The organism is Streptomyces sp. NPDC048584, assembly GCF_043199595.1.
GTDB classification, from domain to species: domain Bacteria; phylum Actinomycetota; class Actinomycetes; order Streptomycetales; family Streptomycetaceae; genus Streptomyces; species Streptomyces edwardsiae.
Genome location: NZ_JBICWF010000002.1, coordinates 187,788 through 243,926, shown reverse-complemented (window position 1 = coordinate 243,926; position 56,139 = coordinate 187,788). Strand labels below are relative to the sequence as shown.

At 71.7% G+C, this 56,139-nt stretch carries 53 protein-coding genes and 2 pseudogenes (1 of these 55 cut by a window edge); 27 read left to right on the top strand and 28 right to left on the bottom strand.

Annotated features, from left to right (window positions below):
• Positions 1-501, bottom strand: the 5' portion of a protein-coding gene (locus ACGFR9_RS05365) for a hypothetical protein (protein ID WP_393203137.1). The gene continues 57 nt to the left of window position 1, outside the view; the window shows 501 of its 558 coding nt (coding positions 1-501); it begins with the start codon at positions 499-501; its stop codon lies off the left edge, out of view.
• A gap of 229 nt (positions 502-730) precedes the next feature.
• Complete coding sequence (locus ACGFR9_RS05360) at positions 731-2,329, bottom strand: glycoside hydrolase family 20 protein (protein ID WP_393203135.1); 1,599 nt, start codon at positions 2,327-2,329, stop codon at positions 731-733.
• Between the two features lie 230 nt (positions 2,330-2,559).
• Here ACGFR9_RS05360 and ACGFR9_RS05355 point away from each other — a divergent pair, with 230 nt between their 5' ends.
• From ACGFR9_RS05355 to ACGFR9_RS05315, 9 genes are all read left to right on the top strand, one after another.
• Complete coding sequence (locus tag ACGFR9_RS05355) at positions 2,560-3,192, top strand: 2-oxo-4-hydroxy-4-carboxy-5-ureidoimidazoline decarboxylase (protein ID WP_393203991.1); 633 nt, start codon at positions 2,560-2,562, stop codon at positions 3,190-3,192.
• 158 nt (positions 3,193-3,350) lie between these two features.
• Complete coding sequence (sdhC, locus tag ACGFR9_RS05350; RefSeq protein WP_078621622.1) at positions 3,351-3,731, top strand: succinate dehydrogenase, cytochrome b556 subunit; 381 nt, start codon at positions 3,351-3,353, stop codon at positions 3,729-3,731.
• Positions 3,732-3,736: 5 nt separating this feature from the next.
• On the top strand, positions 3,737-4,219 hold the full coding sequence (locus tag ACGFR9_RS05345; RefSeq protein ID WP_393203132.1) for a succinate dehydrogenase hydrophobic membrane anchor subunit: 483 nt from the start codon (positions 3,737-3,739) through the stop codon (positions 4,217-4,219).
• Between the two features lie 19 nt (positions 4,220-4,238).
• The gene (gene sdhA, locus ACGFR9_RS05340) at positions 4,239-5,993 is read left to right on the top strand and encodes a succinate dehydrogenase flavoprotein subunit (protein WP_393203130.1); all 1,755 of its coding nucleotides are present in this window, start codon (positions 4,239-4,241) and stop codon (positions 5,991-5,993) included.
• On the top strand, positions 5,993-6,772 hold the full coding sequence (locus ACGFR9_RS05335; RefSeq protein ID WP_393203128.1) for a succinate dehydrogenase iron-sulfur subunit: 780 nt from the start codon (positions 5,993-5,995) through the stop codon (positions 6,770-6,772). The genes sdhA and ACGFR9_RS05335 overlap by 1 nt, the downstream gene beginning before the upstream one ends.
• Before the next feature lie 156 nt (positions 6,773-6,928).
• Positions 6,929-7,555, top strand: coding sequence for a Uma2 family endonuclease (locus ACGFR9_RS05330; RefSeq protein WP_393203126.1), 627 nt, complete (start codon positions 6,929-6,931; stop codon positions 7,553-7,555).
• Between the two features lie 191 nt (positions 7,556-7,746).
• A complete protein-coding gene (locus tag ACGFR9_RS05325; protein WP_393203124.1) occupies positions 7,747-8,154 on the top strand; it encodes a hypothetical protein in 408 nt (135 codons plus the stop codon).
• The gene (locus ACGFR9_RS05320) at positions 8,151-8,654 is read left to right on the top strand and encodes a thiol-disulfide oxidoreductase DCC family protein (protein ID WP_393203122.1); all 504 of its coding nucleotides are present in this window, start codon (positions 8,151-8,153) and stop codon (positions 8,652-8,654) included. The genes ACGFR9_RS05325 and ACGFR9_RS05320 overlap by 4 nt, the downstream gene beginning before the upstream one ends.
• Positions 8,655-8,685: 31 nt before the next feature.
• Positions 8,686-9,459, top strand: a complete 774-nt coding sequence (locus ACGFR9_RS05315) for a TetR family transcriptional regulator (RefSeq protein WP_311644855.1) — start codon at positions 8,686-8,688, stop codon at positions 9,457-9,459.
• On the opposite strand, the gene ACGFR9_RS05310 is transcribed toward ACGFR9_RS05315, so the two are convergent.
• Positions 9,452-11,857: an MMPL family transporter gene (locus ACGFR9_RS05310; protein ID WP_393203989.1), complete on the bottom strand. Its 2,406-nt coding sequence runs from the start codon at positions 11,855-11,857 to the stop codon at positions 9,452-9,454. The genes ACGFR9_RS05315 and ACGFR9_RS05310 overlap by 8 nt on opposite strands.
• A gap of 162 nt (positions 11,858-12,019) precedes the next feature.
• Between ACGFR9_RS05310 and ACGFR9_RS05305 the strand changes: the two genes are divergently transcribed.
• Together ACGFR9_RS05305 and ACGFR9_RS05300 are read left to right on the top strand one after the other, a co-directional pair.
• Positions 12,020-12,706: a response regulator transcription factor gene (locus tag ACGFR9_RS05305; RefSeq protein WP_393203118.1), complete on the top strand. Its 687-nt coding sequence runs from the start codon at positions 12,020-12,022 to the stop codon at positions 12,704-12,706.
• On the top strand, positions 12,703-14,157 hold the full coding sequence (locus tag ACGFR9_RS05300; protein WP_393203116.1) for an ATP-binding protein: 1,455 nt from the start codon (positions 12,703-12,705) through the stop codon (positions 14,155-14,157). Before ACGFR9_RS05305 ends, ACGFR9_RS05300 begins: the two co-directional genes overlap by 4 nt.
• Positions 14,158-14,551: 394 nt before the next feature.
• On the opposite strand, the gene ACGFR9_RS05295 is transcribed toward ACGFR9_RS05300, so the two are convergent.
• Together ACGFR9_RS05295 and ACGFR9_RS05290 are read right to left on the bottom strand one after the other, a co-directional pair.
• Positions 14,552-15,835 (bottom strand): metallophosphoesterase, encoded by a 1,284-nt coding sequence (locus ACGFR9_RS05295; protein WP_393203114.1) that lies wholly within the window; start codon positions 15,833-15,835, stop codon positions 14,552-14,554.
• Positions 15,836-15,859: 24 nt separating this feature from the next.
• On the bottom strand, positions 15,860-16,108 hold the full coding sequence (locus ACGFR9_RS05290) for an SCO4848 family membrane protein (RefSeq protein ID WP_030228731.1): 249 nt from the start codon (positions 16,106-16,108) through the stop codon (positions 15,860-15,862).
• A gap of 91 nt (positions 16,109-16,199) precedes the next feature.
• Between ACGFR9_RS05290 and ACGFR9_RS05285 the strand changes: the two genes are divergently transcribed.
• Entirely contained in the window at positions 16,200-17,477 is a 1,278-nt protein-coding gene (locus ACGFR9_RS05285) for a D-alanyl-D-alanine carboxypeptidase family protein (protein WP_393203112.1), read from the top strand.
• Here the strand turns inward: ACGFR9_RS05285 and ACGFR9_RS05280 are convergent.
• Genes ACGFR9_RS05280 through ACGFR9_RS05265 form a run of 4 tightly spaced genes read right to left on the bottom strand, consistent with a single transcriptional unit; the run spans position 17,425 to position 20,214 of the window.
• A complete protein-coding gene (locus ACGFR9_RS05280; RefSeq protein ID WP_393203110.1) occupies positions 17,425-18,342 on the bottom strand; it encodes a YihY/virulence factor BrkB family protein in 918 nt (305 codons plus the stop codon). The two genes, ACGFR9_RS05285 and ACGFR9_RS05280, sit on opposite strands and share 53 nt — an antisense overlap.
• Positions 18,330-18,758 (bottom strand): GtrA family protein, encoded by a 429-nt coding sequence (locus ACGFR9_RS05275; RefSeq protein ID WP_393203987.1) that lies wholly within the window; start codon positions 18,756-18,758, stop codon positions 18,330-18,332. The genes ACGFR9_RS05280 and ACGFR9_RS05275 overlap by 13 nt, the downstream gene beginning before the upstream one ends.
• Positions 18,752-19,690 carry a decaprenyl-phosphate phosphoribosyltransferase gene (locus ACGFR9_RS05270; RefSeq protein ID WP_393203108.1) on the bottom strand — a complete coding sequence of 313 codons (939 nt, stop codon included), beginning with the start codon at positions 19,688-19,690 and terminating at the stop codon, positions 18,752-18,754. Before ACGFR9_RS05270 ends, ACGFR9_RS05275 begins: the two co-directional genes overlap by 7 nt.
• On the bottom strand, positions 19,687-20,214 hold the full coding sequence (locus ACGFR9_RS05265; RefSeq protein ID WP_393203106.1) for a phosphatase PAP2 family protein: 528 nt from the start codon (positions 20,212-20,214) through the stop codon (positions 19,687-19,689). Before ACGFR9_RS05265 ends, ACGFR9_RS05270 begins: the two co-directional genes overlap by 4 nt.
• A gap of 133 nt (positions 20,215-20,347) precedes the next feature.
• Here ACGFR9_RS05265 and ACGFR9_RS05260 point away from each other — a divergent pair, with 133 nt between their 5' ends.
• Positions 20,348-21,703, top strand: coding sequence for an FAD-binding protein (locus tag ACGFR9_RS05260; RefSeq protein WP_393203104.1), 1,356 nt, complete (start codon positions 20,348-20,350; stop codon positions 21,701-21,703).
• 33 nt (positions 21,704-21,736) lie between these two features.
• Complete coding sequence (locus tag ACGFR9_RS05255) at positions 21,737-22,492, top strand: decaprenylphospho-beta-D-erythro-pentofuranosid-2-ulose 2-reductase (protein ID WP_393203102.1); 756 nt, start codon at positions 21,737-21,739, stop codon at positions 22,490-22,492.
• A gap of 15 nt (positions 22,493-22,507) precedes the next feature.
• Here ACGFR9_RS05255 and ACGFR9_RS05250 read toward each other — a convergent pair whose 3' ends face one another.
• Both ACGFR9_RS05250 and trpS read right to left on the bottom strand, forming a co-directional pair.
• Positions 22,508-23,086: a 2'-5' RNA ligase family protein gene (locus ACGFR9_RS05250; RefSeq protein WP_030228710.1), complete on the bottom strand. Its 579-nt coding sequence runs from the start codon at positions 23,084-23,086 to the stop codon at positions 22,508-22,510.
• A gap of 229 nt (positions 23,087-23,315) precedes the next feature.
• The gene (gene trpS / locus ACGFR9_RS05245) at positions 23,316-24,329 is read right to left on the bottom strand and encodes a tryptophan--tRNA ligase (RefSeq protein WP_393203100.1); all 1,014 of its coding nucleotides are present in this window, start codon (positions 24,327-24,329) and stop codon (positions 23,316-23,318) included.
• 131 nt (positions 24,330-24,460) lie between these two features.
• On the opposite strand from trpS, the gene ACGFR9_RS05240 reads away from it, so the two are divergent.
• From ACGFR9_RS05240 to ACGFR9_RS05230, 3 genes are all read left to right on the top strand, one after another.
• Positions 24,461-25,009 carry an RNA polymerase sigma factor gene (locus ACGFR9_RS05240; RefSeq protein ID WP_393203098.1) on the top strand — a complete coding sequence of 183 codons (549 nt, stop codon included), beginning with the start codon at positions 24,461-24,463 and terminating at the stop codon, positions 25,007-25,009.
• A 5-nt stretch (positions 25,010-25,014) separates the two neighbouring features.
• Positions 25,015-25,899 (top strand): hypothetical protein, encoded by an 885-nt coding sequence (locus ACGFR9_RS05235; protein WP_393203096.1) that lies wholly within the window; start codon positions 25,015-25,017, stop codon positions 25,897-25,899.
• A gap of 136 nt (positions 25,900-26,035) precedes the next feature.
• On the top strand, positions 26,036-26,749 hold the full coding sequence (locus ACGFR9_RS05230) for a hypothetical protein (protein WP_393203094.1): 714 nt from the start codon (positions 26,036-26,038) through the stop codon (positions 26,747-26,749).
• Between the two features lie 75 nt (positions 26,750-26,824).
• Here ACGFR9_RS05230 and ACGFR9_RS05225 read toward each other — a convergent pair whose 3' ends face one another.
• The 4 genes from ACGFR9_RS05225 to ACGFR9_RS05210 all read right to left on the bottom strand — a co-directional run bounded on the left by ACGFR9_RS05225 (position 26,825) and on the right by ACGFR9_RS05210 (position 31,660).
• Complete coding sequence (locus ACGFR9_RS05225; protein ID WP_393203092.1) at positions 26,825-28,279, bottom strand: glycine hydroxymethyltransferase; 1,455 nt, start codon at positions 28,277-28,279, stop codon at positions 26,825-26,827.
• A gap of 308 nt (positions 28,280-28,587) precedes the next feature.
• Positions 28,588-29,772: a glutathionylspermidine synthase family protein gene (locus ACGFR9_RS05220; protein ID WP_393203090.1), complete on the bottom strand. Its 1,185-nt coding sequence runs from the start codon at positions 29,770-29,772 to the stop codon at positions 28,588-28,590.
• A 7-nt stretch (positions 29,773-29,779) separates the two neighbouring features.
• The gene (locus tag ACGFR9_RS05215) at positions 29,780-30,121 is read right to left on the bottom strand and encodes a hypothetical protein (protein WP_393203088.1); all 342 of its coding nucleotides are present in this window, start codon (positions 30,119-30,121) and stop codon (positions 29,780-29,782) included.
• Between the two features lie 153 nt (positions 30,122-30,274).
• The gene (locus tag ACGFR9_RS05210) at positions 30,275-31,660 is read right to left on the bottom strand and encodes a PLP-dependent aminotransferase family protein (protein ID WP_393203086.1); all 1,386 of its coding nucleotides are present in this window, start codon (positions 31,658-31,660) and stop codon (positions 30,275-30,277) included.
• A gap of 47 nt (positions 31,661-31,707) precedes the next feature.
• On the opposite strand from ACGFR9_RS05210, the gene ACGFR9_RS05205 reads away from it, so the two are divergent.
• Positions 31,708-32,214, top strand: a complete 507-nt coding sequence (locus tag ACGFR9_RS05205; protein WP_393203084.1) for a carboxymuconolactone decarboxylase family protein — start codon at positions 31,708-31,710, stop codon at positions 32,212-32,214.
• Positions 32,211-32,663: a carboxymuconolactone decarboxylase family protein gene (locus ACGFR9_RS05200; RefSeq protein ID WP_393203082.1), complete on the top strand. Its 453-nt coding sequence runs from the start codon at positions 32,211-32,213 to the stop codon at positions 32,661-32,663. Before ACGFR9_RS05205 ends, ACGFR9_RS05200 begins: the two co-directional genes overlap by 4 nt.
• 9 nt (positions 32,664-32,672) lie before the next feature.
• Here ACGFR9_RS05200 and ACGFR9_RS05195 read toward each other — a convergent pair whose 3' ends face one another.
• From ACGFR9_RS05195 to ACGFR9_RS05155, 9 genes are all read right to left on the bottom strand, one after another.
• Positions 32,673-33,623 (bottom strand): ABC transporter substrate-binding protein, encoded by a 951-nt coding sequence (locus tag ACGFR9_RS05195; RefSeq protein WP_393203080.1) that lies wholly within the window; start codon positions 33,621-33,623, stop codon positions 32,673-32,675.
• A 1-nt stretch (position 33,624) separates the two neighbouring features.
• Positions 33,625-35,574 (bottom strand): ABC transporter permease, encoded by a 1,950-nt coding sequence (locus ACGFR9_RS05190; protein WP_393203078.1) that lies wholly within the window; start codon positions 35,572-35,574, stop codon positions 33,625-33,627.
• Positions 35,574-36,728 carry a glycine betaine/L-proline ABC transporter ATP-binding protein gene (locus ACGFR9_RS05185; protein ID WP_393203076.1) on the bottom strand — a complete coding sequence of 385 codons (1,155 nt, stop codon included), beginning with the start codon at positions 36,726-36,728 and terminating at the stop codon, positions 35,574-35,576. Before ACGFR9_RS05185 ends, ACGFR9_RS05190 begins: the two co-directional genes overlap by 1 nt.
• Positions 36,725-38,275, bottom strand: coding sequence for a GMC family oxidoreductase (locus ACGFR9_RS05180; protein WP_393203074.1), 1,551 nt, complete (start codon positions 38,273-38,275; stop codon positions 36,725-36,727). The genes ACGFR9_RS05185 and ACGFR9_RS05180 overlap by 4 nt, the downstream gene beginning before the upstream one ends.
• 88 nt (positions 38,276-38,363) lie before the next feature.
• Complete coding sequence (locus ACGFR9_RS05175) at positions 38,364-39,884, bottom strand: aldehyde dehydrogenase family protein (protein ID WP_393203072.1); 1,521 nt, start codon at positions 39,882-39,884, stop codon at positions 38,364-38,366.
• Positions 39,885-40,144: 260 nt separating this feature from the next.
• Entirely contained in the window at positions 40,145-41,134 is a 990-nt protein-coding gene (locus ACGFR9_RS05170) for a malate dehydrogenase (RefSeq protein WP_393203070.1), read from the bottom strand.
• Positions 41,135-41,566: 432 nt separating this feature from the next.
• Positions 41,567-42,631 (bottom strand): DUF2690 domain-containing protein, encoded by a 1,065-nt coding sequence (locus tag ACGFR9_RS05165; protein ID WP_393203068.1) that lies wholly within the window; start codon positions 42,629-42,631, stop codon positions 41,567-41,569.
• 451 nt (positions 42,632-43,082) lie between these two features.
• Positions 43,083-43,580, bottom strand: a complete 498-nt coding sequence (locus tag ACGFR9_RS05160) for a DUF3017 domain-containing protein (protein ID WP_393203066.1) — start codon at positions 43,578-43,580, stop codon at positions 43,083-43,085.
• Positions 43,570-44,424 (bottom strand): bifunctional methylenetetrahydrofolate dehydrogenase/methenyltetrahydrofolate cyclohydrolase, encoded by an 855-nt coding sequence (locus tag ACGFR9_RS05155; protein ID WP_393203064.1) that lies wholly within the window; start codon positions 44,422-44,424, stop codon positions 43,570-43,572. The genes ACGFR9_RS05160 and ACGFR9_RS05155 overlap by 11 nt, the downstream gene beginning before the upstream one ends.
• A gap of 282 nt (positions 44,425-44,706) precedes the next feature.
• Here ACGFR9_RS05155 and ACGFR9_RS05150 point away from each other — a divergent pair, with 282 nt between their 5' ends.
• Entirely contained in the window at positions 44,707-45,300 is a 594-nt protein-coding gene (locus tag ACGFR9_RS05150) for a hypothetical protein (protein ID WP_393203062.1), read from the top strand.
• A 34-nt stretch (positions 45,301-45,334) separates the two neighbouring features.
• Here the strand turns inward: ACGFR9_RS05150 and ACGFR9_RS05145 are convergent, their stop codons facing one another.
• Positions 45,335-46,387 (bottom strand): ArsR family transcriptional regulator, encoded by a 1,053-nt coding sequence (locus tag ACGFR9_RS05145; protein WP_393203060.1) that lies wholly within the window; start codon positions 46,385-46,387, stop codon positions 45,335-45,337.
• Positions 46,388-46,648: 261 nt separating this feature from the next.
• Between ACGFR9_RS05145 and ACGFR9_RS05140 the strand changes: the two genes are divergently transcribed.
• The 6 genes and pseudogenes from ACGFR9_RS05140 to ACGFR9_RS05115 form a co-directional block, all read left to right on the top strand.
• Complete coding sequence (locus ACGFR9_RS05140; protein WP_393203058.1) at positions 46,649-48,115, top strand: helix-turn-helix domain-containing protein; 1,467 nt, start codon at positions 46,649-46,651, stop codon at positions 48,113-48,115.
• A 177-nt stretch (positions 48,116-48,292) separates the two neighbouring features.
• Positions 48,293-49,033 carry an FHA domain-containing protein gene (locus ACGFR9_RS05135; RefSeq protein WP_311644809.1) on the top strand — a complete coding sequence of 247 codons (741 nt, stop codon included), beginning with the start codon at positions 48,293-48,295 and terminating at the stop codon, positions 49,031-49,033.
• Positions 49,030-50,337 carry a protein kinase gene (locus ACGFR9_RS05130; protein WP_393203056.1) on the top strand — a complete coding sequence of 436 codons (1,308 nt, stop codon included), beginning with the start codon at positions 49,030-49,032 and terminating at the stop codon, positions 50,335-50,337. Before ACGFR9_RS05135 ends, ACGFR9_RS05130 begins: the two co-directional genes overlap by 4 nt.
• A 130-nt stretch (positions 50,338-50,467) precedes the next feature.
• A complete protein-coding gene (locus ACGFR9_RS05125) occupies positions 50,468-51,031 on the top strand; it encodes a peptidoglycan-binding protein (protein WP_393203054.1) in 564 nt (187 codons plus the stop codon).
• A gap of 84 nt (positions 51,032-51,115) precedes the next feature.
• Positions 51,116-51,718, top strand: a pseudogene (locus ACGFR9_RS05120) (ALF repeat-containing protein); the annotation flags it as partial.
• Between the two features lie 96 nt (positions 51,719-51,814).
• Positions 51,815-52,183 (top strand): annotated as a pseudogene (locus ACGFR9_RS05115) (ALF repeat-containing protein); the annotation flags it as partial.
• A gap of 47 nt (positions 52,184-52,230) precedes the next feature.
• On the opposite strand, the gene purH reads toward ACGFR9_RS05115, so the two are convergent.
• Both purH and purN read right to left on the bottom strand, forming a co-directional pair.
• A complete protein-coding gene (gene purH / locus ACGFR9_RS05110; RefSeq protein ID WP_393203052.1) occupies positions 52,231-53,793 on the bottom strand; it encodes a bifunctional phosphoribosylaminoimidazolecarboxamide formyltransferase/IMP cyclohydrolase in 1,563 nt (520 codons plus the stop codon).
• Positions 53,790-54,428, bottom strand: coding sequence for a phosphoribosylglycinamide formyltransferase (gene purN, locus ACGFR9_RS05105; RefSeq protein ID WP_393203050.1), 639 nt, complete (start codon positions 54,426-54,428; stop codon positions 53,790-53,792). Before purN ends, purH begins: the two co-directional genes overlap by 4 nt.
• Before the next feature lie 375 nt (positions 54,429-54,803).
• Here purN and ACGFR9_RS05100 point away from each other — a divergent pair, with 375 nt between their 5' ends.
• Complete coding sequence (locus ACGFR9_RS05100; RefSeq protein ID WP_393203048.1) at positions 54,804-55,568, top strand: hypothetical protein; 765 nt, start codon at positions 54,804-54,806, stop codon at positions 55,566-55,568.
• A gap of 9 nt (positions 55,569-55,577) precedes the next feature.
• Here the strand turns inward: ACGFR9_RS05100 and ACGFR9_RS05095 are convergent, their stop codons facing one another.
• Positions 55,578-55,778 carry a hypothetical protein gene (locus ACGFR9_RS05095; protein WP_393203046.1) on the bottom strand — a complete coding sequence of 67 codons (201 nt, stop codon included), beginning with the start codon at positions 55,776-55,778 and terminating at the stop codon, positions 55,578-55,580.
• Positions 55,779-56,139: the final 361 nt, after the last annotated feature.

Here is a 56,139-nt window from a genome sequence, read left to right as displayed (position 1 = left end):
CGTGGAAACCTCCAGCGCCCCGCGCAGACCCCCCGCCCCATGGGCGACCAGCAGCTCCAGCACCGCCACTTGGCGCCGCAACTCAGCGGCGAGCAACGGCGAAAGCCCCTCGGTGACGACCTCACCGCGGACATCGACAAGACCGGAGCCGTCACCACCCCCGTCCAACAGCCGATGCACCCGCAGCGCGGCGACGGAACAGTCGTCGGCCCACCCCCGCAACGCGGCAGCGGACCACTCGCCCGGCGCGGCGGCAAGCATCCCGTGAGCAAGCCCCACAGCCTCGTCCTCACCTTCCCCCACCGCGTCCAGCTTCCCCCGCGTCTGCTCCAGCCGCTCCGCCCACTCACCGGCCGCCGCGCCCTCCGCAAGGCTCGCCCACAGCGGCCGCAGCACCTCGTCGTCACCGCCCAGCAAGGGCACGCACCGATCCAAACAAGCCAGCCCGCTCGCGGCCAGCCCGCGCTCGTCGGCCCGTGCGATCAGTTCCACCAGGCTCATCCACGCCTCCCCAAGGGATGGTTCGCGGGCCCCCGTCGAGGCCCTCACGTGCCCCGTTTCTCACGGAGCCCGCATCTCCCCTTACTGCGTGCGATTCACCCGGAGTGTCACAGCGGCACCGGCCGAGCCGGCCAGGCAGCCGGGAGCGGAGGTTTTCGGCCATCGGGTCGGGGGCGACGGCCGGCACCTCGGCCCAGAGCACGCCCCGCTCTCACCCCAACCGGGGCGGTCAGTCCAGTTCGTCCGCCAGGACCTTGAACTCCGCCCACGACAGCGCCGGTTCACGCGGATCCCAGAGCTTCTGGACGGTCGCCGCCAGCGGCAGCCGTATCCCGGCCGCGATCTGTTCCTGGGTCTGCGCCCGGGGGATGTCGCCCCAGATGGCGAAGGATCCGCCGAGTATCTGGCCGTCGTAGCGCTCCGGGACGGGGGTGGTGCCGCGCAGCACCAGCGGCGTCCACTGCTCGTATATCCGCTCACCGGTCGGGTAGACGAAGGTCAGCGGCTCGCCGAGCACGTAGTAGAGGAACTCGTCGTTGTAGTTGATGACCTTGCGGCCCTCGCGCAGATACTCCGCCGGCTGCCGCGCGCCGATCTCCTTGCCGGTCCAGTAGGCGACCTGGATGTCCTTCGCGGCCTGCACGGAGCCGCCGCGGAAGAAGCCGTCGTTCCAGGCGCGGGGCGTACGGTCGAGGGCGCGGACGGTGGCGGCCCGGTCGTTCAGCCAGCCGGTGGTGAGGTCCTCCACGGTCGCGCCGGCGCCGTACCTCCTCCGCGCGGCGGCGGCCAGCCCCGGGAACGACGCCTCGGGGTCGGACACCACCAGTGCCTGGTACTCGTCCGCGCCGAGGTGCCACTGCCCGCCGGGGAACAGCCCGGCGTACTCCTTCAGCAGGTCGTCGACGATCTCGGCGGACTCGGGGTTCGCGATGTCGACCGCGCCGCGCACCGCCGCGCCGTTCACGTCGCGCAGCTGCAGACCGGGGTGTGCGGCGATGACCGCGCCCAGGTGTCCGGGCGAGTCGATCTCGGGGACGACGGTGATGTGCCGGCTCTCCGCGAGTGCGACGATCTTCCTCACCTGCGCCTTGGTGAGGTGGTCGTCGGACACGATCTCCGGGTGCGAGCCGGACTCGACGCGGAAGCCCTGGTCGTCGGAGAAGTGCAGACCGAGCTCGTTGAACTTCAGATCACCGAGCTCACGGATGCGGTCCTCGATCCAGTCGGCGGTGTAGTGCTTGCGCGCGATGTCCACCATCAGCCCGCGCCGCTGCTTGGCCGGCTCGTCGCGCACCACGCCCTCGGGGGCGGTGCCGTCCGCCTTCACCTCCTGCTTGAGCGTGCGGGTGCCGTAGAACACGCCCGCGTCGGTGGGGGCGGCCACGGTCACCCGGCCGTCCCGCACGGTCATCGTGTAGGACTCCGGGTTCACGCCCGCGTCCCGGTTCAGCTCCAGCCGCAGATCCCCGGCCCGCTCGTCGTCCCGCTCCCCCGCGTACGTCATCCCCAGTTCGCCGGCGGTCAGCCGCCCCTCGTCGGCCAGCGCGGGATCGTCCACCACCACCCGGTGGTCCTTCGCGGGCCGCCACCCCGGCCCGCGCTCGGCGCTGTGCTCGCGTACGGCGGGTATGGTGCGCGGCGCCTTGGACAGCGGGTAGGCGCGGGTGGGGCTCGGACTCGGGCTCCGGCCCGCCGTACCGGCGGCCTCGTCGGAACCGCCGGACGCGCCGTCGTCGCCCGAGGTGACCCAGAGCCCGAGGCCCACGCCGGCCGCGGCCACCAGGGTGCCCGCGGTGACCGCCCCGATCAGCACCCGTCGCCGCCTCACCGCCTCCCTCACGGAGCGCCGCCGGTGCTGCCTGTGCTGCCTGTGGTGACTCACCCGGCCAACGTACGACCCGAACGAGTGAAGGGCGTCATCGAGCCGTTCTCAAACTCTGCCGACCGGGTGAATTCGGGGTACCGATCGGACACGTCTCGGACTCACTCGATAACGTGACGTCAGAACTGTCACAGCATCTTCCACCGACACACACGCGACGCCCACGAGGACCCACGCTGCCTGCGCACCGTCTCCCAGACCTCCCCGGCCGAGTCGCCATACCCGGACAGTCCCGCGGCACGCCCGGGACGCCGTCCGCGCTGGAGCGCTTCAACACCGGTCCGGCCGAGGACGCCGAGCGCCTCCTCCTGGCCTGTCTGCGCAGCCCGCGCTGGGCCCTGCGCCTGTCCGGCCACCGCCCCTACCCGGATCTGCCGTCCCTGTTCGCGGCCTCCGACGAGGCGGCGTACGACCTCTCCCCCAAGGAGCTCACCGAGGCCCTGACGGCCGAGCCCCGCCCCACCCTCCCCGAGGACACCTACTCCGCCGCCCACACGGCCCTCACCGCGGCCCACACGGCGTACGAGACCACCTTCGGGCATGTCTTCGTGATCTCCCTGGACGGCGTCCCCGAGGAAGAGATCCTGGACCGCTTCCTGGAAAGCATCCGCTCACGTTTGGCCAACGATCCCGACGAGGAACGAGCGGTGTCGGCGGACCACCTCCGCCGCCTCGCGAAGGAGCGGCTGCTCAACTTCTTGGGGGCACAGGACACACCCCTCAGGGGCGCGGGGCACCGCGCGACCGGCTCTCACGACGCCGCACCCGTCACACAACCGGACAATTCATCCCGGATGCCACCCCGATAGCCCGTAAGCGTGCCAGTTTGATCACACCGGCAGGCCCCCTGCAAGCACCGCGGGCATCCGTCGCTAACATGCTGGGGGCCGGTGGACCGTACCCGGCCGGGCCCGACCGACAAGGAAAGCCGGCGCGGCCCCGACCCCCGCTCCCGGAGGAAACTTCCGTGCCGGCTGGAACGCTGTACCGCGGCCGGGAAGGAATGTGGTCCTGGGTGGCTCACCGAGTCACCGGCGTCCTCATCTTCTTCTTCCTGTTCGTTCACGTGCTGGACACCTCGCTCGTACGAGTGTCCCCCGAGGCCTACGACGATGTCGTGGCCACGTACAAGACGCCGATCGTCGCGCTGCTGGAGTACGGCCTCGTCGCCGCCATCCTGTTCCACGCGCTCAACGGCCTGCGTGTCATCGCCGTCGACTTCTGGGCCAAGGGCGCCCGCTACCAGAAGCAGATGCTCTGGACGGTCGTCGCCATCTGGGTCGTGCTCATGCTCGGGGCGATCTACCCCGTGCTCGGCCACGCCGCTCGTGAAGTGTTCGGGAGCTGACGACCATGTCCACGACTGAAACCACCGCCTCGGGCATCGGCCCCGTCGAGGGCGCCTCGCTCTACTCCGTCGACAACCCGGCACCGGTCATCGAGCCGCCGCGCCGGCGGACGAAGAAGACCCCGAAGTCCACCCGGGGCAACTTCGAACTGGCCGCGTGGCTGTTCATGCGCCTGTCCGGTGTCGTGCTGGTCGTACTGGTCATCGGCCACCTGCTGATCCAGCTCGTCCTCGACGGCGGCGTCTCCAAGATCGGCTTCGCCTTCGTGGCGGGCCGCTGGGCCTCGCCGTTCTGGCAGGTCTGGGACCTGCTGATGCTGTGGCTGGCGATGCTGCACGGCACGAACGGCCTGCGCACGGTCATCAACGACTACGCGGAGCGCCCGAACACCCGGCTGTGGCTCAAGGGCCTGCTCTACACCGCCACGGTGTTCACCATCCTGCTGGGCACGCTGGTGATCTTCACCTTCGACCCGAACATCCGCTAGGCACGGGGCTGCGAGAATCATGAAGGTACACAAGTACGACACCGTCATCGTCGGCGCCGGTGGCGCCGGCATGCGCGCGGCCATCGAGTCGACGAAGCGCAGCCGCACCGCCGTCCTGACCAAGCTCTACCCCACGCGTTCCCACACGGGCGCGGCGCAGGGCGGCATGGCCGCCGCGCTGGCCAACGTGGAGGAGGACAACTGGGAGTGGCACACCTTCGACACGGTCAAGGGCGGTGACTACCTGGTCGACCAGGACGCCGCCGAGATCCTGGCGAAGGAGGCCATCGACTCGGTCCTCGACCTGGAGAAGATGGGCCTGCCGTTCAACCGGACGCCGAACGGCACCATCGACCAGCGCCGCTTCGGCGGTCACAGCCGTAATCACGGCGAGGCGCCGGTCCGCCGGTCCTGCTACGCGGCCGACCGCACCGGTCACATGATCCTCCAGACGCTGTACCAGAACTGCGTCAAGGAGGGTGTGGAGTTCTTCAACGAGTTCTACGTCCTGGACCAGCTGATCACCGAGGTCGACGGCGTCAAGAAGTCCGCCGGTGTGGTGGCGTACGAGCTGGCGACCGGTGAGATCCACGTCTTCCAGGCGAAGTCCGTGATCTACGCGTCCGGCGGCACCGGCAAGTTCTTCAAGGTGACGTCGAACGCGCACACGCTGACGGGTGACGGCCAGGCGGCCGTGTACCGGCGCGGGCTGCCGCTGGAGGACATGGAGTTCTTCCAGTTCCACCCGACCGGCATCTGGCGCATGGGCATCCTGCTGACGGAGGGCGCCCGCGGTGAGGGCGGCATCCTGCGCAACAAGGACGGCGAGCGCTTCATGGAGAAGTACGCGCCGGTCATGAAGGACCTCGCGTCCCGTGACGTCGTCTCCCGCTCCATCTACACGGAGATCCGGGAGGGCCGCGGCTGCGGTCCCGAGGGCGACCACGTCTACCTGGACCTCACGCACCTCCCGCCGGAGCAGCTGGACGCCAAGCTGCCCGACATCACGGAGTTCGCGCGGACGTACCTCGGTATCGAGCCGTACACGGACCCGATCCCGATCCAGCCCACCGCGCACTACGCGATGGGCGGCATCCCGACGAACGTCGAGGGTGAGGTGCTCATCGACAACACCACCGTCGTACCGGGCCTGTTCGCGGCCGGCGAGGTCGCCTGTGTCTCCGTGCACGGCGCCAACCGGCTGGGCACCAACTCGCTGCTGGACATCAACGTGTTCGGCAAGCGGGCCGGTATCGCGGCGGCGGAGTACTCCCAGAAGGCCGACTTCGTCGAGCTGCCGGAGAACCCGGAATCCCTGGTCGTCGAGCAGATCGAGCGGCTGCGGACCTCCACCGGCACCGAGCGGGTGGCCACCATCCGCCGGGAGCTGCAGGAGACCATGGACGCCAACGTCATGGTGTTCCGCACCGAGCAGACGATCAAGACGGCGGTCGAGAAGATCGCCGAGCTGCGCGAGCGCTACAAGAACGTCGCCATCCAGGACAAGGGCAAGCGGTTCAACACCGACCTCCTCGAGGCCGTCGAGCTGGGCAACCTGCTCGACCTGGCCGAGGTCATGGCCGTCTCGGCGCTGGCCCGCAAGGAGTCCCGCGGCGGTCACTACCGCGAGGACTACCCGAACCGCGACGACGTCAACTTCATGCGTCACACGATGGCGTACCGCGAGGTCGGCGCCGACGGCACCGAGACCGTCCGCCTGGACTACAAGCCGGTCGTCCAGACCCGCTACCAGCCGATGGAGCGTAAGTACTGATGGCTACCCCTGTTCTGGACAAGGCGGACGCGGCCGGTTCCCCCGAGCCCGGTTTCGCCGACTCCCCGTACATCACCGTCACCATGCGGATCCGCCGGTTCAACCCGGAGGTCTCCGCCGAGGCGGTCTGGGAAGACTTCCAGCTGGAGATCGACCCGAAGGAGCGCGTTCTCGACGCGCTGCACAAGATCAAGTGGGATCTGGACGGCACGCTCACCTTCCGCCGTTCCTGCGCCCACGGCATCTGCGGCTCCGACGCCATGCGGATCAACGGCAAGAACCGTCTGGCCTGCAAGACGCTGATCAAGGACATCAACCCCGAGAAGCCGATCACGGTCGAGGCCATCAAGGGCCTGACGGTCCTGAAGGACCTGGTCGTGGACATGGAGCCGTTCTTCCAGGCGTACCGGGACGTGATGCCCTTCCTGATCACGAAGGAGACCAACGAGCCGACGCGCGAGCGCCTGCAGACCGCCGAGGACCGCGCGCGCTTCGACGACACGACCAAGTGCATCCTGTGCGCCGCGTGCACGTCCTCGTGCCCGGTGTTCTGGAACGACGGCCAGTACTTCGGCCCGGCCGCGATCGTCAACGCGCACCGCTTCATCTTCGACTCGCGTGACGAGGCCGGCGAACAGCGCCTGGAGATCCTCAACGACAAGGACGGCGTCTGGCGCTGCCGCACCACCTTCAACTGCACCGACGCCTGCCCCCGTGGCATCGAGGTGACGAAGGCGATCGCGGAAGTGAAGCGCGCCCTGATCACCCGCCGCTACTGAGGTACGTCGTTCGTACGTCCGTGAGGGCCCCGTTTCCGCTGGAGACGGGGCCCTCTGGCATATGCCACACGTTCGGGTGAACGTGCCCGAGACGGACGTGAGGGCGTCATCCGCCCTACGCTGATGGTCTCGACACCAGCCCCTAGGAGGCACGCGATGTCCGCAGCATCCGTCGAGCGGCCCCACTACGAGCGGTCCCGCGACGAGCGTCCGCTGATCGCGGAGGCGAACCTCCTCATGGACCGCAATCCGGGCTACCGCGTCGAGATCATCGGAGACCAGCTCCTCGTGACCCCGCCACCGGACGGCCCGCACGCCGTAGTCCTGACCGACCTCATGTTGCCGTTCGCGACCGCCGGCTTGCACGGCGCGGACTCAAAGGTGGTGCAGGGCATTGGCCTCTGGCTACCGACCGACACCGAGGACTACGCAATTCCCGACCTCGCACTGGTGGACGCGGATTTCCACGACCACCTCGTCGAGAACAACTCCTACGACCCGGTCTGCTTCCGCCTCGTCCTGGAGGTCACCTCCAGCAACTGGAAGACCGACCTCAAGACGAAGGTCGCCGCCTACGCCGAGGCGAAGGTCCCCGTCTACGTAGTCGTCGACCGTAAGCACCAGCGCCTGCACGTCCTGACCGACCCGGTCGAGAGCGAGTACGCCACGCACCGCTTCCACTCCCCGGGCCAGCAGGTCACCCTCCCCGACTCCATCGGCGCCAAGGTCACGCTGGACGTGGCCGAGGTTCTCCGGGCCGGGCAGGCTCGCACGTCCGACTGAGCGTGCCCGGGGGCGCGTCGCCCCTGACGGAGTGGTGCCGGGGCCGCCCGGCACCACGGGCGCGGCCACGCCCGGGCTCGTGGCGCACTCTGTGACGCAGGCCACCACGACCACGAGTTGAACACGTTCAAAAGATAGGCCTAGAGTCTCCCTGTCAGCGTTTTGAACGTGTTCAAGAAAGGCTGGGGGGCATGGACCGTACCGTCATCGCCTATGTCATCTACCTCGTCGTCAGCATCGGGCTGACCGTGTGGGTGGCTCGTACGCTCAGCAGGAACGGGCGGATCTTCCTGTCCGACGTGCTGCACGGGAACGAGAAGCTCGCCGACGCCGTGAACCATCTCCTGGTGGTCGGCTTCTACCTGGTCAACCTCGGCTTCGTCGCGCTGTACCTGAGCGACGACGACACGATCGCCGACACGCGCGGCATCTTCGAGGCCCTGTCGACCAAGCTCGGCGTGGTGCTGCTGGTGCTCGGTGTGATGCACCTGGGCAATGTGTGGGTGCTCAACAAGATCCGGCGGCGCGGAATGATGGAGCGCGAGCAGGTTCCGCCGGTGCCGCCGCAGGGCTGGGCGGCGCCCACGGCCGGGGTGTGAGCGGCGTGGCGGCCACTGTCCGGGGCCGGGGCGCCGTGCGCGTCCCGGTCCGCCGGCTCACCGTGCTGTACGACGCCGACTGCTCGCTGTGCGCCTTCGTACGGGACTGGCTGGTGCGCCAGCCGCAGCTGGTGCCCCTGGAGCCGGTCCCGGCCGCGTCGGAGGAGGCGCGGGCCCGCTTCCCCGGCCTCGACCACCGCTCCACGCTGGAGGAGATCACCGTCGTGGGGGACGCCGGGCAGGTGTACCGGGGCGCCCACGCCTGGATCGTCACCCTGTGGGCGCTGCGCGAGTACCGGCGCCTCGCCCACCGGCTGAGCACGCCGTCCGGCCTGCGGCTCGCCAAGGGCGCGGTGCTGGCCGCCGCCAAGTGGCGCGGGGTCCGGTCCGGGTGGGGCGGGAGTGTGTACCGCCGGGGTGACGGCTGGACGTACGACCCGCGCGACGGCTGGAACTACACCCCGCCGGACTGCGAGGCGGGCACCTGCACCGCACCGTAGGCCCGCCTCCCGCTGGCGTTAGGCTCCTTCCGTGCCCGTGAAGAACGACGGCCCCGACGACGGCGCCACCCTCAGCAAGTCCGAGCAGACCCGCGCCCTGATCCTGGAGACCGCCATGCGGCTGTTCCAGGAGCGCGGCTACGACAAGACGACCATGCGGGCCATCGCCAAGGAGGCCGGGGTCTCCGTCGGCAACGCGTACTACTACTTCGAGGGCAAGGAACACCTGATCCAGGGCTTCTACGACCGGATCGCCGCCGAGCACCAGGTGGCGGCCCGGGAGGTCCTGCGCCGGGAGACCGACCTGGAGGCGCGGCTGGCGGGCGTACTGAAGGCGTGGCTGGACATCGCGACGCCGTACCACGAGTTCGCGGTGCAGTTCTTCAAGAACGCCGCCGACCCGGACAGCCCGCTCAGCCCCTTCTCCCCCGAGTCGGAGCACGCGCGCGTGGAGGCGATCAGCGTCCACCGCTCGGTACTCGCGGGCACGAAGACGAAGGTGCCCGACGAACTGCGGGACATCCTGCCCGAGTTGATGTGGCTGTCGCAGATGGGCCTGGTCCTGTACTGGATCTTCGACCGCACCGAGGGCCGTGAGCGCAGCTACCGGCTCGCCGAACGCGGCGCCCGGATCACCGCGCGCGGCATCTCCCTGGCCCGTTTCCGGGTGCTGCGGCCGCTGGTGCGCGAAGTGCACGAACTGTTCACGGAGTTCCTGCCCGGCATGACCAAGGCGCTCCCGGACCCGGCGAAGAAGGAGAAGGGGGCGCCCGCCGACGACGAGCGCCCCGACCCCGTCAGTTGACGGCGTCCACCTCACCGGGCGTGAGCTCCACGTCGTGCACCAGCGGACCGCCCGCGACGGTCACCTGGGCCGCGCGCGAGCCGAACGCACTCGCCGTGACCGCGAGCAGATAGGTACCCGGAGCCGGTACGGCGACGATGTACGCGCCGTCCGCGAGGGAGACCACTCGGTCCAACTGGCGTCCGCCCGGCGTCAGCAGGGTGACCGCGGCACCCTCGACGGCCTCACCGTCGGGGGCGCGGACGAAGCCGTGGACGACGGAGGAGGGTCCGCCCGGAACCGGCTCGGGCTCCGGGGCGTCCTCGCCGGGCTCGACCGCGAGATGCGGCAGCCGCTTCTCCAGTCCGGCGGGCAGCCACCAGTTGGACTTCCCGAGCAGATGCATCACGGCCGGCACCAGCGCCGTACGGAGGATGAACGCGTCCAGGGCGACCGCGGCGGCCAGCCCGACACCCGCCATGGCCGCGCCGTAGTCCCCGCTGAGCACGAAGGCGAGGAAGACGCAGACCATGATCAGGGCGGCGGAGTTGATGACGCGGCTGGTCTCCGCGAGGCCGACGCGCACCGCGCGGGCGTTGTCGCGGGTGTGCACCCACTCCTCGTGCATCCGGCTCACCAGGAACACCTGGTAGTCCATGGAGAGCCCGAACAGCAGCGACAGCATGATGATCGGCAGGAACGCCGCGATGGGGCCCTCCTTGCCGAGGCCCAGCAGTTCGAGGCCGTGTCCCCACTGGAAGATCGCGACGAGGACGCCGAAGGAGGCCGCCGCCGCGAGGAGGTTCATCACGGCGGCCGTCAGCGGCACCACCAGGGAGCGGAACGCGAGCAGCAGAAGCAGGAAACCGAGCCCGATGATGGTGCCGATGAACAGCGGCAGCCGGTCACCGGTCACCGTCGCGAAGTCCTTGGACACGGCGGTCACCCCGCCGACATGGCCCTGGACACCCGCCTTGGGGAGGACGTCGTCGCGCAGGGTGTCGATGAGCCGGTCGGTCTCCTCGTCCTGCGGTGAGGTGGTGGGCACGACCTGGATGACGCTGACCCCGTTCGCGGGCGGTACGGCGGCGACCGCGGCGACACCGTCGGTCTTCTCCAGGACGGTCACCAGACCGTCGGACGCCTCCCCGTCCACCACCACCTGGAGCGGCCCGTTGAAGCCGGGCCCGAAGCCCTCGGCGAGCAGGTCGTAGGCCTTCCTGGTGGTCGTGGAGGCCTCGTCGTTGCCCTGGTCCACGGTGCCCAGGCGCAGCGACAGCAGCGGGATCGCGAGCGCCGCCATCAGGGCGACGGCGACGACGGCCACCGTCCGCGGGCGGCGCTGGACGCCGGCGGACCAGCGGGCGGCGAGACCGCTCACGGCCTCGGTCTGCGGGCCGGCCGCGGCGAGCCTGCGGCGCTGGCGGCGGCTGAGCACCCGGGGGCCGAGCAGTCCGAGAAGCGCGGGCAGCAGGGTGACGGCGGCGAGCACGCTCAGGACGACGGTCAGCGAGGTGCCGATGACGACCCCGTCCAGGAACCGCAGGTTCGTCACCAGCATTCCGGCGAGCGCGATGCACACCGTGCCGCCCGCGAACAGCACCGCGCGCCCAGAGGTGTTGAGGGCGGTGACCGCGGCCTCCTCCGGGTCGGCGCCGCGCAGGATGCCGCGCCGGTGCCGGGTGACGATGAACAGGGCGTAGTCGATGCCGACGCCCAGCCCGATCAACGTGGACAGCAGCGAGGCGAGTTCGGGGACGTCGGTGACATGGCTGATCAGCTGGGTGCCGAACAGGCCGGTGCCGACGCCGAAGACGGCGACCACGATCGGCAGCAGCATCGCGAAGAGCGACCCGAAGGCCACGAACAGCACGATCGCGGCGGCGAGGACGCCGACCAGTTCGGCCGTACCGGTGGGCGGTTCCTCGACCCGGGTGATGGCCTGGCCGCCCAGCTCCACCTCGAGCCCGTCACGCTCCGCGTCCTGCGCGGTGTCGACGACGTCCTGCACCAGCTCCTTGGGTACGGCGTCGGCCTGCTCGGCGAACGTGACCTGCGCGTACGCGATCCGTCCGTCCTCGCTGATCTGCGCGGCGCCCTGCTCGCCGTACGGTCCGGAGACCGCGCCGACCCCCGCCATACGCCCGATCTCCTCCAGCGCCGGCTCGATCCGGGACCGTACGGACTCGTCCCGTACGGACCCCTCGCCGACCTTCCACACCACGGTGTCGGTGTCGCCGGAGCGTTCCGGGAACGCCTTCTCCATCAGGTCGTACGCCCGCTTGGAGTCGGTGTCCGGCAGCGAGAAGACGTTCGCGTAGTTCGTGCCCGCGCCGCTCGCCGCAACCCCCAGTCCGAGCAGCGCCCCCACCCACACCAACAGGACCACCAGCCGATGCCGATAGCACCAGCGTGCCAATACCGCCACTGTCCCGCTCCTTGTCGCTCGGTCGGTCCCCCAGGTCCTGCACAGCAGGATCGGCGGCGGCACCCGTGCGGGAACACGACCGGCGCGGGACTCTCAAGGAACTCCAAAGGGAAGACCCGGGCGACGGCGGGGAGTCGCGCCGATACTGGAGGCATGACAGCTCCCGGCACCGTGCTGGTCGTGGAGGACGAGGAGAGCATCGCGGACGTCCTCGCCATCGCCCTGCGCTTCCACCGCTTCGAGGTCATGACGGCGGGCACGGTCCGCGAGGCGCTCGCCCTGACCGAGCACACCCGTCCCGACTGCGCCCTGCTCGACATCATGCTGCCGGACGGCGACGGTCGCGCCCTCGGCCGCGAACTGCGCGCTCGACAGCCCGAGTTGGCGCTGGTCTTCCTCACCGCCCGGGACGCGCCCGCCGAGATCGTGGGCGCGCTCGGCTTCGGCGACGACTACATCACCAAGCCGTTCAACATCGACGAGGTCGTCGCCCGGATCACCGCCGTACTGCGCCGCACCCGCCCCGCCGACGTCCTTCCGCAGCGGGCGCCGCTGCGCCACGGCGATCTGGAGCTGGACGAGACGACGTACTCGGTGCGCCGCGGGGGCCGTTCGGTGGAGCTCACCCCCACCGAGTACGCGCTGCTGCGGTTCCTGGTGCGCAACGGCGGCCGGATCGTGCCGAAGGAGCAACTGCTGCGCCATGTCTGGCAGTACGAGCACGCCCCCGCCGAATCGACCGTCGTCGAGACGTACATCAGCTATCTGCGGCGCAAACTCGAGACCCTGGGCGCGCCGGTGATCACCACCCGGCGCGGCGTCGGATACGGCCTCACATGAGGCTCCCGATCCGGAACAGGGGCCCCCGGCGCGGAATCCACTCGCTGCGCGGCGCACTCACCCTGGCGAACGTGGTGCTGCTGGCCCTCGGCATAGTGGCGGCGACCGCGGTGAGCGTGATGGGCATGCGCTACTACCTGCTGGACCAGATCGACACGGAACTGACCCACACACGTGACTCGCTGGGCGGCTCGGAGCTGACGCTGCGGCAGATCGACTCGCTGAGCGTGCTGAGCTTCTTCCGGGACCGGGTGGATCCGGACTGGAAACGGGAGGTCGACCCGGACTCGATCTTCGCGGCGGTGGACAGCGGCGGCAAGCCGGTCGGCATTCTCGGCTTCGAACCCACGCAGGCCCAGCGCGACTTGGCGGCGACGGTGGGGGACGCCCGCACCCTGCTCCGGGACCCGGAGCCGCACGACGTCACCGTGCGCGGCGCCGCCTACCGGGTGACCGCGACACGGCTCGCGGACGGCACGTACATCCTGATCGCGACCTCGACGGAGGCGGTGCACGAGGGGGTCGCCAAGGCGGTCAAGTTCGACCTGGCCATCGGCACGCTGCTGTTGCTGCTGCTGGCCTGTCTGACCATGTTCAGCGTACGGCGGCGGATGCGGCCGCTGGAGGACATGGTGGAGACATCGTCGGCGATCGCGGAGGGCGATCTGACCCGGCGGGTGCCGTCCAGCAAGGATCCGATCCTGGAGGTGGAGCAGCTGCGGCTGGCGCTCAACTCGATGCTGCAGCAGGTGGAGTCGGCGTATCGCACGCGCGAGCGCAGTGCGGCGCAGCTGCGGAGGTTCGTCGCGGACGCCTCGCACGAGCTGCGCACTCCGCTGGCGGCGATACGCGGCTATCTCCAGCTGTACGACCGGGGGATGCTGCGGGAGCCCACGGAGCGGAAGCGGGCCTGGGACCGGATGATCGCGGAGTCCGAGCGGATGGGGCGGCTGGTCGACGAACTGCTGGTCCTGGCCCGGCTCGACCAGCGTCCCGAACTGCGGCTGCGGAGCGTGGACGTGTGCCGGCTGGTGCGGGACGCGGCGGAGGATCTGCGGGTCCAGCAGCCGGAGCGGGCGGTGTCCGTGGAGGCGGAGGGTTCGGTGCTGGTGCGCGCGGACGAGGCGGGGCTGCGGCAGGTACTGGGGAACCTGCTGGGCAACGTGCGCACGCACACACCGGCGGAAGTGCCGGTACGGCTGGGGGTGGGCCGGGGGGACGACGGAGTGGTACGCCTGTGCGTGACGGACGAGGGCCCCGGCCTCGCACCGGAGGACGCGGCCCGTGTGTTCGACCGCTTCTTCCGGGCGGGCGGAGGCGCGGGCAGCGGACTGGGCCTGGCGATCGTGCAGGGCGTCGCGCGGGCACACGGAGGCGAGGTGGAGGTGGACACGGCACCCGACAAGGGCTTGACGGTAACGGTAACGCTACCGCCCCGCCGCACGCCGTAACCACGAGCAGCCGCCGGCAACGCCACCGCCCCGCCGCAACCGCGGGCAAACGTGCCGCACGGCCGCACGGGTAGGCGCAACCGACACCCCACAAACACCGGACTACTCAACCCACCCACCCGCAACCACGGGCAATCACGCCGCACGGCCGCACGGGTAGGCGCAACCGACACCCCACAAACACCGGACTACTCAACCCACCCACCCGCAACCACGGGCAAACGTGCCGCACGGCCGCACGGGTAGGCGCAACCGACACCCCACAAACACCGGACTACTCAACCCACCCACCCGCAACCGCGGGCAATCGTGCCGCAGGGCGGCACGGGTGGGCGCGGCGGCACCCCGCCAACGCCGGGCTGCGCAACCCGCCCCGCCCCGCCGAAGACAAACCTCAGGCCTGCCGGGAAGCCAACTCGATCACCGTGATGTCCGACGGCGCCCCCACCCGGGTAGGCGGCCCCCAGGCCCCGGCCCCCCGGCTCACATACAGCTGCGTATTCCCATACCGCTCCAACCCCGCCAGTGTCGGATTCGCAAGCCCCGCCACCAGATTCCCGGGAAACAACTGCCCCCCATGGGTATGCCCGGACAACTGCAGATCCACCCCGTGATCCACCGCGTCATGAATCTGCACCGGCTGATGAGCCATCAGCACACAAGCCCGCCCCGGATCCCGGTCCCCCAGCGCCTTCGCGTAATCCGGCCCCTGCCCCTCACTCTCCCCGGCGACATCGTTCACCCCCGCCAGATCGAAGTGCGGCAACGCCGTACGCGCGTTCTCCAACGGATTCAGCCCCAGCCGCCGCACCTCCTCGACCCACTGCTCGGCCCCGGAGAAGTACTCGTGGTTACCGGTGACGAAGAACGCCCCGTGCCGCGCCCGCAGCCCCGCCAGTGGAGCCGCCGCCGGACCGAGATCCTTGACGCTCCCGTCCACCAGGTCCCCGACGACGGCGATCAGATCCGGCTGGGTGGAGTTGATCGTGTCGACGACCTTCTGCGCGAAGCCGCGCCCGAGCACCGGCCCGAGATGGATGTCGCTGACCACGGCGATCCGGTACCCGTGCGCCGCGCGGGGAAGCTTGGCGAGCGGCACGGTGACCCGTTTCACGCTCGGTCCCCGCAGCACGCCGTACGTCCCGTAGCCGACCGTCCCCACGGCCGCCGCGGCGGCGGCCCCGCCGACCACGCGGGAGACGAACAGCCGCCGAGAGGGAGCGGCGGACACCTGCGAACCGGACCCGTCGCCCTCGTCATTGGAGGCCGTCACCCCGCTCGGCGCGGCCCTCTCCCCCGCCCCCGCCGCTATCGGCTCGGCCGGCACCGGCACCGGCACCTCCGCGGCCGCCCCCGCCCGCCGCTCCAGAACCCGCCGCAGCACCGGCCGCACCAGCTCACCGACCAGCACCGCCAGCAGCAGATACAACGCGAGCGCCAGCCACAGGAACCCCGGCCAGGCCAGCACCTGTTGCAGCCAGAACGGCGCCCCGCCGCGCTCGGCGACAAGGGCCCCCACGGTCAGCGCCCAGCCGCCGATCATCACGACGGCGCCCGCGCGGCGCACCGCGCCCGGCCCTCTCGTGGTGTCCCGGAACAGACGCCGCCACACGTACCAGTTGCCCGTCACCAGGACGGCCACGACCAGTAGCGCGATGAGTACGAAAACGATGGCCACGAGGCGGAGTTCCCCTGTTCCCGGTCAGGACGTGCGTGACGTCCGGCTCAGTGCGCGCAGTCCGCGCAACCCGATGCCCCCGATGACCGTCCCCCATACGAAGGAGACGACGGCAAGCGTCAGATGAACGAAGAAGTACGCCGTCGGGTGCCCGTTCTCGAACGCGAGTCCGCTGCTGTCCTTGACCAGGTTCTTGACGAAAGTGACCCAGATGACCCAGCTCCACACCCCGAAGGCGAGCAGGAACCAGGAGACGGGGCGGCTGAGCTTCATTCCCCCAGTATCACCGTCCGGTGTCCGGATCCTTGCCCGGGGTGGGGACCTGCCCGGGACTTCACCGGACATGGCATGTACGTTTCCGACCGTGCCCGCACCCAAGAACACCGCCAGGCGACCGCTGCTGATCGCTTCCGCCGTCCTCTTGTCCACCGCGCTGACGTCGCCCGTCGCGCTCGCGGCCCCCAAGCCGTCGACGAGTCCCTCGGCCACCCCTCCGGCGAAGATGTCCGTCGTGGGCGGTGCCCGGCTCGCGCAGCCGGGGACGCAGGTCAATCTGGCGAGCGGGGTGCCGGTGCTGCCGAAGGGGCTGTCGGCCCGCTCCTGGATCGTCTCCGACGCCGAGTCGGGCGAGGTGCTCGCCTCGCACAACGCGCACTGGCGGCTGGCCCCGGCGAGCACCCTGAAGATGCTGTTCGCCGACACGCTGCTGCCGAAGTGGCCGAAGACGACGGAGCACAAGGTCGTGCCGTCGGACCTGGCCGGGATCGGCTCGGGTTCCAGCATGGTCGGCATCAAGGAGGACGAGACCTACACCGTCCACGACCTGTGGCGGGGTGTCTTCCTGCGCTCCGGCAACGACGCGGTGCATGTCCTGTCGGCGATGAACGGCGGCATCGAGGACACCGTCGACGACATGAACGCGCACGCCCAGGAGCTCCAGGCGCTCGACACGTTCGTGGTCAGCCCCGACGGCTACGACGCCCCGAAGCAGGTGTCGTCCGCGTACGACCTGACGCTGATCGCCCGTTCCGGGCTGCAGAAGAAGGACTTCCGGGAGTACTGCTCGACGGTCAGGGCGAAGTTCCCGGGTGAGACGAAGAAGAACAAGAAGGGCAAGAAGGTCCGCGAGTCCTTCGAGATCCAGAACACCAACCGGCTGCTGGCCGGCGACTTCGACGTGCCGGTCTACCAGGGCATAGCCGGTGTGAAGAACGGCAACACCACCAACGCCGGCGCCACCTTCACCGGTGTCGCCGAACGGGACGGCAAGGTCCTGCTCGTCACGGTGATGAACCCGCAGAAGAACGAGAGCAACGAGGTCTACAAGGAGACCGCGAAGCTCTTCGACTGGGGCTTCAAGGCGGCCGGCAAGGTCGAGCCGGTGGGTGAACTGGTGGCACCGAGGAGCGCGGAGAAGACCGACGCGCAGCCGGGCCCGTCCGCGTCGCCCGGTCAGGCGGGCGGTGCCGCGGCCGGCGGGTCGAAGCCGGTCGCGAGTGCCGCCTCGGGCGACGGCACCGACGGCGCGGGCGTCGCGCTGGGCATCGCGGGCGGCGTGGTCGTGCTGCTCGCGGGCGGCGCGTTCCTGGTCAACCGGCGCTGGCCGCTGCCGGACCTGGTGCGCCGCCGTTCGCGTCCATGAGGTCGGGGGCCTCGTCCTCCTTGCCCGGCGTCGCCGTCCAGGCGGCGCAGAACAGCACCAGTTTCGCGGTGAAGTTGATCCACAGCAGCAGGGCCACGGGGACGCCGAAGGCGCCGTACATGCTCTTCGTGGCCACGCCCTGCATATAGCCGCTGAGCAGCAGCTTCAGCAGTTCGAAGCCGACCGCGCCGGTGAGCGCCGCGACGATCAGGCGGCGCCGGGCGGGTTCCACGCCGGGCAGCAGGGTGAGGACGTACAGCAGAAGCAGGAAGTCGGCGCCGACGGCGACGGTGAACGCCGCGATGTGCAGGACGAGACCGCCCCAGCCGCCCTTCTCCAGCCCGATGGCGTCGCTGATCCGGCCGACCAGCGCGGAGGCGACGGTGGAGACGATCAGGGTGATCACGACCGCTCCGCCGAGCCCGACGAGGATGCCCAGGTCCTTGCCCTTGCGCAGGACGGGGTTCTCCTCCTCGTCGGGCAGCTCCCACACCGCGCGCAGGCATTCGCGCATGGAGCCGGCCCAGCTGACACCGGTGAACAGCAGCACGGCACCGGCGATGAGGCCGACGGTGCCGGCGTTGTCCACCAGTTCGCCGACGTTCAGCTGGTCGGAGATGCCGGGCACCTGATCAGTGATCTTGTCCTGCAGGGCCTCCTGCCGTTCCTCGCCGAGGGTGGCGGCGCCGATCGCGGCGGCCACGGTGAGCAGCGGGAACAGCGCGACGAAGCTCCGGAACGTCATCGCGGCCGCCAGCCGCGCCCAGTGCACCCGGTCCAGCCGCTCGTACGACCGCCACGCGTGGGTGAGCATCAGCCGCGCCGTCCACGGTCCGACGACCGGAAGCCTTCTCAGCCAGTCCATGATCCGACTCTGCCCCCGTTGCGGAAGACCAATGTCCTGGTACCCCAGAACCGGACGACCGTGGCGAGGGCCATGCCGACGACCGCGCCGGAGACGGTGTCCGCGCGCTGCGAGGTGAGGCCGAGCCCGTAGTGGCTGACGGCCAGGCACAGCAGCTGAACGGCGGCGCCGGCGAGGTTGACCGCGAAGAACAGGGCGTAGGGGCGGGGGCCGCGCACGCGTGTGCCGCGGTAGGTGCCGTGCGCGTTGCCGGCGTAGGCGACGGTGCAGCCGACGAGGAAGGAGAGGGCCTTCGCGGTGAGCGGGCCGAGTCCGACGGGGCCGCGCAGATACGTGAAGACGGCGAGGTCGGCGGCGTAGGCGAGGAGTCCGGCCGTGGCGAAGCCGAGGAGCTCACGCGAACGGGGGCTCACCAGTCGGCCACCGCCAGGGCGTACATGGCCGCCCAGACCAGACCGATGACGGCGAGGGCGCGGTCACCCAGCACCACGTCCTCGGGTTCGCCCGCGGTCCCCCGGTCGGCGAAGACGGCGTAGCGCAGGACGGCGAGGACGAACGCGACCACGGACAGCTGCCGCCAGGGCAGCACGCTGGTGTGCGGCACACCGCCCTCCTCCAGGGCCCACAGGCAGTAGCCGAGGACGGCGACGCCGGCGGCGAGCTGCCATACGAAGCGCAGGTAGCCGGTGGTGTACTCGGTGAGCAGCGCGCGTGTGGCGCCCGCTTTCCCGGTCATCTGCACGGCCTCGGAGTAGCGCTTGGCGGCGACCATGAACAGCGCGCCGAACCCGGCGGTGATGAGGAACCAGCGGGACAGCGGGATGCCGAGGGCGAGTCCGCCGATCACCGCGCGCATCACGAAGCCGGTGGTGACGACGGCGAGGTCGACGACGAGGACGTGCTTGAGGCGGACGCAGTACGCCAGTTGCATGACCAGATAGGCGGTCAGCAGCGCGGCGACCTCCGGCGGGCACAGCCGGGCGGCGGCCACGGGGGCGAGAACGCCGAGAATGATCCCGGCGGCGTAGGCGGCCGGTACGGGGACCCGGCCCGCGGCGACCGGGCGGCGGCACTTGACCGGGTGGGCGCGGTCGGCCTCGGCGTCGCGCGCGTCGTTGACCAGGTAGACGGCGGCGGCGCAGGCGGTGAACAGGACGAAGACCAGGGCGAGCCGGGTCGGCGTGCCGGGGGTGAACAGTTCACCGGCGGCGGCCGGGGCGGCGATCACCAGGACGTTCTTGACCCACTGTTTGGGCCGTGCGGTCAGCAGGAGGCCCGTGAGCAGGCCCCCGCCCCGGCCGGGCGGGGCGGCCTGTCGCCGGTCGATGCGCTCGCGCAGCAGGGTCACGCCCGGCCTCCCGCCATCCAGCGGGCGCCGAGGCGGGCCGTCAGCGCGCCCAGGGCGGCGCCGGCCGCCACGTCCGACGGGTAGTGCACGCCGGCGACCAGCCGGGACACGCACACGGCGGCGGCGAGCGGGGGCACCGCGCGGGAGCCCAGCGCGCCGAAGGCGACGGCGGCGGCCGCCGCCGAGGTGGCGTGCGAGCTGGGGAAGGAATGCCGGCCGACCGTGCCGACCAACGGCTCGACATGCGTGGGGCGGGGGCGGCGCACGACCCGTTTCACCAGCGAGCCGGCGGCGTGGGCGCCCGCGGTGAGCACCGTGCCGCGCAGCCAGGCACCGCGTCGCGGCCGGTCCACGACGGCACCGGCGATCCCCGTCACGAGCCACACCGCCCCGTGCTCCCCGGCCCAGGACAGGATCCGCGTGGCACCGGCCACGCGGGGGTCGGCGCCGCACGCCCTGAGGGCCGAGACGATCCGGTGGTCCATGCCGTACGGCCCCTGGGGGCGGTCGTGGAGGTGGTCCATGTGGACCCACTGTTCACCCCCGGCGGGCGGAACTCCCGCCCCTATGGTGCGACATCCCATTAATCACCCGTTTCGGGGACGGGATTGACGTTTCAAAACCAACCAGTCACATAGGGGCGATACGGTCACCGTCATGCCTGCCGACACCGTTTCCGTCACGGGGTGGGGCCGCACCGCTCCCTCCGCCGCCCGGCTGATCCGCCCGCGGACGTACGAGGAGGCCGCCCTCGCGGTCCGGGAGTGCGGCGCGCGCGGGGGCATCGCGCGAGGGCTGGGACGGGCCTACGGGGACGCGGCGCAGAACGCGGGCGGTGCCGTGCTCGACATGACGGGCCTGGACCGGGTGCACGCGATCGACGCCGACGGCGGCACCGTGCTGTGCGACGCGGGCGTCTCCCTGCACCGGCTGATGGAGGTGCTGCTGCCGCTCGGCTGGTTCGTGCCGGTCACGCCCGGCACCCGCTATGTGACCGTCGGCGGGGCGATCGGCGCCGACATCCACGGCAAGAACCACCACGTCTCCGGTTCCTTCTCCCGCCATGTGCTGTCCCTGGAACTGCTCACCGCCGACGGGCAGGTCCGTACGGTGGTGCCGGGCACGCCGCTGTTCGAGGCGACGGCGGGCGGCATGGGCCTGACCGGGGTGATCCTCACCGCGACGGTCCGGCTGCTGCCGGTCGAGACCTCGCTGATGTGCGTCGACACCGAACGCGCGGGCGACCTCGACGACCTGATGGCCCGCCTCGCCGACACCGACCACCGCTACCGCTACTCGGTCGCCTGGATCGACCTGCTGGCCAGGGGCCGGGCCACCGGCCGCGCGGTGCTCACGCGCGGCGACCACGCCCCCCTGGACGCCCTGCCCCGGCGCGTCCGCACACGCGGGGAGCCCCTTTCCTTCCGCACCTCCCGGCTCCCGGCCGCCCCGTCCTTCGTCCCCGAGGGCCTGCTCAGCCGCACCACCGTGGGACTGTTCAACGAGTTCTGGTACCGCAAGGCGCCCCGCGCGCGGACCGGGCAACTCCAGCGGATCCCCGCCTTCTTCCACCCCCTGGACGGCGTACCGCACTGGAACCGGGTCTACGGCCGGGGCGGCTTCGTGCAGTACCAGTTCGTCGTCGGGCACGGCCGGGAGGACGCCCTGCGCCGGATCGTGCGCCGGATCTCGGAGCGCCGATGCCCGTCCTTCCTCGCCGTCCTCAAACGCTTCGGGGAGTCCGACCCGGGCTGGCTGTCCTTCCCCGTGCCGGGCTGGACGCTGGCCCTGGACATCCCGGCGTCCCTGCCCGGCCTCGGCGGTTTCCTCGACGAACTCGACGAGGAGGTGGCCGGCGCCGGCGGGCGCGTCTACCTCGCCAAGGACTCCCGGCTGCGCCCGGAGCTGCTCACGGCCATGTACCCCCGCCTGGACGACTTCCGCGCGCTGCGCGCCCGCATCGACCCGCGCGGGGTGTTCGTCTCCGACCTGGCCCGCCGCCTCCATCTCTAGGCACGATCCGAACGCCACCCCCTAGGAGCTGTCATGAAGGACGCCTTCGGCCTCCCCCAGTCCCTGCTCGTCCTCGGCGGCACGTCCGAGATCGCGCTGTCCGTCGCGCGGCGGCTGATCGCCCGCCGGACCCGCACGGTGTGGCTGGCCGGCCGGCCCTCCCCCGGCCTGGACGAGGCCGCCGCGCACCTGCGCGACCTCGGCGCCGTGGTCCGCACCGTCGCCTTCGACGCGCTCGACCCCGACGCCCACGAGGACGCTCTCGGCAAGGTGTTCGCCGAAGGCGACGTCGACATGGTGCTGCTCGCCTTCGGCACCCTCGGCGACCAGGCGCACGACGAACGGGACCCCGGGGCCGCGGTGCACGTCGCGCAGACCAACTACACCGGCGCGGTCTCGGCGGGCCTGGTGTGCGCGAGCGCGCTCCAGACACAGGGGCACGGCTCCCTGGTGGTGCTGTCCTCCGTCGCCGGCGAGCGGGCCCGCCGCGCGAACTTCATCTACGGCTCCAGCAAGGCCGGCCTGGACGCCTTCGCCCAGGGGCTCGGCGACGCGCTCCACGGCACGGGGGTGCATGTCATGGTCGTGCGCCCCGGGTTCGTCCGTACGCGGATGACGGCGGGGCTCCCCGAGGCGCCGCTGGCCACCACCCCGGAGGCGGTCGCGGCGGCCGTGGAGCTGGGACTGCGGCGCCGTGCGGAGACCGTGTGGGTGCCGGGCACGCTGCGGGTGGTGATGTCGGCGCTACGGCATCTCCCGCGCGGGGTGTTCCGACGGCTGCCGGTCTGAGAGGCGGCCGGGGGCTCAGTGGGCGGAGACGGATCCCCGGTCCACGCTCCCGCCCTGCGGCGGCACCACCGCCGTACCGAAGGGGAACTCGCGCAGTTTGCGCCACACCCCGTCGGCGCCCTGCTCGTACAGCGCGAAGCCGGTGCAGGGCCACGCGGCCTCGTAGTCGGCGAGGTCCTCGTAGGCGCGGTCCATGGCCGCCTCCTCGATGCCGTGCGCCACGGTGACGTGCGGGTGGTACGGGAACTGCAGCTCGCGCGGGACCGGCCCGGAGGCTTCCCGGACCCGCTTCTGCAGCCAGGCGCACGCCGCGCCGCCCTCGACGACCTGGACGAACACCACCGGCGTGAGCGGCCGGAAGGTGCCGGTGCCGGACAGCCGCATGGGGAACGGGCGGGCGGCCGCGGCGATCTCGCTCAGATGCGCCTCGACGGCCGCGAGGTCGGTGTCACCGATCTCCGTCGGCGGGAGCAGGGTGACATGCGTGGGGATACCGTGAGCCGCGGCGTCGCCGAAACCCGCGCGCAGCTGCTGAAGCCGGCTGCCGTGAGGCTCCGGGACCGCGATCGACACGCCGATCGTTACGGTCCCCACGTCGTCTCCTGTCGTTGTGGTGGTGAAGCGTGGCGGGTGGAACTGCGGTGAGCACCGGGTGACCGCGGAAACGGTCACCCGGTTATCGACTGTACGACCACGACCCGGATGCGGGCAGGCGCAACCGGAGTGATGTGCAGCGCTGTGCGGTGGTACGGACCGGGGGCGTGGACCGGTTCAGCGCCGGTGCGAGGCGTCCGCCCGGCGCTGGTGCGATCCGTGCGGCGGGTCAGTGTTTGGCCGGCAGGAAGCCCACCCGGTCGTACGCCTGCGCGAGGGTCTCCGCGGCGACGGCACGCGCCTTCTCCGCGCCCTTGGCCAGGATCGAGTCGAGCGTCTCGGGGTCGTCCAGATACTGCTGGGTGCGCTCCCTGAAGGGGGTCGCGAACTCGACCATGACCTCGGCGAGGTCCGTCTTGAGCGCGCCGTAGCCCTTGCCGGCGTACTGCTCCTCCAGGACGGGGATGTCCGTCCCGGTGAGGGTCGACAGGATCGTGAGGAGATTGCTCACACCGGGCTTCTCCACGACGTCGTAGCGGATCACCGTGTCGGTGTCGGTGACCGCGCTCTTCACCTTCTTGGCGGTGGCCTTCGGCTCGTCCAGGAGGTTGATGAGGCCCTTCGGCGTGGACGCCGACTTGCTCATCTTGATGGACGGGTCCTGAAGGTCGTAGATCTTCGCCGTCTCCTTGAGGATGTACGGCTTCGGCATCGTGAACGTCTCGCCGAAGCGGCCGTTGAACCGGTCGGCGAGGTCGCGCGTGAGCTCGATGTGCTGGCGCTGGTCCTCGCCCACCGGCACCTCGTCGGCCTGGTAGAGCAGGATGTCCGCGACCTGGAGGACCGGGTAGGTGAACAGTCCGACGGAGGCGCGGTCGGCACCCTGCTTGGCGGACTTGTCCTTGAACTGGGTCATGCGGGAGGCCTCGCCGAAGCCGGTGAGACAGTTCATGACCCAGGCGAGCTGGGCGTGCTCGGGCACATGGCTCTGCACGAAGAGCGTGCAGCGGTCCGGGTCGAGACCGGCGGCCAGCAGCTGGGCGGTGGCGAGCCGGGTGTTGGCGCGCAGCTCCTCCGGGTCCTGCGGGACCGTGATCGCGTGCAGGTCGACGACCATGTAGAACGCGTCGTGGGTCTCCTGCAGGGCCACCCACTGGCGGACGGCGCCGAGGTAGTTGCCGAGGTGGAACGAGCCTGCGGTGGGCTGGATTCCGGAGAGCACGCGGGGTCGGTCAGTCGCCATGCCCACCATTCTCTCAGGTCCCGCGAGGCGGTCCGGAACGGACCGGAAACAGATGGGAACCGATCCGTCCCCGGCGGTGTAACAAGAATGTGAGGACGCGGGAGGGGGGCCGCATCACCGATGAGGCCGCGGTGATCGCACGCGTACGCGCCGGGGAGCCCGAGGCGTACGCGGAGCTGGTGCGGGCCCATACGGGAATCGCGCTCAGGGCGGCCGCCGCGCTGGGGGCGGGGTCGGACGCGGAGGACGTGGTGCAGCAGGCCTTCGTGAAGGCGTACTGCGCGCTGGGCCGGTTCCGGGACGACATGGCGTTCCGGCCGTGGCTGCTGTCGATCGTGGCCAATGAGACGAGGAACACAGTGCGCGCCGCCATGCGGCGGAACACGCTCGCCGGCCGGGAGGCGGCGCTGGTGGAGGCGGAGCCGGTGATACCCGAGTCGGCCGATCCGGCGGTGGCGACGCTGGAGTCGGAGCGCCGCGGGGTGCTGGCGGCCGCGCTGGAGAAGCTGAGCGAGGAGCACCGGCTGGTCGTCACCTACCGCTATCTGCTGGAGATGGACGAGCGGGAGACCGCCCAGGCCCTGGGCTGGCCCCGGGGCACGGTGAAGTCGCGGCTGAACCGCGCCCTGCGCAAGCTGGAGCGCCTGCTGCCGGACTTCCGGCCCCGGGGAAGGGGGTGAGAGGCGTGGGTGAGCGGTACGACGACGAGGCCGCCCGGCTGCGGGAGGAGCTGCGGGCCTTCGGCCGGTCCCTGGACGGGCCGGACGGGGCCGCGGGGTCCGAGTCGATGGTCGAGAGGGTGCTGGGGCGGATACTCGCCGAGGAACTGCCGGTACCGGTCACCGAGCCGCCGGGGGCCGGCGCGCGGCTGCGGGGCTGGGCCCGGGCGCGGTGGCGGTCGCTGGTCGCGGCCCTGTGCGGGCTGCTGACGGTGCTGACGCTGACGCCTCCGGTGCGGGCGGCGGTGACCGACTGGTTCGGCTTCGGCGGGGTCGTGGTGCGGTACGACCCGTCGGCGGTGCCCTCGCCGGGGGCGAAGGTGCCGGGCTGCGGGCGGTCGCTGCTGTCCTTGGAGGAGGCGGAGCGGCGGGCCGGGTTCGCGCCGGTGGTGCCGGAGGCGCTGGGCGTCCCGGACGCGGTGACGGTGGGGGCGCTGCCTCGGGGGCGGTTCCTGATGAGCCTGTGCTGGCGGGAGGACGGGCGGACGATCCGGCTCGACGAGTTCCCGGGCCGCCTGGACCTCGCCTTCGTCAAGAGCGTGCGCGAGCAGCCTCAGTGGCTGTTGCTGAGTGAAGGGGACGAGAAGGGCGCCGTTCCCGATCCGGCCCTGTGGTTCCCGCGGCCGCATCTGCTGAGCTTCTGGCTGGTGGGACCGGACGGCCACCGGTTCACCCGGAAGGAGCGCACCGCCGGGCCGACCCTGCTGTGGCCGCATCGCGGTGCGGTGACCGGCGAAGGTCCCGCCGCGGACGGGGTGACGCTGCGGCTGGAGGGGGTGGCGTCGAAGGCGCGGGCGCTGGAGATCGCGAAAGGGGTCGAGGAGGCGGGCGAGGAGACGGGCGGCCGGTAGCGGCCGGGCTCCCGGAGGAATCCGCGGAATCGGGGCGGACCGAGTGGGAACCCCGGCGGGTCGGGCGGTGTACCAGAAGTGACAGGCGGCCCGTGGGCGGGCCGTTCGGAGATCGACCGGCCGAGTGGGGGTCCGGATGCGTGGGTGGACGGAGAGGGTTCGACAACTGACGGCAGGGCTGGGTGCGTTGGCGGCGGCGCTGGCCCTGATGGTGTGGGGGGCGGCGCCCGCCTCCGCCGGCGGGCCGACGAGCGCGCTGGTGGTGTCGCCGGAGAGCGAGGAGACGGCGTCCGTGTACTACTCCGACAGCGAGTACGGCGAGTTGGAGCGGCTGCTCGGCCCCGTCGGCAAGGGCACGCGGGCGAGGCCGCCGGATGACATACGGGCGAGGGAGCGGCTGATCAATGTGACGTGGATGGTGCACGACGTGACGCCGTGGCGGGTGGACCGGGTCCTCATGGCGGAGGCGGGCCAGGACGCCTGGATACATACGGCGGAGCGGTTCAACGAGACGCCGAACGGCCTCTGGCACCGGGCCACCGACCCGTCGGGGCTGTACAAGCTGCTGTACTCGCTGGGGGTGATGGGAGAGGGGACGGGCACCGGATCGGCTTCGGGCATCTACCCGGCACCGTGGGAGACGGAGCCGGCGAAGCCGGCCGTGGCGGCTTCCTCCGAGACCCGCGCCGCGCCGGTGAAGGACGACGGGACCGACTGGTGGTGGGCGATACCGGGCGTGGTGGCCGGAGCATGCCTGGCTCTGGTGCTGCGGCCCCAGGTGGCGCGGCTGCCGCTGCTCCGTGGACGGGAACGCGACTCGGGGCCGAGGCAGGAGCTGCTGGACACCTGAGCACGCGTACGGCGGCCCGGTGCGGGACCGGACCGCCGTACGAGGCGGGGCTGGGCCGGGCTTGGCTGGGCCGGGTCAGCCGAGGTCGATCTCCGGGTAGAGCGGGAAGCCGGCGACCAGGTCGGTGGCGCGGCGGGAGATCTCGTGGGCGATCTTCGCGTCGAGGACGTGGGCCGCCTTGGAGGGGGCACCGGACTTGGTGGTGCCGGGCTCGGTCGTCGTCAGGACCCGGTCGATCAGGCCCGCGACCTCGTCCATCTCCGCCGTGCCGAGACCGCGCGTGGTCAGCGCGGGGGTGCCGATGCGGATGCCGGAGGTGTACCAGGCACCGTTGGGGTCGGCGGGGATGGCGTTGCGGTTGGTGACGATGCCCGAGTCGAGCAGGGCGGCCTCGGCCTGGCGGCCGGTGAGGCCGTAGGAGGTGGCGACGTCGATCAGGTTGAGGTGGTTGTCGGTGCCGCCGGTGACCAGGGTGGCGCCGCGGCGCATCAGGCCCTCGGCGAGGGCGCGGGAGTTGTCGACGATGCGCTGGGCGTAGTCCTGGAAGGCGGGCTGACGGGCCTCGGCGAGGGCGACGGCCTTCGCGGCCATGACATGCGGGAGCGGGCCGCCGAGGACCATCGGGCAGCCGCGGTCGACCTGGTCCTTGAGGGAGTCGTCGCACAGCACCATGCCGCCGCGCGGGCCGCGCAGCGACTTGTGGGTGGTCGTGGTGACGATCTGGGCGTGCGGGACCGGGTCGAAGTCTCCGGTGAGGACCTTGCCGGCGACCAGACCGGCGAAGTGCGCCATGTCGACCATGAGGGTGGCGCCGACCTCGTCGGCGATCTCCCGCATGATCCGGAAGTTCACCAGACGGGGGTAGGCGGAGTAGCCGGCGACGATGATCAGCGGCTTGAACTCACGGGCGGAGGTGCGCAGGGCCTCGTAGTCGATGAGGCCGGTGGCCGGGTCGGTGCCGTAGGAACGCTGGTCGAACATCTTGCCGGAGATGTTCGGGCGGAAGCCGTGGGTGAGGTGGCCGCCGGCGTCCAGGGACATGCCGAGCATGCGCTGGTTGCCGAAGGCCTGGCGGAGCTCGGCCCAGTCGGCCTCGGAGAGGTCGTTGACCTGGCGGGCGCCCGTCTTCTCCAGGAAGGGGACCTCGACCCGGGCGCCGAGGACGGCCCAGAAGGCGACCAGGTTGGCGTCGATGCCGGAGTGCGGCTGGACGTAGGCGTGGCGGGCGCCGAAGAGCTCCTTGGCGTGCTCGGCGGCGAGGGACTCGACGGTGTCGACGTTGCGGCAGCCGGCGTAGAAGCGGCGGCCGATGGTGCCCTCGGCGTACTTGTCGCTGAACCAGTTCCCCATCGTGAGGAGGGTGGCCGGGGAGGCGTAGTTCTCGGAGGCGATCAGCTTGAGCATCTCGCGCTGGTCGGCGACCTCTTGGGTGATCGCGTCGGCTACGCGGGGCTCGACCGTGCGGATGACGTCGAGCGCGGCTCGGTAGGCGGTGGAAGCGGGGGTGAGCGGCTGCTCAGGGGCTGACATGGGGACCTCCGGACGTGGCGTTCGGCGTTCACGGTGCGGCCCAGGCGCGCGGCACATGTTTCGGACCCGAAGGGTCCGGGGCCGCTTCCCGATGGTTGTTCCCATCCCTGCACGCCAGTCACGGCCCGCCGTCAGGGTACCGGGTGGCACGGGGTGCCAGGGGGTGGCGTCCGCCATGCGGGCGACGGCGGCTGCCTGGTGGATGCCGGTGGTGCACCGCGGGTGCCGGAGGGCTGGGCGCGCCCATGCGGCGGAGCGGCACATGTCGCGGCCCCGCGCCCCTTGGGGACGCTCCTCCTGGGCCTTGATCAAAGGATCACATGGGGGAGGAAGCGGGCGTACTCGTCCGTCACCAGGCCCGACGACTCGCGGATGCCCAGGCCAGCCGACTCGTTTTCCACCACCCATGCGCCCAGGACCACGTGGTTGCCGTCGAAGTCGGGGAGGGGGGCCAGTTGTTGGTAGCAGCAGGGGTCGGTGCGCGGGGTCGGGTCGGAGCCGGGCTGGTGGAGGGTCACTCCCGCGCCCTCGCGGCCCAGGAGGGGCTTCGCCACCCAGCCGGTGGTGGTGGCCAGGTCGCGGGGACCGTCGAGGTGGGCCGGGAGGAGGTTGGGGTGGTCGGGGTAGAGCTCCCAGAGGATCGCCAGCAGTGCCTTGTTGCTGAGGAGCATCTTCCAGGCCGGCTCGATCCACAGGGTGGTGCCCGTGCCGCCGCCGTTGTCGAGCGTGGTGAGGACGTGGTCGGCGAAGCGGTCGGTGGTGAGCCACTCCCACGGGTACAGCTTGAAGATGCTGCGGATGAACCGGAGCCCGTTGTCGACGAAGCGTCCGGAGAGGCGGTCCCAGCCGATCTCCTCCACGGAGATCCAGTCGGTGTCGAGGCCGGCCTGTTCGGCGGTCTCCTTGAGGTAGGCGACGGTCATCAGGTCCTCGCCGAGTTCGTCGGCGGAGGAGTGGGCGAAGTACAGGGGGCTGCCCGGCGGGAGGAGGGCGGCCTGCTTCCTCCAGGCGTCGACGAGGCGTTCGTGGAGGGAGTTCCACTGGTCGGCGCCGGGGAAGCGTTCCTCCATCCAGAACCACTGGGGGGACGCGGCCTCCACCAGGGACGTCGGGGTGTCGGCGTTGTACTCCAGGAGCTTCGCGGGGCCGGTGCCGTCGTAGCGGAGGTCGAAGCGGCCGTAGACGGAGGGGAGTTCTGCCCGTCGCTGCCAGGCCTCGGCGACCAGGCGGGCGATGCGCGGGTCGGTGATGCCGAGGTCGGCGAAGCGGTCGGCGATGACGATGTGGTCGGCCGCCGCGAGGCACATGCGGTGCAGTTCCTCGACGACCTCCTCCAGCGCCTCGACCTCGTCCAGGGTGAAGACGTAGTAGGCGCTCTCGTCCCAGTAGGGGCGCAGGGAGTCGTCGGGGTAGCGGGTGAGGGGGTAGATGAGCCCCTGTTCCTCCACGGTCTCCTGCCAGCCCGGCCGGGGCTCGGTCGTACGGCGTTCCATGGGCCGCTCAGCCGCCGCTGCTGCCGGAGCCCGAGCAGCCGAAGCCGCCCCGGTCGACGGCCTCGCTGCGGCTGAAGGTGCCGTAGTCGGCGTAGCCGTTGCTGACGTCGGAGTCGTAGTACCAGTCGGCGCGGGTCGAGCGGCTCTTGCCCAGCGAACCGGAGGTGGTGGTGCCGGACTTGCAGTTCTTGTCGGAGACGACCTTGTAGCCGTTGAGGTAGTCGTAGCTGTCCCGGTCCACGCACCGCCGGTCCGGGTCGGAGCCGCATGAGGTCAGTGCCGCCGCGAGGACACCCATGCCCCCGAGCACCACCGTGCTGGACCGCAACCGCCGCCGTGACTCCGCCATAGCTCCCCCTCGCAGGCACTTCCCCCGGGTGCACCTCTCCCGGCTCGCGGCGGACAGCCTAGAGACCGTCGGGCCGCCCCGCACAGGAGCCCCCCGCCAAGACCCCGTCCCCGCAGCCGATTTGCGGGTATTGGCACGGTATGCGGTATGTGGTCAGGGCAGCGCCCGGCACAGGGCGTCCAGGGTGGCCGCCCAGGCGTGGTCCGGCGGGGTGGCGTAGCCGACGACCAGGGCGTCGCCCTCCGTGGCCCCGGCGCCGGGGTGGCGGTAGCGGGAGAGGCCGTGGACGGCGAGGTTCTGCCAGGTGGCGGCCTGGAGCACGGACCGTTCGGTGCCGGGCGGGAGCCGCAGGACGGCGTGCAGGCCGGCCGCGATGCCGGTGATCGAGACGTCGGGGGCCCGGGTGGCGAGGGCTTCGACCAGGGAGTCGCGGCGGCGGCGGTAGCGCAGCCGGACGGCGCGGACATGACGGTCGTAGGCGCCGGAGGTGAGGAACTCGGCGAGGGTGAGCTGTTCGACGACGCTCACGGAGCGGCCGCCGCCGTGGGCGACGACGTCCGGGACCAGGGACGGGGGCAGGACCATCCAGCCGAGGCGCAGTCCGGGGGCGAGGGACTTGCTGGCGGTGCCGAGGTGGACGACGTGGTCGGGGTCGAGGTTCTGGAGTGCGCCGACCGCCTGGCGGTCGTAGCGGAACTCGCCGTCGTAGTCGTCCTCCAGGATCAGTCCGCCGGTGCGGCGCGCCCAGTCGACGACGGCGGCGCGCCGCTCGGGGCGCAGGGCGCCGCCGAGGGGGAACTGGTGGGCGGGGCTGAGCAGTACGGCGTCGGCGGCGCCCACGTCCCCCGCGCGTGTGCCGAGGGTGTCGAAGGGGAGCGCGGTGGTGGTGAGGCCGGTGCGGGCGACGAGGTCCCAGTGGAGGTCCAGCCCGTAGGACTCCACGGCGAGGGTGCGGGCGCCGCGGGCGCGCAGGATCTCGCAGAGGAGCTGGAGTCCGTGGGCGAAGCCGGAGCAGACGACGATCCGTTCGGGGTCGGTGCGTACGCCCCGGACACGGGCGAGGTAGTCGGCGAGGGCCGTGCGCAGTTCGGGGCGGCCCCGCGGATCGCCGTAGCCGAAGGCTTCGTGCGGGGCGGCGGCGAGGGCGCGGCGGGTGGCCTTGAGCCATGCGGCGCGGGGGAAGGAGGCGAGGTCCGGGGTGCCCGGGACCAGGTTGTACGGAAGCCGGCCGGGGGCGCGGCGCGGGGCCGGCCGGCGCGTGGGCGGGCCGGCCACGGCGCGGTCGGCGACCCGGGTGCCGGAGCCCTGGCGGGCAGTGAGCCAGCCCTCGGCGGTCAGATCGGCGTAGGCGTCGGCGACGGTGTTGCGGGCGAGGCCCAGGTCGGCGGCGAGGGAGCGGGAGGACGGCAGCCGGGTGCCGGGTGCCAGCCGGCCGGTGCGGACGGCCTCGCGCAGGGCGTCGGTCAGGCCGCGGCGCAGGCCGGGACCGGACGGTTCGAGGTGGAGGTCGATGCCGAAAGTGGCCCAGCGTTCTGCCATGGAAGTGGACCATACTCCTGGGCCGCCCCGCTTCTAGTCTCGGTGGCATGACGACACACACCGACACCGCCACCGGCTCCTTCGCACCCGAGCGGGCCCCCCGGCTGGAGTGGTCCCGGCACGCCCCCGAGGTCTGGAAGGCTATGCTGCGGCTCTCGAAGGCCGCCTCCGACGGCGTGGACCCCGGCCTGCAGCACCTGGTGAACATCCGCGCCTCCCAGCTCAACCACTGTGCCTTCTGCCTGGACATGCACACCAAGGACGCGCTCGCGGCCGGCGAGAGCGTGGAGCGTGTCGTGCAGCTCTCCGCCTGGGACGAGTCGCGGCACTTCTACACGGAGCGGGAGCTCGCGGCGATCGAACTGACCGAGGCGGTCACCGTCCTGACGGACGGCTTCGTACCCGACGAGGTGTACGAGACGGCCGCCAAGCACTTCGACGAGGCCGAACTGGCGCATCTGATCGCCGCGATCGCGATGATCAACGCGTGGAACCGGTTCGGCGTGACCTGCCGGCTGACCCCGGGCCACTACACGCCGGGACAGTACGCGTGACGGCTCGTACGACCCGCCTCGACGACGGTGTCCGCGGCGCGCTGCGCGCGATGGGCGCCGCCGCCAAGAAGGGCCTCGGCGATCCCGGTCTGGCCGAGCTGGTCCAGATCCGGGCCTCGCAGCTCAACCACTGCGCGTTCTGCCTCGACATGCACCTCGCGCTCGCCCGCGGGGGCGGGGTGGTGCGCGAGGCGCAGCTCGATCTGCTGAGCGCCTGGGCGGAGGCCGGGGACGACATCTTCGACGCACGGGAGCGGGCCGCGCTGGAGCTGACGGAGTCGGTCACCCTGCTGACCGAGGGGTTCGTACCCGACGAGGTGTACGAGCGGGCGGCGGCGCACTTCGACGCCGCCCGGCTCGCCCACCTCGTCGCGCTGATCGCCGCGATCAACAGCTGGAACCGGCTGATGGTCGCCCGCCGGATCCCGCCGGGCGCCACCGACTGGTGAAGCGGGTGGTCAGGGCAGCCACCCCCGCCAGGTGGACTCGTGGCCGTCCACCCACTTCTTCGCCGCCTCCCGGGGCGACAGCTTCTGCTCGGCGATCAGCAGGGAGACCTCGTTCTGGTCCTCGGTCGTCCAGTGGAAGTTCCTGAGCAGCTCCGCCGCCTCGCCGCCGTGCCGTGCGAAGTCCGCGTTGAGGTACTTCTGCAGCGGGGTGACCGGGTAGGCGCAGGCGACCTCCGCCGGGTCGGCGTCGCAGCCCTCCTCGTACGGGGGCAGTTTCACCTCGGTCATCGGCACCTTCGCGGAGAGCCACTGGGGGGTGTACCAGTAGGTGAGGAAGGGCTTCCGCTCCTTGGCGAACCGCTTGATCTGGGTGATCTGCGCGGCCTCGGAGCCGGCGAACACCACCCGGTAGTCCAGCTTCAGGTTCTTCACCAGCGCCTTGTCGTTGGTGACGTAGGACGGGGAGCCGTCCAGGAGCTGGCCCTTGCCGCCGCTCTCCGGGGTGCGGAACCGATCGGCGTACTTGTCGAGGTTCTTCCAGTCGGTGACGTCGGGGTGCTCCTTCGCGAAGTACGTCGGCACGAACCAGCCGATGTGCCCGGTGACACCGAGGTCGCCGCCGTTCACGATCGTCTTCTTGTCGTCGACGTAGCGCCGCTCCTGCTCGGGGTGCCCCCAGTCCTCCAGGATGGCGTCGACGCGGCCCTGGCTGAGCGCGTCCCAGGCGGGCACCTCGTCGACCTGGACGGTGTCGACGCGGTAGCCGAGCTCCTGTTCCAGCAGGTACTGGGCGACGGCCACGTTGGCCTGCGCGCCGACCCAGGACTGCACGGACAGGGTGACCGTCCGGGCTCCCTGGGCGTTGGCGAAGGGCGACGCCTGCTTGGTCATGTCGGCGGCGCCGCAGCCGGTGGCCAGCGCCAGTACGGCTACGGCGGCCGTGATCCGTGTACGGGACATCTCAGGCTCCCTTCGCCGTACGGCGCTCGGTGGGCTGCGTCACCCGGTCGAGCATCAGACCCAGGCAGACGATCGCGGCCCCGGCGACCAGACCGGTCGCCAGATCACCCTGGGCGAGGCCGAAGACGACGTCGTAACCGAGCGCGCCCCCGCCGACCAGGCCGCCGATGATGACGACGGCGAGGACCAGGACGACGCCCTGGTTGACGGCGAGCAGCAGCGCGGGGCGGGCCAGCGGGAGCTGGACCTGCCGAAGTTGCTGGGTGCTGGTCGCGCCGAGCGAGCGGGCGGACTCCAGGGCGGCCGGGTCGACCTGGCGCAGGCCCTGGGCGGTGATGCGGACGACGGCCGGCAGCGCGTAGACGACGGCGGCGGCGACGGCCGGGGCGCGGCCCACGCCGAACAGGGCGACGACCGGGATCAGGTACACGAACTGCGGCATCGTCTGGAACACGTCGAGCACCGGACGCAGCAGCCGTTCGAAGCGGTCGCTGCGGGCGGCGGCGACACCGGTCGCGAAACCGATGACGAGGGTGACGGCGACGGCCGCGAGGACCTGCGAGAGCGTGTCCAGGGACGGCTTCCACACGCCGAGCACCCCGATGGCGGCCATGGCGAGGACGGCGGTGAGCGCGGTGCGCCACGTGCCGATCAGCCAGGCCAGCGCGGCGACGATCAGCAGCACCGACCACCAGGGCAGCCACTGCAGACCGTCCCGGAGCGGGTCGAGGACCCAGGTGGTGAAGCGGCCCGCCCAGTCGGCCGTACCGCCGACGACGGGGACGCCGGAGTAGAGGTGGTCGGTCATCCACTCGACGGCCCGGTTCACCGGCTCGGCGATGCCGACGACCCAGCCGTCGGGCCACTCCAGGCGGTCCGCGAGACGTCCGGCGACCGCTACGGCCACGGCGGCGATCCCGGCGTACGCCCACAGTGCGCGGGAGTTCGGCGGGGGCGCCTGTCCGAGGCGTGCGCCGGCCGCGCCGGTCACCCGGTCGAGGACGACGGCGAGCAGCACGATCGGAATGCCGGCGGCGAGCGCGGCGCCCACGTCGACCGAGGCCAGCGCCTGGTAGACGCGGTCGCCGAGACCGCCGGCGCCGATCACGGAGGCGATGACGGCCATGGACAACGCCATCATGATCGTCTGGTTCAGCCCGAGGAGGAGTTCCTTGCGGGCCAGCGGGAGCCGGGCGGTCAGCAGGCGCTGGCGGGCGGTGGCCCCGAGCGAGTCGACCGCCTCCAGCACCTCCTTGTCGGCGCCGCGCAGGCCGAGCGCGGTGAGGCGGGCCATGGGCGGGGCGGCGTAGACGACGGTGGCGAGGACGGCGGCGGGGACGCCGATGCCGAAGACCAGGACGACGGGGAGGAGGTAGGCGAACGCCGGGAGGACCTGCATGGTGTCGAGGACCGGGCGCAGGATGCGGTGCATACGGTCGGACAGGCCGGCGGCGAGGCCGAGGAGGGCGCCCACCGCGACGGATGCGGCGACCGCTACGGCCATCAGGGCGAGGGTCTGCATCGTGGGGACCCACATGCCGAGGAGGCCGCAGGTGAGGAATGCGGCGGCTGTGCCGAGGGCGAGGCGGATGCCCGCGGTGCGCCAGGCGATCAGGGCCGATACGGCGGTCACTCCCGCCCAGCCGACGGCGAGGAGGGCGAGGTAGACGGCGCGTACGGCGATGACGACGGCGTTGCTGACGTGGCCGAGGAAATGGAGGAAGAGGGGGTGGGTGTCCCTGTTGTCGATGATCCAGTCGCTGGCGGTGGCCAGGGGGGTGGAGAGGTTGACGGTGAGTTCCTCGGGCCAGGTGCCGGATGCCCAGCGGGCGGCTGCGAGGGGGGCGAGGATCGCGGTGAGGGCGGCGAGGGTCAGGAGCTTGCGTACGGCCGGGTTGGTCGAGATGCCCGGCGGTGCGTTCTTGCGGGGTGTCGCCGTGAGCGTCGCCATCACACCGGCTCCTCGCTGGTGGTGGCCGGTGGGGGTTCCAGCTCGCCGAGCTGCGCCGGTGCCGCTGCGCCCACCCGTGCCGCCCCAGCGGCACGACTGCCCGCAGCTACGGGGCCGGTCGGGGTTGTGGTGCCTGCTACCACGTCCAGTAGCGTGGCTGCGTCGAGCATGCCCAGGCATCTGCCTTCGTCCATCACTCGGGCCGGAGTGCCGGCCCGGGCCACTGCTTCTATCGCTTCCGAGACCGTGGCTTCCGGGCGGATCGCGGGGCCTGTTGCCGCTTCCTCCGCCGAGATGGGCGGGCGCATGGCTGTGCGGGCCGTGAGGATCTGCTCTCGGGGGATGTCGCGGGTGAAGGCGCGGACGTAGTCGTCGGCCGGGGAGGCGACGATCTCCTCCGGGGTGCCGAGCTGGACCACTCCGCCGTCGCGCATCAGGGCGATGCGGTCGCCGAGTTTCAGGGCTTCCTGGAGGTCGTGGGTGATGAAGACCATCGTGCGGCCCTCCTCGCGGTGCAGCCGGATCACCTCCTCCTGCATGTCCCTCCGGATCAGCGGGTCGAGCGCGCTGAACGGCTCGTCGAAGAGGAGGACTTCGGGGTCGACGGCCAACGCCCGCGCCAGGCCCACGCGTTGGCGCTGGCCGCCGGAGAGCTGGGCGGGTCTGCGCTGTTCCATGCCCTCCAGTCCGACCTTGGCGACGACCTCGGCGGCCCGCTCGCGGCGTTCCGCCCTGCCCATGCCCTGGATCTCCAGGCCGTAGGCGACGTTGTCGAGGACGGTGCGGTGCGGCAGCAGGCCGAAGTGCTGGAAGACCATCGCGGCACGGTGCCGGCGCAGTGCGCGCAGCCGGGACCGGTCCATGGCGCGGACGTCCTCGCCGTCGATGACGATGGTGCCGGCGGTCGGCTCGATCAGCCGGGTCAGACAGCGCACCAGGGTGGACTTGCCGGAGCCGGACAGGCCCATGACGACGAAGACCTCGCCCTTGCGGACGTCGAAGGACACATCGCGGACGGCGGCCGTGCAGCCGGTGCGGGAGCGCAGTTCGGCCGGGTCGAGGGCGGTGAGGGCGGGGTCGGCGGGGATCCGGTCGGCCTTCGGGCCGAAGACCTTCCAGAGGCCGTCCACGGAGAAGACGGGAGAAGCACTCATCGCGCGTCACCGCCGATCAGGTCCACGGCGCGCTCGCCGACCATCAGGACTCCGATCATCGGGTTCACGGCGGTCATCGTCGGGAAGACGGAGGCGTCCGCGATCCGGATGCCCTCCAGTCCGCGGATCCTCAGCTCGGGGTCGACGACGGCGAGTTCGTCGTTCACCGCGCCCATACGGCAGGTGCCCGCCGGATGGTAGACGGTGTGGGCGACCTTGCGGGCGTATGCGCCGAGTTCCTCGTCGCCGGTGATGTCCGGGCCGGGGCAGACCTCGCGCTTCAGCCAGCCCGCCAGCGGCTCCGACTTCGCGATCTCGCGGGCGATGCGGATGCCGTCGACGAGGGTACGGCCGTCGTAGTCGTCCTCGTCGGTGAAGTACCGGAAGTCCAGCGCCGGTTTCACGGACGGATCGGCGCTGGTGAGGTAGAGCCGTCCCCGGCTCTTCGGCTTGGGGATGTTCGGGGTCATGGAGACGCCGAACTCCGGGCGTTCGTAGCCCAGCCGCTCGGGATTGTCCGTGAACGGGATCTGGTAGAAGTGGAACATCAGGTCGGGGCCCGCGTGTTCGGGGTCGCGGCGCACGAACAGGCCCGCGTCGGAGTCCATCGCGGAGTTGTCGGGGAGGGGGCCGTTCGTCTCCCAGACGATCACGGACTCGGGGTGGTCGAGCAGGTTCTCGCCGACGCCGGGCAGATCGTGCGCCACGGGTATGCCGAGCGCCTCCAGGTCGGCCCTGGGACCGATGCCGGAGTGCAGCAGCAGGCGCGGGCTGTCGACCGCGCCGGCGCACAGGAGGACCTCGCGCCGGGCGCGTACCAGCTTCTCCTCGCCGTCCTGGGTCCGCACATGGACGCCCTCGGCGCGGGTGCCGTTCAGCTCCAGCCGGTATGCCCAGGTCTCCAACAGGAGCGTGAGGTTGGGGCGTTCGTCCATCACCGGGTGGAGATACGCCACGGACGCGGACGAGCGCTTGTTGTTCTCCGGGTGGTAGGCGAGGTCGAAGAAGCCGACGCCCTCGCTGAACGGCTGCTGGTTGAAGCCCTCCACGCGCGGCACGCCGAGCGCGGACCGGGCCGCGTCGACGAAGTCGCGGGCGATGGCGTTCCGGTCCTTCTCGTCGACGGGGACGATGTTGTTCTTGAGCCGGGCGTAGTACGCCTCCATCGGCACCGCGCCCCAGCCCTTGGCGCCCGCCCCCTCCCACTCGTCCCAGTCCGACGGCAGCGGCTTGAACGCGATGAGCGTGTTGTGCGAGGAGCAGCCGCCAAGGACGCGGGCGCGGCTGTGCCGGATGTGCGAATTGCCGCGCGGCTGTTCGGTGGTGGGGTAGTCGTAGTCGAGCTCGCCGCCGAGCAGGCCCATCCAGCGGCGCAGGGTCAGCACGTCGTCGCGGCCGACGTCGCTGGGGCCGCCCTCGATGACGGCGACGGTGACATCGGGGTTCTCGGTCAGCCGGGAGGCGATGACGGAACCGGCGGTGCCGCCGCCTATGACGACGTAGTCGTAGACGTGTTCGGGTTCATGTTCACGGGTGTGAGCGGTCATCTGGGTGGTACTCCTCCGGGGACTCGGGAGAGGTGGGTGGATCGCCGTACGGCTTCGGGGGAATGGGCGCGGCGGGGACGGCCGCGGTTCAGCCCGCGAACCAGCGCACCGGCTTCGGCGCCAGGTTCTGGTAGACGTGCTTGGTCTCGCGGTACTCGGCGAGACCGGCCGGGCCGAGTTCGCGGCCCACTCCGCTCCTGCCGAAGCCGCCCCACTCCGCCTGCGGGAGGTAGGGGTGGAAGTCGTTGATCCACACGGTGCCGTGGCGCAACCGTCCGGCCACGCGGCGGGCACGGCCCGGGTCGGCGGTCCATACGGCGCCGGCCAGCCCGTACTCGGTGTCGTTGGCGAGGGTGACGGCCTCGTCCTCGGTGCGGAACGTCTCGACGGTGAGGACCGGGCCGAAGACCTCCTCGCGTACGACCCGCATCTCGCGGTGGCAGCGGTCGAGGACGGTCGGCTCGTAGAAGTAGCCGGACTCGGGGCGTTCGGCGGACGGGGTGGGCCGCTTGCCGCCGGAGCGCAGCACCGCGCCCTCCTTGAGGGCGGATTCGACGTACTCCTCGACCTTGGCCCGCTGCTGTGCGGAGACGAGCGGGCCGCATTCGACGCCGTCCCCGGTGCCCCGGCCGAGCCTGATCTTCTCGGCACGGCGGGCGAGTTCGGTGACGAAGCGGTCCCGGACGGACTCCTCCACGATCAGCCGGGCGCCGGCCGAGCACACCTGGCCGCTGTGGATGAAGGCGGCGTTGAGAGCCTGGTCGACGGCGGTGTCGAAGCCCTCCTCGGTGGCGCAGGCGTCGGCGAAGACGACGTTGGGGTTCTTGCCGCCGAGTTCGAGGGCCACCTTCTTCACGGTCGGGGCGGCCGCCTGCGCGACCTTGGTGCCGCTGACCAGTCCGCCGGTGAAGGAGACGAGGTCGACGCCGGGGTGTTCGGCGAGCCGGGCACCGACCGTGTGGCCGGGTCCGGTGACGATGTTGGCGGCCCCGGCGGGCAGTCCGGCCTCGGTGAGCAGGTCGACGAGGGCGACCGTGGTGAGCGGGGTGATCTCGCTGGGCTTGACGACAAAGGTGTTGCCGGCCGCGAGGGCGGGAGCGATCTTCCAACTGGCCTGGAGCAGAGGGTAGTTCCAGGGGGTGATCAGCGCGCAGACGCCGACGGGCTCGTGTACGACGACGCTGTGGACGTCGGGCGAGCCCGCGTCGACGACCCGGCCCGGTGCCTCCCCGGCGACCAGGTCGGCGAAGTAGCGAAAGGCGTCGGCGACACAGTCGATGTCGACGCGCCCCTCCTCGGCGGTCTTGCCCGCGTCCCGGCTCTCCAGCAGGCCGAGCTTCTCCCGGTCCCGTACGAGCAGGCCGGCGACCCGGCGCAGCAGCGCGGCGCGTTCGGCGACGGGGGTGTGCGGCCAGGGGCCCTCGTCGAAGGCGTGGCGGGCCGCCGCCACCGCGAGGTCGGTGTCCCGTTCGGCGCCCTCCGCGACCACGGCGAAGGGCCGGCCGTCCGCGGGGTCGAGGATCTCGCGGGTGGCGCCGGAGACGGCCGCCCGCCACTCGCCTCCCGCGTGAATGGTGTCGCGTGCCTGGAGTTCCGTACTGTCCGCCATGATCGGTCCGCTGCCTTCCGTTCCTGTTCAGCCACCCGTGAGTCACACAGATGTCATCCACGGGGCCGGGTGGGCTCCTGCCCTTGAGTCCCGTATGCATGCGGAACCAAAGGCCCGAAGTGCGGTGTGTCACGGAAAGCAAGGGCGGAACGGAGGAAATCGCCCGCCTCACAGGCGTACGGTCACTGCCCGTCGGGGCCGGGAACGCGAGGGGCCCCGCACCGGTACGGCCGGTGCGGGGCCCCTGCGGGAGGATTCGATCAGATGAGGCCGAGGCCGCGGACCGCCTCGCGCTCCTCCTCGAGCTCCTTGACGGAGGCGTCGATACGGGCGCGGGAGAACTCGTTGACGTCCAGGCCCTGGACGATCTCGTACTTCCCGTCCTTGACGGTGACGGGGAAGGAGGAGATCAGGCCCTCCGGGACGCCGTAGGAGCCGTCCGACGGGATGCCCATGGAGGCCCAGTCGCCGTCGGCGGTGCCGTTGACCCAGGTGTGCACGTGGTCGATGGCGGCGTTGGCGGCGGAGGCGGCCGACGAGGCGCCACGGGCCTCGATGATCGCGGCACCGCGCTTGGCGACGGTCGGGATGAACTCCTCGGCCAGCCACTTCTCGTCGTTCACGACCTCGGCGGCGTTCTTGCCGGCGACCGTGGCGTGGAAGATGTCGGGGTACTGGGTGGCGGAGTGGTTGCCCCAGATCGTCAGCTTCCTGATCTCGGAGACCGGGACGCCGGTCTTCTTCGAGAGCTGGGTCAGCGCGCGGTTGTGGTCCAGGCGGGTCATCGCGGTGAACCGCTCGGCGGGCACGTCCGGCGCGGCGGCCTGGGCGATCAGGGCGTTGGTGTTGGCCGGGTTGCCGACGACCAGGACCTTGATGTCGTCCGCGGCGTGGGCGTTGATGGCCGCGCCCTGGGGCTTGAAGATGCCGCCGTTGGCCTCGAGGAGGTCACCGCGCTCCATGCCCTTGGTGCGGGGGCGGGCGCCCACGAGAAGACCGACGTTGGCGCCGTCGAAGGCCACGTTCGGGTCGTCCGTGATGTCGATGCCCTGCAGAAGCGGGAACGCGCAGTCGTCCAGCTCCATCGCGGTGCCCTCGGCGGCCTTGAGCGCCGGGGTGATCTCCAGCAGGCGCAGCTTGACCGGCACGTCCGCGCCGAGCAGCTGGCCGGAGGCGATGCGGAAGAGCAGGGCGTAACCGATCTGGCCGGCCGCGCCGGTGACGGTGACGTTCACGGGAGTGCGGGTCATGGCGTTCTCCGTATGACAGCTGGCGGTGGGGCGGTCCCTGCCCCGGGGTGCGGGATCCCGCTCCGGCTCGTGACCGGCGTCCAGGATGATCGATCATCGGTTCGCATGATCGATCTCTTGGCGTCAAGAGAGATCCAGCGGTCAGGCTATCGCGCATCCGCGACGGCGGACGGCCGGGCTCCCTGTGGCCCGCCCCACAGAGTGACGGCCCGCGTACGCGGGTACGCGGGCGGGCACACGAAGGGGCGGCCGCACCGTCCGGGAGAGGTGGGGGCGGGGCGGCCGCCGTCGGGGCCGCCCGTGCCGGACTCCCGTGGGGGTACCTTCCGCCTGCCCGCCTTTCGGCTCGGCATTCACCTCCCCACGAATTCCCCACGTATATGGCCCAAATGGGCTCATATGTGTGACGTATCGGGCGGGATGCGAGGCGGGTCAGCCGGTGCAGCCCTTCTCGCCGGTGGCGGCCAGGATCGCGCAGGCCTTGGCGTCCGCGGCCTTCTTCACCGGCAGCATCGGGGTGTACGCGGCCGTGTCACCGGCGGCGGTGATGGTGTCGGTCTGCTTCTCGGCCGTACCCGCGTCGATCTCGACCTTGTCGCCCTGAGCGCCCTGGGTGATGCGTCCCCAGGCGGCGGCGCAGGTCTCGCTGTAGCGGACCTCCACCGTGGTGGCGCCGACGGTCGCGGTCCCGGTGGTGGTCACGAGGTCGCCGCTGCACCCCATCACCTCGGCGTCCTTGCCGGCGCAGGCGTCGCCGCTGCACTTGACGCCCGGGGGGAGTTCCGTGGCGGTGGCGGTGGGCGACGGCGACCTGCCGGCGTCGTCCTTCTTCTTGTCGTCCTCGGTCCCGGTGACGTAGAGGCCGGCGGCGAGCACCACCAGCGCGCCCAGCGCCCCGACGATGAACGTCGACATCCGCCGCTTGCCGCCGGGGCGGCCGCGGCCGGGCGCGGCCGCGGGCGGTGTGCCGCGACCACCCGGCGTGCGCCCGCCTGCCTGGGGTGAGTCGTCCGGCGGGGTGACGCCCCAGGAGTTCACCTCCGAGGCGGTCGGCTGCGGCGGCACGCCGGGCGAGACCCCGGCCGGGCCGGCGACGCCCGGACGGACGGCGGCCCCGGCGCCCTTCGCGTTGCCCCTGCCGCCGGAGGACGGTCCGGCGACTTCGCTGAGCGCGGCGCGCGCCTGCGAGATCCGGATCGCCTCCATGGTCATGTCATGACGCATCTCCGAACGGCTCCAGGCACGTTCGGCGAGCTCCCACATGGTGGTGAGGTGCAGCGGGTTGGTTCCGGTGACCTCGGCCAGGGCCACGATCGCGCCCTTCGGGGCGAGCAGCCGGCCGTTGAGATAACGCTCCCAGGACGTCTTGCTGTAGCCCGTGCGGTCGGAGACCGACGCGACGCTCAGGCCGCTGCGGTCCACGACCCGCCTGAGCTGGCTCGTGAACTCCCTGATCTGCGGATCGAGTTCATCAGGCAAGGCCTTCCAACGAGGCATTGTTCTCCCCCTCTTCCCCCCACATGGTGCTGGTCTTTCCCCCACCCAAAGGATGCCGTCACACAGCGTCCCAGTTCCCCACCCCAGTCTCCCACCACCCCCACCCCCGCTCCCGCTCCCGCTCCCGCTCCCGCGGGCAATCGTGCCGCAGGGCGGCACGGGTGGGCGGTGGGGGTACCTCCCGCTCGAGCGAAGCCGAGAGTGGGGGAGGCACCCCGCAAGCGCCGGGCCGCGCGAACACCTCCCGGGCCCGTTCCCACACCAGGCCCCGGACACATCGCCAACCTGTCCGAGGATTCCGCACCCCGTACCGGAACGGTCACTTCCGTGCCACAGCGCCCAACCCCCCGTTGAACACCCGCTCCACCGTGCAGCAACGTGTTCCCCGGCGACGGCCCGTCCTCTCACGGGGGTGTGGACGGGCCGCCGCCACCACGAACCGGAACCCCGCTCAGCCGTCCACCGTGAAGTGCAGCGTGTCCTTCAGGAACGGGATCTCCAGCAGCGGATGCGGCTGCACCATCAACGCCAGCAGCACGATCACCGCCCCCAGCCCCCCGTACGTCACGATGTCCGTGAACCGCGACCGCACCGCGAGCATGCCGACATGCGGCATCACCCACCGCAGCAACGCCCCCGCCAGCAGCGCCACCCCCACCAGCAGCGTCCCGAGCCGGAACTGATCCAGCGCGGTCAGCAGCAGCCCCAGCCCCACCGTGAGCAGCACACACAGGATCGGCCACTGCCGGGCGGGCGCGGGCGCGTCACCGGGTGCGGCCCGGCCCCCGCCCTCGGGCCGCGCCGTGTCCCTGGTGAACAACGGGAACCGCCGGGTCGTACGACGCGGCCGCCCCTCGGCGTCGGGGGCACTGACGGGATCACGCACCGTGATCTCGTCACCCTGCTCCGGCTCCCCGGAGACGTTCGAGGCACCTCGCTCAGCCGACACTGCGCTCCGCCGCCTCGACCACGTTGACCAGCAGCTGCGCCCGCGTCATCGGACCCACACCACCGGGGTTGGGAGCGACCCACCCGGCCACCTCGGCCACACCCGGATGGACGTCGCCCACGATCTTCCCCTCGGCGCTGCGCGAGACACCGACGTCGAGAACGGCGGCCCCGGCCTTGACGTCCTCGGGCCGGATCAGATGCGCGCTGCCCGCCGCGGCCACGATGATGTCCGCGCGCCGCAGATGCGCCGACAGATCACGCGTACCCGTGTGGCACTGGGTCACGGTCGCGTTCTCACTGCGCCGCGTCAGCAGCAGGGGCATCGGACGGCCGATGGTCACACCGCGCCCGACGACCACGACCTCGGCGCCCTTGATCTCCACGCCGTGGCGGCGCAGCAGGGTGATGATGCCGTTCGGGGTGCACGGCAGCGGCGCGGGCTCGTTCAGTACGAGGCGGCCGAGGTTCATCGGGTGGAGGCCGTCGGCGTCCTTGTCCGGGTCCATCAGTTCGAGGATGCGGTTCTCGTCGATGCCCTTGGGCAGCGGCAGCTGGACGATGTAGCCGGTGCAGGCGGGGTCCTCGTTCAGCTCGCGGACGACCGCCTCGATCTCCTGCTGCGTGGCGGTGGCGGGCAGTTCGCGCTGGATGGAGGCGATGCCCACCTGGGCGCAGTCGCGGTGCTTGCCGGCGACGTACTTCTGGCTGCCGGGGTCGTCCCCGACGAGGATCGTGCCGAGGCCGGGCGTGACGCCCTTCTCCTTCAGCGCCGCCACACGGGCGGTCAGATCGGACTTGATCTCTGCTGCGGTGGCCTTGCCATCGAGAATCTGGGCGGTCATGGCCCCATCCTCGCGGATGACCGGGCCCCGGTTCCAATCAGCCCGCATGACGGGCGGCCCTGGCGCCCCCTGCCCCGTATCGACCGTTTCCGGCCAAGATCACTGATGTTGCACTTGCACAACACATACGGCCTACGCCTGGACAAGGAAAGGAACGGTCAAGAACGATGAGGACACAGTGCCGCGGGCAGAACCGGGGGGACGGACCGCATCTGTAGAACTTCCTCCGCGCCGAGTCTCGCGTCGTCCCCGCACCTGATGCGCAACGGAGGAAGAACCGCCATGAGTTTCGGCGACCCGAACAACCCTTACGGGCAGCCGCCCCAGCAGCCCCCGGCCGGCCCCCCGGGTTACGGCTACCCGCAGCAGCCCGGCGCTCCGCAGCAGGGCTACGGCTACCCCGCCGCCCCGCCGATGTCGCAGCCGTACGGCGGCGGTCCCGTCCTCTCGCAGATGCCCGGCATCACCCGCGCCGCGCAGATCATGCTCGGCGTCATCGTCCTGGCCCACGTGATCATCGCGGGGATGTACGGCTACGCGCTGTCCAAGTGGGACGAGACGATGGTCGAGGCCGGCATCACGGGCGACTCCGAGGCCGAGGCGTTCGCCGACCTGGGCAAGGGCGTCGTCGTCTTCTTCCTGGGCCTGGCCGCCGTCTTCGCGGTCCTCGGCCTGGTGCTGGTGCTGCAGTACGCCAAGGGCGGCAACGGCGTCCGCGTCTGCTCCATCGTCTACGGCTCGTTCGCGATCGTCAGCGGCATCTTCACGATCGCCGCGTACGGTCTCGGCCTGGTCATCATCATCATCTCGATCCTGCTGATCGTCTTCTCCGCGAAGCGCGCCACCGCGGACTGGTTCAGGCGCCCGAGGTACTGAGCGGGGCGAACCCCCACCGTCACAGGGCCGTGCCTCACCCCGCCGGGGGAGGCGCGGCCCTGGTGCTTCCGCCCCGGCCCGTGTCCTCGCCCGCCGGCCGCAGGGCCGCCCGCAGCACGGCGGCGCCCGTGGGCGTGAGGGTGTGCAGCACGGACGGGCCGTTGCGGACCGTGGTGACGAGTCCCGCGTCGCGCAGCGCGCCGGCGTGCCGGCTGGCGGCGGAGGCCGAGACCCCGGCGGCGCGGGCGATCTCACCGGTCGTGGCCCCGGTCGACGCGGTGTGCAGGGCGATCGCGCGGGCCCGTCCGAGCAGGTTCGTCAAGGGCCGTCCGGGCTCGCCCCCGCTCGGGCGGCGGGCCTCGGGCTCGTGCAGCAGCGAGTACCAGAGCACGGGCGGCAGCCCCGGATCGGCGTAGGCGACCGGTTCGCCCCAGTTGAAGTAGGAGGGGACGAGGGTGATCCCCCGCCCCTTCAGATACAGATCACGGTCCGCCGCCTGCTTGGGATAACTGACCTCCAGGACGGGAGGACGCCAGCGCATCATCGGCCCGAGGCCGGCGAGCATGCCCTCCACACCTCCGTCCAGCAGCCCGTGGCGGCGCGCCGCCCGTTCGCTCTCGACACGGGCCAGCATCTGCTCCTTGTGCGGGAGGACGACGGCCTCGTAGTACGTGCGCAGCACCCGTACGAACTCCCTGCGTTCCTTCAGACCGGTCAGCCGCGCGGCCCAGGCGGGCGCTCCGACGGTCCGGTCGAGGAGGGTGATCTCCTCATGGACGCGCCGCGGCGGGGTGGCCAGGAGGGCCTCGGCCCCGGAGTCCCAGTCGCCCGCGCTCTGGGCCGGGGTCAGGAAGTCCGGGAAGTACGCGGCCCTCGGGTACAGCGGAAGGAGCACGCCGCGTACGAGGCGCTCCAGCCCCTGCGCCTGCATCCGCTCCCGCGCCGTGCGATACCACCCGGCATAGGCCCAGCGCCCGCGCCGGACCTGCAACCGGTGCAGGCTGGCCGCGGCTTCCCAGAGGGGGTCCGGAGCCGCGGCGACCTTGGTTCTGGCCAGGTCGACGTCGCTGAAATGGATGCGGAGCATCTCGTTCCTCCCCTGTGGACTGAGCTTTTGCGGTGCAGCGCAATGCCGTGGCCGGGGTTCGTCGGCTGAGCGATCGTAGGAAGCGGGAATCAACGGCTCCTATACGGGGGCTCAACAAGGTGGTTGAGGGGTCTCCGGCGGCTTTCGCCCCGCGTCGGCGTGGCCCGGCTCCGCCCCGCCCCGCCGGCGCGACGATCATCGCCGGCATGGATCGACACGCGGGCGAGCGGGGAAGGAATGGGCCCGGGGGGAGAAAGAGCTGTGCCGACATCTCAGGTGCTCGATGAGTTGCTGCGCCGGCTGAGGCCGCGCGGCGGGCAGGACACCGCGGACGGGACACGGGCGCTGCTCCACTGGCTGGGGCGGCAGATCGGCGCGGAGGTCGCCCTGGTCGGCCGCACGGGCGAGGTGGAGCTGTGCACCGCCGGGTTCACACCGGACGTCCTCGCCGGCGTCCGGTCCACGCTGACGCGGTTGTCCCAGGGACGTCTGGCCGCCGTGGCTTCGCGGACCGGTGCGGTCCATGTGTGGTGCGAGGCGCTGGGACGGCAGGTGCCGCGTCCGGTGCTGGCCGTCGTCAGCCCCTCGCCCCTCGCACCGGAGTCGCTGACGCTGGCGTCCCATGTCGGCACGCTGGCCGAGATGGCCCGGCGTGCCCGCCAGGCCGACGATCTCGCGGTCCGGCATCAGCAGGCGGCGGCCCGGCTGCGCCTGGCGGTGTTCATGGCCCTGATGACCGGGGAAGCGACGCTGGCCCGCAGGATGACGGCCGGTGCCGTACCGCCGTTGCTCGTCGCGCAGCGCCTGCGCGTCCATCTGCTGCGCTGTCCGCCGCCGGACCGCGGCCGGATCATCGACGCCCACCAGGACGCGTCCGGGTATCACGGCCGCGGCCTGATGGTGCGCTGCCCGGTCTACGACGACCATCTCATCTGCCTGCTGCCCACGGACGACGACGGCGACGCCACCGGCCTGGGCGCGTCCTTGCGGGAGCTGGTGCGCGGCAACCCCCACTACGCGCTGGGTATCAGCGCGCCCGCGCCCTTGGCGGCCACCGCGCGGGCCTACGACCAGGCCCGCCATGCCCTGGCCGTCGCCCGTCACACACCCGAACGGGTCACCGACCAGCACGGCAGACCGCCGCTCGCCGGTCTGCTTCCCCGCCGGCAGGCCCTGGCCTGGGCCCGCGCCTTCCTGGAGCCGCTCAGGGAGGCCCCCCGGCTCACCGTCGACATCGCCGGCCTCGCCCTGCACTTTCCCCGCGCGGGTGTGGCGCGGCTGCTCGACGTCAGCCGCAACACCGTCGCCGCCCACCTCACACAGGTCCAGGACAGCCTCGGCCTCGATCTGCGCGACCCCCACAGCCGCGCCGATCTCGCCCTCGCCCTGGAGATCACCGCTCTTCCGGAGCCCTTCGGCGACACCGGGGCCGTGCCGCCCCCCACGACGGACTGCCTGCTCTCCACCGAGGCGGCCGTCACCTGGGCCCACGCCTTCCTCGAGCCCCTGCGGCCCGTCACCGGCGGCAGCGTGCACCGGACCCTGCGCGCCTGGATCGAGGCCGGCGCGGACGCCCAGCGGACGGCCCGCGACCTCGGCATCAGCCGCACCACCGTCCGCGCCCGGCTGGGCACCGCCGAACAACTGCTGCGCCGCAGCCTGCTGACCCCGGGCCCCGGCACCCACGAACTGGCCCACGCGTTCCGCATCGCGGACCGTGCACCGTGAACAGCGGCACGTCCGCGACTGCGCACCGTGCGCATTGGCAGCCGTGCACCACACTCCTACCGTCAGAACGGCCTGGGTCCGCCCTCTCCCGGCAGTCGTCCGACAGAACGGACCGATCCGGAGGAGAGCGGCCCCAGGCCGCGTGACCGCAGTGGATCCGACAGGGGGAACGAATCCATGTACAGCATCATCGTCGTGCCGCCCGCAGACGCGAGCCCGGCCGAGCAGATCAGGATCGCCACGGGCGAGCAACTCGCCTTCGGCCGGGGCGAGAAGGCCCACGGTCTCACCATCGCGCACGAGGGTGTGCCCCGGATCGCCGGGGAGATCACCGCGCACCGGAACTTCTGGCTGCTGACCAACCGCAGCGAGGACCAGACCTACGTCGTCGAGAACCCGGAGGGCGCCGGCGAGCACATCAAGGTCGCGCCGGGACGTACGGACGCGCCGGTACCGTTCGAGTTCGCCCGTGTCGTCCTGCCCGCGGCGGGAGACCTGCTGACCTTCGACGTCTGGGCGCCGCGGCACACCTTCCGCAGCGTCACCCGGCACGACGTCCCCGGCGCGCTCACCGCTCCGGCGTTCACGCTCGACCGCACCAGGCGGTACTTCGCGGTGCTGGCCGCCCTGTGCGAACCCCGACTGCGGGGCGAGCCCCATGCCCCGCTGCCGACCGTCGAGCAGCTCGTCGAGCGTCTGGCCCCGGTCTGGCCGACGGTCAGCCGCTCCACCGTCTACTGGAACATCGACTACCTCGCGCTCAAGCTGCGGCTGCGGCCGGGCCCCGACACGGCGCAGCCCACCCAGCGTCTGAGCGGCAAGAAGGAGTCCCTCGTGTCGCTGGCGCTCCGCTTCGACCTGGTCCACGAGGACGACCTCGTCGTGCTCGCCGCGGCCACCGGCAAGGCACGGGTGTGAGCAGCGGGCGGCCGCACGCCCTCACCGTCCCGGAGGGTTACCGCATCGGACGCTGGGAGGTCGGCGAGCCCCTGGGCTCGGGCGCGTTCGCCACCGTCCACGCGGGGCGACGCGTCGGGGAGGGACCGGCGGGACTCCCCCGCCGGGCGGCGCTGAAGGTCCTGCCCACCGGCACCCGCGCTCGTGGCCGGCGGCATCATGTACGCGAACTGGCGGAGCGTGAGGCCGACTTCCTCAGTCGGCTCCACTCGCCGCGGCTGATCCGGATGTACGAGACCCTCACCGTCGACGACCCGGACCACCCGGAGCTCGACGGTGCGACCGTGCTCGTACTGGAACGGGCCGAACGGTCACTGGACGCCGTACCGCGTCCGGTGCCGTCGCCCGGTGCCGTGCTCCGGCAGATCTGCGAGGCGCTGGCGCACCTGCACCGGGCGGGGTGGGTGCACGGTGATCTGAAACCGGCCAACGTGCTGCTGATGCCGGACGGTTCGGTACGGCTCGCCGATTTCCACACGGCCGCCGAACTGGAGGGCACCCATGCCTGGGCCCCCGTGTTCACCACCCCGGACTACACCCCGCCCGAGCTCCTGTGGCCCGAGACGGACGCGCGGGGCACCCGGATCCGGGCCAGCGCCGATGTCTGGGCCTTCGGCGTACTGGCCCACGTCGTCCTCGCGGGTTCGTTCCCGATGCCGGGCGGCACCGTCCAGGCGCGCGACGACGCGTTGACACGCTACGCCCGCGGGGCGGAGGAACTACGGCTGTCCCCCGAACTCCCGGAGGAGTGGCGGGACATCGTACGGGACTGTCTGGCTCCCGCCCACGAGCACCGGGTCACGGACGCGGCGGCCCTGCTGCGCCGCGTGGAGCGGGCGGCACACGCCCCGCGCCCGCGCGGCTGGCTGCGCCCCGTGGCGGTGGCGGCGGTCCTGTCCGCGCTGGAACTCGTGAGCTCCGGCATCACGTACACCACCCTGCGGTCCGGGACCCCCGCGGCCTACTCCCCGCCCACCTGCGAACGTCCGGCGGTGTTCGAGGACGTGACGTACGGCCGGGCGTTCACGGCGGGCCAGAACGGCACCTGGGACTTCACCGTCCGGCAGGGCGACGGCGGCGGTCAGGTCCGAGAGGTCCAGTGCCTCCTAGGCCACCTCCACGGCATCCCCGGCCCCGGCCACCTCCACGGCACCTTCGACCCCCCGACCCGGGACGCCGTCATAACCTTCCAGCGACGCTCCGGCCTGCCCCCGACCGGCACGGTCGACCCGGCCACCTGGCGCGCCCTGCGCAGGGCGGGCTGAGGGGAGTCCGGATACACGGCTGTTCCGCCCCGCACACCTGAAACTCTGCAGGTACCTCCGATCGCCTGTTCCGCCCAGCATGGCCATGACGAAACACCCGTACCGCCGGACCAACAGGGAAGGAACCTCCATGTACCTCCGCACCACACGCACTCGCCTGGGCGCCGCCGCGGTCGCCGCGCTCGCCGCCGGTGCTCTGGCCCTGGGCGCCTCGCCCGCCTCCGCCTCGGCCTCCAGCGGATACGTCAGCGGCGCCGATACGTACACCGACGACTTCGGCGACGAGGGCGTCCTGTCCACGTCCTCCTACAGCAGCTCGAACGCCACCTGCCTGTGGCAGATCATTCTCCTGGCGGAGGGCGCCAACGAGTCGGACGGCACCGACTTCGACATGTCGGACATCGACGGCCACTTCGGGCCCAACACGGAGCACGCCACCAAGCGGCTGCAGGTGAGCTGGGGGCTCGCCGACTCGTTCGGCGACGCGGACGGCAAGGTCGGCCCGAACACCTTCGGCTATGCCGACAGCAAGCTGCGCTACCTGTCGGGCAGCACGGCCTCGGGCGGGACGCTGGACCTGCGTTACCAGGGGGCGAAGTACTACTTCGACGTCTACCGGACAGCCGGAAAGTACCGGATCTACCACAACGACACCTGGCACACCACGAGTTACACCTCCAACACCTGCGACTGATCCGGGTGGGCGGCCGGGCGCGGCCCGGCCCGACGGCATCGAGACGGACGCGCGCGGCGGGGCCCGGCATCAGCCGATCAACTGATGCCGGGCCCCGCCGCGTTGTCTGACAACGGCGTCACGGTCCGAGGACTTCCCGGCAATGACGGAGCGTCAGGACTGCCTGTGTCCGGCAGTGATCCTCGGGGCGGGAGGGTGAAAGGGTGTTCGAGGCGGCAGTCGCCGCCCTCCGTGAAAGCCCTTACCGAACAGGCAGGTTCACGTATGAGACTGACCCGCGGTGTTCTGGCGGTGGCCGCCACTGCGCTCACCCCGGCCCTCCTTCTCACCGGTCCGGCGTTCGCCGCGGACGCGGCGCCGGCTCCCGTCGCCGCCTCGGCGGCGGCCGACCCCGGTACGCCGGTGGACGAGATGTCGGAGGAGGAACTGCGCGCCGCCATCGCCGTCATCCTGGCCGACCCGGACTCCGGCAGGGGCGTCGAGCGGGAGGCGAACGAGGCCCTCGGCGGCACCGTGGAGGACATGCGCGAGTTCCTCAGGACCGGCTACCGCCTCGCCCGGTTCGAGGACGACCGGGTCGCCATCCTCACCATCCTCGGCAAGCCCGAATCCGGCAGGGGCGTCAAGCGCGAAGCCACCGAGGCCCTCGACGCAGGCACCCCGGAAGCCGCCCGCGCCTTCCTCGAGACCGGCTACCGGCTCGCCCAGTACGAGGACGACAAGGTCGCCGTCGTCACCATCCTCGGCAAGCCCTACGCGGGAAAGCGCGTCAAGCAGGAGATCAACGCACTCCTCGACGCACCCACCCCCGAGAAGCTCCGCACCTGGCTGGAGACCGGCTACCGGCTCGCGCAGGCCGAGGACGACAAGGTCGCCGTCGTCACCATCCTCGGCAAGCCCTACGCGGGAAAGCGCGTCAAGCAGGAGATCAACGCACTCCTCGACGCACCCACCCCCGAGAAGCTCCGCACCTGGCTGGAGAGCGGCTACCGGCTCGCGCAGGCCGAGGACGACCGTGTGGCGGTCGCGCGGCTGCTGGCCGATCCGGACATCAGCGCCGCCCTGCGCGCGGCCGCGCTGGAGGTCATCGACGGTACGCCGGAGGAGCTGCGGTACTTCCTGGAGACCGGCCGGTACGAGGTGGACCAGTAGGACACCTCCGCCCGGCCGCCCCTGCGGGCGGCCGGGCGGACGGAGTCTCAGTGGAAGAAGTGGCGCGTGCCCGTGAAGTACATCGTCACGCCCGCCTTCTTCGCGGCCTCGACGACCAGTTCGTCACGGACCGAACCACCGGGCTGGACCACGGCCTTCACACCGGCCCCGGTGAGGATCTCCAGGCCGTCGGGGAAGGGGAAGAACGCGTCCGAGGCGGCGTAGGAACCGGCCGCGCGCTCGGCGCCCGCCCGCTCCACGGCCAGCTTCGCGGAGTCGACGCGGTTGACCTGGCCCATGCCGACGCCGACGGACGCGCCGTCCTTGGCGAGCAGGATCGCGTTGGACTTCACGGCCCGGCAGGCCTTCCAGGCGAAGGCGAGTTCGGCGAGTCCGGACTCGCTCAGCGCCTCGCCGGTGGCCAGCGTCCAGGTCGTCGGGTCGTCGCCCTCGGCCTGGAGCCGGTCGGTGACCTGGAGCAGGACTCCGCCGTCGATGGGCTTGACCTCGACCGGGGCGGACGGGGCCCCGGGGGCGCGCAGGACGCGGATGTTCTTCTTCTTGGTGAGCGCTTCGAGGGCGCCCTCCTCGTAGTCCGGCGCGACGATGACCTCGGTGAAGATCTCCGCGACCTGCTCGGCCATCTCCTTGGAGACCGGCCGGTTGACCGCGATCACGCCGCCGTATGCGGAGACCGGGTCGCAGGCGTGCGCCTTGCGGTGCGCCTCGGCGACGTCCGCGCCGGTCGCGATCCCGCACGGGTTGGCGTGCTTGATGATCGCGACGGCCGGTCCGGCGTGGTCGTACGCGGCACGGAGCGCGGCGTCCGTGTCCGTGTAGTTGTTGTACGACATCTCCTTGCCGTGCAGCTGCTCGGCCTCGGCGAGACCGCCGGTCCCCGAGATGTACAGCGCGGCCGGCTGGTGCGGGTTCTCGCCGTAGCGGAGGGTGTTCTTGCGCTCCCAGGTGGCGCCGAGGAAGTCGGGGAACCGCGAGTCGTCCACCGGGGCGTACTCGGAGGCGAACCAGCTCGCGACGGCGACGTCGTACGCGGCCGTGTGCTGGAAGGCCTCGGCGGCGAGCCGCTTGCGGGTGGTGAGGTCGAAGCCGCCGGCCTCGACCGCGGCGAGGACGTCGCCGTAGCGGGCCGGGCTGGTGACGACGGCGACCGACGGGTGGTTCTTGGCGGCGGCACGCACCATCGAGGGGCCGCCGATGTCGATCTGCTCCACGCACTCGTCGGGCGTGGCGCCGGAGGCGACGGTCTCGCGGAACGGGTAGAGGTTGACGACAACGAGGTCGAACGGCTCCACGCCCAGTTCGGTGAGCTGGTTGCGGTGGTCCTCGAGCCGCAGGTCGGCGAGGATGCCGGCGTGGACCTTGGGGTGCAGGGTCTTGACGCGGCCGTCCAGGCACTCGGGGAAGCCGGTGAGCTCCTCGACCTTGGTGACGGGGACGCCCGCGGCGGCGATCCTCGCGGCGGTGGACCCGGTGGAGACGAGCTCCACACCGGCGGCGTGCAGGCCGCGCGCGAGGTCCTCGAGGCCGGTCTTGTCGTAGACGGAGACGAGCGCCCGTCGGATGGCCCGCTTGTTGCTCTCGGCGGTCACTGGATAACTACCTTTCGTCCCTCAATGCGGTAGCCGTTGCGGGCGAGGAGCCCCACGACCTCGACGAGCAGCCTTCGCTCGACGTCCTTGATGCGCTCGTGCAGAGCGCTCTCGTCGTCCTCGTCCCGGACCTCCACCACGCCCTGCGCGATGATCGGACCGGTGTCGACGCCGTCGTCGACGAAGTGGACGGTGCAGCCGGTGACCTTGGCGCCGTACGCGAGCGCGTCCCGTACGCCGTGGGCTCCGGGAAAACTGGGCAGCAGGGCGGGATGCGTGTTGACGAACCGCCCGCCGAAGCGCGCGAGGAACTCCTTCCCCACGATCTTCATGAACCCGGCGGACACCACGAGGTCGGGCTCGTGGGCGGCGACGGCCTCGGCCAGCGCCGTGTCCCACTCCTGACGGGTCGCGTGGTCCCCGACCTTGCACACGAAGGTGGGCAGTCCGGCGCGCTCGGCGCGGGCCAGCCCCTCGATTCCCTCGCGGTCGGCGCCGACGGCCACGATCTCGGCCCCGTACGCCTCGGCTCCGGTCGCGGCGATCTCGTCGAGGAGCGCCTGGAGATTGGTGCCGGATCCGGAGACCAGCACGACGAGACGCCTGGCGCGATCGGCCACGGGCTTGGCGGCCACGGTGGGGCCCTTTCTCGGGGAGCGTCTGTACGGCCGGCGGCACAGCGCTTTGTACATTCCCACGAATGCTTCGTGTCCCCGGATACGGGGAAGCCTACGAAGCGGCCGACCGTCAGCAACGATACCGGCACACCCGGCGGCCCCCACGGGACGGGGGCGTGGCCGGAAGGTAGCGTCTGGGAAGAGCCGGTCCTGGGACGTCGGGGCGCGCGTGGGAACGCGAACCGTGCACCGGGCGTTCACAGGACGACGGGCCCGGGCCGCGAAGAGCCGACGGGAACGCGCCGGCTCACCAGCCCAGTCGTAGTCGATACGTCGTGCGAGGCGGTCACGCCGGACCACGCCGTGCTTCATTAAGGGGAAGACGCTCACTTGATGCCGGACCGCAGCCTGCGACTTCTCACGTTCCCCCAGCAGTCCGCCCACGGAGGGGACCGGGGCGCCGTGCTGCTGCGGGAGCGTCCCGCCTCGCCGCCGGACGCGCCCCGGGGCGAGGGTGGCGACGAGGGTTCCCGGGAACCCAAGGACGACAATCCGTTCGCGCCACCGCCGGAGGGCACGCCCGACCGGCCCTGGCAGCCGAGGCACCCGTCGGGCTCCGGCGGGGAGGGCGGCGGCCGCTCCCCCTGGGGGCGGAACTGGAGCGACCGGCAGCCCGGCCGCTCCCCCGGCGGTTTCGGCGAGCGCCCGCGCGGCCCCGAGGGGCAGGGCGGCGGCGGACAGCAGGGGCCCGGCACACGCTGGGACCCGACGGACCCGGCCCAGCGCCGTGCGCGGTACGCGCTGCTGTCCGGCATGTGGGCATTCTTCTTCGGCCTGTTCAGCTGGCCGTACGTGGCGCTGCTGCTGGGCGCGCTCGCCCTGTACTGGGGCATCAGCGCGCTGCGCGCCAAGCCCGCGGCGCAGGACCCGGACTCCCCGGCGCCCGAGCAGAAGGGCCGCCCGCAGACCACGGCCGCGGTGAGCGGACTGGTCACGGGGTCGCTGGCGCTGGCGCTGGTCGCCGCGTCCTTCGCGGCGCAGCTGGTCTACAGCGACTACTACACCTGCACGCAGGACGCCCTCACCCAGGACGCCCGCCAGGCCTGCGACGACCTCCTCCCGGAGCAGCTGCGGGACCTGCTGGGCACGAGCGACTGACCCCGGCGCTCACCCGTCCCCCTCCCCGGGCCGCACGTCCCGCACGTCCCGCACCCCGAAGGGCATCTCCCAGTCCCAGGCGAGGGCTTCCCGGGAGCCGTGAGGGTACGGCTCGCCGAGGTCGTCGCCCGGAAAGAGAACGTACGTCGCCGAACCCGCGCCCTCGGGGGCGCGGGTTCGGGCGGGTGCGGCACCCGGGTCCGGGACCATATCCCGCTCCGGGTTCCGGCCCCGTCCGGTACCGGCCCCGAGGGGGGAGCCGAGGCGCCGCCACCACGCCGTGCCACGCCCCGGCGCACAGTCCCGTACCGGACCCGGCCCCGAGGCGCTGTCCGGCACCGAACCGGATCCCGGGGTCCGATCGCCCGCCGAACGGGATGCCAGGCGTCGCCACCATGCCGCACCCGAACCGGGAGTCCGGGCCCGTGTCGCACCGGAGCCCGGGGTCCGATCACCCGCCGAACCGGATGCCACGCGTCGCCACCATGCCGCACCCGAACCGGGAGTCCGGGCCCGTGTCGCACCGGAGCCCGGGGTCCGATCACCCGCCGAACCGGATGCCACGCGTCGC

Coding starts and splice junctions, on each gene's coding strand:
- ACGFR9_RS05225 (WP_393203092.1), bottom strand. CDS start 28,279: ATGTCAGCCCCTGAGCAGCCGCTCACCCCCGCTTCCACCGCCTACCGA.
- ACGFR9_RS05260 (WP_393203104.1), top strand. CDS start 20,348: ATGCCTGCCGACACCGTTTCCGTCACGGGGTGGGGCCGCACCGCTCCC.
- ACGFR9_RS05215 (WP_393203088.1), bottom strand. CDS start 30,121: ATGGCGGAGTCACGGCGGCGGTTGCGGTCCAGCACGGTGGTGCTCGGG.
- ACGFR9_RS05230 (WP_393203094.1), top strand. CDS start 26,036: ATGCGTGGGTGGACGGAGAGGGTTCGACAACTGACGGCAGGGCTGGGT.
- ACGFR9_RS05335 (WP_393203128.1), top strand. CDS start 5,993: ATGGCTACCCCTGTTCTGGACAAGGCGGACGCGGCCGGTTCCCCCGAG.
- ACGFR9_RS05165 (WP_393203068.1), bottom strand. CDS start 42,631: ATGCCTCGTTGGAAGGCCTTGCCTGATGAACTCGATCCGCAGATCAGG.
- ACGFR9_RS05190 (WP_393203078.1), bottom strand. CDS start 35,574: ATGGCGACGCTCACGGCGACACCCCGCAAGAACGCACCGCCGGGCATC.
- ACGFR9_RS05125 (WP_393203054.1), top strand. CDS start 50,468: ATGTACCTCCGCACCACACGCACTCGCCTGGGCGCCGCCGCGGTCGCC.
- ACGFR9_RS05255 (WP_393203102.1), top strand. CDS start 21,737: ATGAAGGACGCCTTCGGCCTCCCCCAGTCCCTGCTCGTCCTCGGCGGC.
- ACGFR9_RS05150 (WP_393203062.1), top strand. CDS start 44,707: ATGAGTTTCGGCGACCCGAACAACCCTTACGGGCAGCCGCCCCAGCAG.
- ACGFR9_RS05205 (WP_393203084.1), top strand. CDS start 31,708: ATGACGACACACACCGACACCGCCACCGGCTCCTTCGCACCCGAGCGG.
- ACGFR9_RS05170 (WP_393203070.1), bottom strand. CDS start 41,134: ATGACCCGCACTCCCGTGAACGTCACCGTCACCGGCGCGGCCGGCCAG.
- ACGFR9_RS05175 (WP_393203072.1), bottom strand. CDS start 39,884: ATGGCGGACAGTACGGAACTCCAGGCACGCGACACCATTCACGCGGGA.
- ACGFR9_RS05145 (WP_393203060.1), bottom strand. CDS start 46,387: ATGCTCCGCATCCATTTCAGCGACGTCGACCTGGCCAGAACCAAGGTC.
- ACGFR9_RS05155 (WP_393203064.1), bottom strand. CDS start 44,424: ATGACCGCCCAGATTCTCGATGGCAAGGCCACCGCAGCAGAGATCAAG.
- ACGFR9_RS05345 (WP_393203132.1), top strand. CDS start 3,737: ATGTCCACGACTGAAACCACCGCCTCGGGCATCGGCCCCGTCGAGGGC.
- ACGFR9_RS05305 (WP_393203118.1), top strand. CDS start 12,020: ATGACAGCTCCCGGCACCGTGCTGGTCGTGGAGGACGAGGAGAGCATC.
- sdhA (WP_393203130.1), top strand. CDS start 4,239: ATGAAGGTACACAAGTACGACACCGTCATCGTCGGCGCCGGTGGCGCC.
- trpS (WP_393203100.1), bottom strand. CDS start 24,329: ATGGCGACTGACCGACCCCGCGTGCTCTCCGGAATCCAGCCCACCGCA.
- ACGFR9_RS05095 (WP_393203046.1), bottom strand. CDS start 55,778: ATGGTCCCGGACCCGGGTGCCGCACCCGCCCGAACCCGCGCCCCCGAG.
- ACGFR9_RS05210 (WP_393203086.1), bottom strand. CDS start 31,660: ATGGCAGAACGCTGGGCCACTTTCGGCATCGACCTCCACCTCGAACCG.
- ACGFR9_RS05100 (WP_393203048.1), top strand. CDS start 54,804: ATGCCGGACCGCAGCCTGCGACTTCTCACGTTCCCCCAGCAGTCCGCC.
- ACGFR9_RS05280 (WP_393203110.1), bottom strand. CDS start 18,342: ATGGACTGGCTGAGAAGGCTTCCGGTCGTCGGACCGTGGACGGCGCGG.
- ACGFR9_RS05325 (WP_393203124.1), top strand. CDS start 7,747: ATGGACCGTACCGTCATCGCCTATGTCATCTACCTCGTCGTCAGCATC.
- ACGFR9_RS05265 (WP_393203106.1), bottom strand. CDS start 20,214: ATGGACCACCTCCACGACCGCCCCCAGGGGCCGTACGGCATGGACCAC.
- ACGFR9_RS05195 (WP_393203080.1), bottom strand. CDS start 33,623: ATGTCCCGTACACGGATCACGGCCGCCGTAGCCGTACTGGCGCTGGCC.
- ACGFR9_RS05180 (WP_393203074.1), bottom strand. CDS start 38,275: ATGACCGCTCACACCCGTGAACATGAACCCGAACACGTCTACGACTAC.
- ACGFR9_RS05330 (WP_393203126.1), top strand. CDS start 6,929: ATGTCCGCAGCATCCGTCGAGCGGCCCCACTACGAGCGGTCCCGCGAC.
- ACGFR9_RS05185 (WP_393203076.1), bottom strand. CDS start 36,728: ATGAGTGCTTCTCCCGTCTTCTCCGTGGACGGCCTCTGGAAGGTCTTC.
- ACGFR9_RS05220 (WP_393203090.1), bottom strand. CDS start 29,772: ATGGAACGCCGTACGACCGAGCCCCGGCCGGGCTGGCAGGAGACCGTG.
- ACGFR9_RS05290 (WP_030228731.1), bottom strand. CDS start 16,108: ATGAAGCTCAGCCGCCCCGTCTCCTGGTTCCTGCTCGCCTTCGGGGTG.
- ACGFR9_RS05135 (WP_311644809.1), top strand. CDS start 48,293: ATGTACAGCATCATCGTCGTGCCGCCCGCAGACGCGAGCCCGGCCGAG.
- ACGFR9_RS05300 (WP_393203116.1), top strand. CDS start 12,703: ATGAGGCTCCCGATCCGGAACAGGGGCCCCCGGCGCGGAATCCACTCG.